Source organism: Pseudoalteromonas sp. ATL1 (assembly GCF_058933015.1).
This window is the reverse complement of sequence record NZ_JBZYXL010000001.1, coordinates 4,055,585-4,113,255: the sequence shown is the minus strand read 5'-3', so window position 1 is coordinate 4,113,255 and position 57,671 is coordinate 4,055,585. Positions and strand designations below refer to the sequence as shown.

The following is a 57,671-nucleotide window of genomic DNA, read 5'->3' as shown; positions in this document are numbered from 1 at the left end:
TATGTCAGATTGGACAGCAAAAAGGCAAAGCAATGCTCAGGCGATAGATCAAGTTGCAAAAGCATTCAATGTGGTACGTACAGTGCGCGTGCCTGATTATATTGAACATGCAGAGTATAAACATTATTTGTTTGTAAACTCTGCGGAGCTTAATGAAGGTTGGACAAGAGACCGCATAGTCGACGAAATCAACACGCGTGGTGTGCCTTGTTTTCAAGGTAGCTGCTCTGAAGTTTACCTAGAAAAAGCCTTTGATAGTACGCCTTGGCGGCCAAAAGAGCGCTTAACGAATGCAGTAGAACTAGGCGAAACATCTTTAATGTTTTTGGTACATCCAACACTTACAACTGATGAAATTAACAAAACTTGCGCTGCTATTGAGCAAGTACTTCAAAGAGCATCAAAATAAAAGGTGAAGGGTACAATTGTACTCTTCATATTTCCTTCAAGCATGTTTGCTTCGCTTTGAATGTACTGCAACATGTACTATGCTTTAGTTCATCTGCGATTTTTGTTCGTATTGGAATAAAAAAGGAACACAATGGATAGTTGGTTTCGTACTTTGTTAGGGGCTTCTCGTAGCCAAAAACGCCTCATTACCCTAGCGCTAGACTCTATTTTTATTATCTCTGCTTTTTGGTTGGCGCTAATTGTTAGGCTCGATAGCATTGCTCCTTTAAGTGTCACCAAAAATTGGCTGTTATTGGCTATTTTGTTACCCGTTAGCTTGTTTATTTTTGTGCGCTTAGGGCTTTATCGCGCTGTTCTACGCTATGTTGGAGCTAATGCCGTTGGGGCGGTAGTTCTTGGCACTGTTGTTAGTACAGTGGTATTGGTGATGGCGGCGTTTTTTACCCAAACTGCGATTCCCCGAACTATGCCTGTTATTTATGGCTGGCTGATGGTCTTATCGCTAGGAGGCTCTCGTATTTTGGTGCGGGCCCTTATTTGGCGCTTATCTGCGGTGACTAAAACGCCAGTAGTGATTTACGGTGCTGGTGATGCAGGCCGCCAACTAGCTACGGCGCTTGCAACCGGGCCTGACTATTATGTTACGGCGTATCTAGATGATGATAGTGGTAAGCATGGAGCTATTATCCAAGGGATCCCCGTTGTTGCCTTTGGTGAGATTTATAATTTAATAGACAAAAAAAGAGTTAAAAAGGTGTTGCTGGCATTGCCTAGTGTGCCGCGCTCTCGCCGTAAAGAAATACTTACTAAGTTAGAAAAGCTTCCACTTGAGGTGATGACAGTACCAGGTATGGCTGATGTTATCGACGGTAAAGCGCAATTGGATGAAATCAAAGAAGTTGAAATTGAAGACCTATTGGGCAGAGACCCAGTAACACCCAAACCAGAGCTGATGGCTGCAAATATCAAAGACAAAGTCGTTATGGTGACTGGCGCTGGTGGTTCTATTGGCTCTGAGCTATGTAGGCAAATTATAGTAAATGGACCTAGCAAGTTAGTGCTTTTTGAAGTGTCGGAGTTTGGTTTATATAGCATTGAAAAGGAGCTAAATCAGCTCGCATTGAATAAAGGCGTGTCATTGGAAATAGTACCAGTGATGGGATCGGTGCAACGAGTCAACCGTATCGAAACTTGCATGAAAGCCTTTGGGGTGCAAACTGTCTATCATGCTGCGGCCTACAAGCATGTACCGCTTGTAGAGCAAAATGTCGTTGAGGGTGTTCGCAATAATGTATTTGGTACTTATTACACGGCTAAAGCCGCTATTAACGCAGGAGTAGAGACCTTTGTATTAATCTCTACAGATAAAGCGGTGCGCCCTACCAATGTAATGGGTGCAACCAAGCGTATGGCAGAGTTAGTATTACAAGCCTTGGCTGAAAGTAAAGTAACGTCTAAAAATACCCGTTTTTGCATGGTACGTTTTGGTAATGTATTGGGTTCTAGTGGTTCTGTCGTGCCTCTATTCCGCAAGCAGATTAAAGAAGGTGGCCCAATTACTTTAACCCACAAAGATATCACTCGGTTTTTTATGACGATACCAGAAGCTGCCCAGTTAGTGATCCAAGCTGGAGCAATGGGCAAGGGCGGTGACGTATTTGTGTTAGATATGGGTGAATCAGTTAAGATAAAAGACTTAGCGACCAAAATGGTGCATCTTTCTGGCTTAGAGGTTAAATCAGAGTCAAACCCTCATGGTGATATTGAAATTGAATGTACCGGCTTGCGCCCAGGTGAAAAGTTATATGAAGAGTTATTGATTGGTGACAATGTAGAAGAAACCTCTCATCCACGGATCATGACTGCCAATGAAGTAAAATTGCCAATGGTAGAGCTTGAAGGTTTTATGAGCGCAATGGATGCAGCGTGTCACAACTTTGATCATGAGCTTATCCGTAAATTGTTGTTAGAGGCACCTACAGGGTTTAATCCTACAGACGGTATTTGTGATTTGGTGTGGAATGAAAAACATCAGGTGCTGAATGCTCCGCAAGAAGACGAGAAAAAAGTTGTTAACTTTAGAAAACTTTAACATCTAGTGAGCCATAGCTTAACAGTGAAAAGGTTCAACTGATGCGTTTATTGAAGCTTAAGCTAAATTGCCTTTGTACATATTAGATGTCAATAGCTTGGGTTTTTCTATACTTAGTTGTACGATAGCTTAATAACTCTAGTAGTCGTGGTAGAGGTAGCAGGCTATCTCTATCTCAATTGAACCAAAAATTTAAAACTATAAATTGGTCTGTGTACATGTCAAAAATAAATAAGATCTTTGCAGTTAGCGTTGTTCTTGCTAGTGCGCCTGTTTTAGCTGATAGTCAAATTACAAGCTATTCTTCATTTGCAGGTTATACTGGCCTCTTTAATACCCCAAATGCTGAAATATTAGAAAAAGGTGTTGTTGACTTTGGCTACAATAATCAATTAGATCTTCGTGGTGTTGAATATGTTGAGGGGCATAACTTCATCTTTTCTGCTGGCGTTTATGATGGCCTTGAAGTGAGCGGTCAGATAGCATCGACCACAATGCATGACAATATGTTTGAAAAAAAAGGTCAAACGCGAGACCTTTCTTTTAATCTTAAATATCAAATCCCTTTTATCCTTAAAGATTGGTTTAACTTAGCTGTCGGCGGTAAAGATTTAGGTGGAGCGGCAAATAACTATGAAACCTATTATTTAGCAGGTTCTCGTGAATGGAACGACTTTAGGTTTTCAGCAGGCTTTGCGGTCAGCGATCGTACTACTGGGCAAATGGATGGTGCTTTTGCAGGTGTTGAATGGCAACCATTAGATTGGTTTGCATTGCAGGTTGAGCATGATGCGGATGCTGTAAATGCAGGCTTACGTTTAACTGTGCCTAAGGAGTGGATTTACGATGTAGGCACTTTAACGCTCACCAGTAAGTTTTATAGTAATACAGATCACGCCGATAAGGATACTTACTGGGGTTTAAACTTCTCGATGCCTTTGTTTAAGCAAGCGACACTCAATGACCCGACAGAAGCTGCACCTGCGCCTATTTTAGATAACTACAATCAACGAGAAGCTGCGTTTAAAGCGCATTATCAAAAGCAGCAAGAGCTCGCACAAAAACCTTTAGAAAAAGCAAAGCAAGAAGTGGCTGAGCGAGATAAATTCAGTAAGTCGCTTACTTTACAAACTCGCGAGCTTAAAAATGCGTTAATTGACGATGGCTTTGAGGCGGTAAGTGTTGGTTTTAATAGAGAGCCCCATATCGTTGTAAGTTTTGAGAACTTTGTATTTAACCGAAATGACATTGACGCAATCGGGCTAGTGTTAGGGCGTATTGCAGAGCACATTGATGAGCCTGATGCAAAATACAGCATTCAGCTTTTAAATCGTGGCATGCCAATGTTATTTGTGCGCGGTAACGTAGATAACTACCGTGAGTTTATCAATACCAGCACCACACCAGATATGGATATACGACGCGGCGAAATGGAGCCGCTTGGTAGTGTATCTTGGGTTGGTATGCCAAATGCTAATAGTCCTTACTTTAAACCTCGCTTAACTATAGGGCCTGCGTTAAATCAACGTACAGCAACAGAACTTGGTGTGTATGACTTTTCGCTGGCTGTAAAAGCCGATTTAGACTTACCTATGTGGTACGGCGGCGGTTTGAGTATCAGTGCTCAATCTGAACTCGCAAAAACCGATGATTACGAGCAAGGTAAAGCATTTGGCAAATTAGCTGAAAAAGATGGTATAACTCAAGCCACGCTATACCAAAGTTTTGCGCTGCCTTACGGTATTTATAACCAAACCCATGTCGGGTTCTTTAGAGAATTCAACCAAGATTATACTGGCATAAAAAATGAAACGGTTTGGCTTAGTAACAATGGTCGCCATCAATTCACAGCGGATATTGGTTATTTAGAATATCAAGATTATGATTTGGATCGTGATTATCAAGCGTTAGAGTATCGTTATAATTGGATCGAAAAAGATGTGAGTTTTCATGCAACAGCTGGGCGCTTCTTTTATGATGATAGCGGTGTGAAAGTAGAGACTCGTTTCTGGTTTGGTGATAGCTATATTTCTGTATTTGCACAAGATACAGATGTGCAGGTTGCAGGTGTATCTTTTAGTATTCCTTTAACGCCGCGTAAAGATATGGTTGCAACGAGTTATGGCCAAATTAAAGGTAATGAAGCTTGGCGTCATAGTGTAAGTACGCGTATCGGTGAGTCGCACAATAATGTAACAATAGGCCGAGCTGAGCAAATAGAGACGCCAGTCAGTATCACCACAACCTTGTTAAACCAAGGCCGTTTGTCAAGTAGCTATATTTATGCAAATTTGGCCCGTTTGCGTGAGGTTTATTTAACGCACCGATAGATTAGTGTGTGTAGCTACTAGGGTAACGTAACTTTAATATTAGCTAAGTTTATGAATAGTTATAAGTTATGGTGGTTTTTATTAAGAGGTGCTTGTATAATTTATCAACTACTCATACTCTATTCAGTGCTATAAAAATTTTGTTGCTCATGTCTCCAGTAGTGTTGGTGGTAGTGTAAAAAGTTAAGTTGATGCACAAAGCAAAATACGTTGTTACTTTTGCTGGTGAATCATAACGAAGCATCCTGCTTAAAAAATAGGCTGTAGTAGATGTTATTGAAAAATATCAATAGGAACAGGTGGCAATAAACACAAAGTTTCCTATAGTATAAATTTGAATTTCAAACTCTGCGGGGGTTGTTTGGGCTCTTGCAAAAAAAAAATGGAACAAGGACTAATCATGCTTGCTAATAAAAAAACTCTTTTGGCAGTCTCAATCGCTGCTTCGTTAACATTGACAGGTTGTTTTAGCGACAACGATAACAATGTAAAAGTTGATCCACCACCGACACCAACAGAGCCTACTACTGAAGTAGTACCTCCTTCTGATTTGGTTACCGAGCAGCCAGCTAAAGTGTTTGCAGTGAGTGTTATCGACTCAGGTAATGCTGATGTATTGGAAGGAGCGACGGTTAAATTTGTAGTTGATGGTGCTGCTGCAACAAGCTTAACTGATGTTAACGGTGCCGACTTAACTTCGGTGGTTGTTGATGCATCAGGCAGCTTTACTTTTTTAAGTAAAGAAGGCGCGTCTGGTGAAGTAACAGCAGTGGTAACGCAAACAGGTTACGCTGCAAAAAGCTTTATTGTGGACCTAAACGCTGAAGCAGAAGAAGGTGCTAAGGATGTGCCTTTACAGTTTGCCCTAAAGAAGATTGCTGGTAATAGCTTAAAAGAAAGTACAGAAGCTGTTGCGGTTGATGGCGCTGTGACAACTGCTGAAGTAACAGTTGAAGCAAAAACTGAAAGTGGTAAAGGCGGTACTGGGGTCGCTATTGATGCAAGCACTGAGCTAAGAGATGCAACAGGAGCCCCTGTAAGTGGTGGCGATGTATCACTAAGTGTATTAGCTGCTGACTCAAATGATAATAGCGTTGGTGAAATTATTCCAGAAGGTTTAAATGCCGCTGGCGCTACGCAAGTTGCAACACCTGTTGGTGTAACTAACGTTAATATGCAAGCTGGTACAACAAAAATTAAGCAATTTAGTAAGCCTATTACACTAACCACAACGCTACCGGCAAGTAGCGGTGTAACTGTGGGTGACGTGCTTGATGTTGCATCTCACAATGAAGATACAGGTGAGTGGCAGAGCGAAACAAACAAAGCAACAGTAACTGCGCAAAATGCAGATGGTACGTTTGCTGCACAGTTTAAAACAGACCACTTAACTTTCTTCGCAGTGAACAGAAGTGCGCCAGTGTGTCAAGACGGTGTTTCTATTAACGTTACAAGTGGCACTGTGCCTCCTCGTGGTTTAGCTGTTTCAATTACGTCTTCTGATGGTTCAATTGGTAGTTACTTACGCGGTAATTCAAAGCAGATTATATCTGGCAGCGCAACTGCAAGATATGGTATTAGTGCAACTGCAACAGCTAATGTTAGAGTGTATGATTACTCAGGTAATGATTGGTACAACTCAAATGGCGAAGTGAACGTGTGTGGTGCTATTCCGGTTACTTTAGGCAACCCAGTTCAAACGTTTGATGCTGACTTTACATTAGCTGGAACCTGTGCAGATACTTCAAATGGTACTGTTGCTGTTGATTTATCTGGTTCAGTGGTAACTTATGCTAAAAATGGTAAGGCTGCTTCAGTTGCTGCTTCTTTAGGTAACTCAACATTCAGATTATCTGGTTTAGAAGCTAACGCGAACTACACGATACGCACAACAGTGCGTGGTGCACAAGTTGCTAGTGGTGGTCAATCTGTTGTGACTAATACAACTACAGGTGCAGCTACGAGTCCTATCTCTCAAGCAGTTACCTTAACGTGTGAAACACGAGTTGTAACAGGTGGTTAATACCACTTACTTGTCAAAATGAAAGAACGCCACCTTAATTAGGTGGCGTTTTTTATGCCTGATAAAATACAATCAGTATCCGGTAACCCCCCCGAAAAATATCGCAGCCAAAAGTAGCATTTTTTCGCAATCTATTACGCAGGAGATTAGCTATGTCGCTCAATAAATCTTTGCCAATGCACATTGCTGTTTATCACTCTAATTGGGGCAACAATTTGCTTAAGTAAGTTTGGAACGGGTGATTGAGTGAGCAGCTCATCTTTTAACCCCATAAGATAATGAAAAGCGGGCTTATTAGCACGTTGAATGGCAGCAATACGAACTTGCTGTTCAAAGTTTAATCGCAAACTGCTTATGGCTGTTTTATGCCCTTGCTGATCTATATTAGGTAGGCCACACTTTTGTAAATACCCCAAGCGTTCCCCCTCACCCGAAAACCAAATACGCACTTTTTCACTATACCTACCTGATTTAGAGGGTAAGTCGAACAGCAGTCGTGTTTGCCCTTGAGTTTTTACAAAACTAATGTAGTTTTCTAATCCTGCCTGCCACAGTGCGGTATGAATAGGTATAAACCTGTGCTGGATTTTTCCATGAGTTGTAAAATTAAAACCGTGTACAGAATCTTTTTTGACAACATCATCTAGCGTTAAACTGCCTATTTCATCACTGTATGCGCCGGTGTAATAGGCGATAAGTGGTAGCCAAAAATGCCAATGTTTAGGTTGTTCTCGAGGCTGCTTTTCATCACCATAAATGTAGCCATTAAATAGCGTGTGTAACTCCATTGCGGAGAAAGCTCGTCGGCCTAAATGGGATTTCATGCCTTAAATATCTGCCTCTTTTATATTTCGTTGCTAGTTTATCGCGTCTAACGTAATGCGCAAGCGCGACTATATAGCAAAGTACATATACGGATGGAAATAAAAGGAAGCACGAGTTGCTTTTCGGGATAGATTGTTCCGTTTACTTGCACATTGAGGTATGCTTAGGCTGTTGCTGGCTATGCAATTGATTAATTTAAGGAATGCTGTTAGTGCTAAGTATGCAAAACTATCAAGTGAACAGGGAGATCATGGAAACGTTAGGCGCAACGCGGCTTAATGGATCTGGCGTATCATGGTCGACTGATGAGGCGAAGCAATATGCTTCAGAGTTTTATGGTCATTGCCCCAATCAAGCTTGTGAGCAACAAGTCGCTCTATTTCTTTCTGCGCCTTTACATTTAGCGATGAATTTTTCAGCTCCGACTCGTTCACCTTATCTACATCAGGAGTTTATTCATGGCATGACTCAACATGCTAAAGAGCTGGGCTTTAAGCTCACATCTGTTCCCTCAAGGAGCACATTGATTCTTCTGGGGGGGGGCTCAGGATTACACATTCCTAAGTTGATACAAAAGGTCAACTATACGGATATCATTATTGTTGAAAGTGATGAGAATCAGCTTGAGCTTGCTTGCCACTATACAGATTTTAAAGCACTAAAGTTTCACTGTGAGGCACAAGGGGGAAGCCTACACTTGCTTCAACCTAAAAATTATCGCGAGTTTATACAGCAGATGAAGCGTTTAAACTCCGAATTTGGCTATGGATTGCTGGCAGATATCAGCTTGTTTAGGCACTATAACTGCGAATTGTTTGATGAGTTAGTCGAAAATTTTAAATCCTGGCGAAATCATTTAGCTAGCATGTGGGGTTTTTTTGAAGATGAATTAATAGGGCTTAACCACACGATTGAAAATTTACCTCATATTACCAAGTCTCCACCTTTGTTTGCGCAGTACTTTGACATAAATACGAACGTGATTATTGTTGGGAATGGTCCAAGTTTAGACAATGACATTGAGGAGATAAAAAAAACAACAGGTGCACTTATTGTCTCCTGTGGAACAGCCGTTGCGAGTTTACTGAATCAAGGAATAACGCCTGATTTTCATGTTGAGATGGAGCGTACAGTTGGTATTTTTCACCTAAAACAAGATTCTCTGGCTGATCCCCGTTTAAAAAATACAGTATTGTTAACATTGAACACTGTAGCGCCTCAACTTTTGAGTTTGTTTGATCGTAAGTTGGCGTTTGCCAAAGCTAATGATATTGGGACTTATGTTTTGAAGGCACTTGACCCGGTATATAAGCCCCTATACCACTGTAATCCAACAGTCGCGAATGCAGCTTTAGCTATGTTGTTAGAGTTAGGTTTTAAGAATATCACCCTATTAGGGTGTGATTTAGGCTTTTATGGTGAACAACATCACCATAGTCGATACTCTCAGTATCATGATCAGCAAGATAAACTCTATTTGGCGAAAATGAAGGCTGAACTGCAAGTTAAAGCAAATTTTGGTGGTCAATTGCAAAGTACACGTATTTTCAACGAAGCGAGGCAAAGTTTAGAGTCTGTGGTCGCTAAAAACTCTACAGCGTTAATCAAAAATGGTAGTGATGGCGCATATATACATGGTTGTCAGCCTATTAAATTTCAGTTTATTCAACAGGATGAGAATCGGAGAAAAGCACATGATGTGTTTGATGAGTTCATATCAAAAGCATCACATCTAGAGCAACCGCTATTCAAAGCTCAACAAAAAACATCCAAACTAGTGGAAGAGTTGAAAGATATAATCATTGGGTTAACGCAGAATATTGAAGTAAGCCAGACACATAGAGATTTAATTTTATCTCTTAATCGCTGCGTAACACAATTGGAAAGCGCCTCGACGGCTGAGTCAAAAATTTTACTCAGTGGGTCATTAAAATATTTATGTGTCACAATGGTGAGCCATACCAATCATATTTCGGCTAAATATTGGGACCGTTATTTTTCAGTTGCTAAGGATCAGTTGTTGAGGGTTCTTAGTGGCTACAACAACAACCTAAATACTATTTTAGTTAAGGAAAAACAATGAAGTTTAATTTACTAGCAGTCCTTCCGATTGCAGTAGGAACTGCACATATTGGTAAAACTATAGCGTCAGGTGCTGAATCTATTGCAAATGGGTTGAACAGTGTCGAACACTCACAACCATATCTAAAAAACGCTGAAGTGGAAACTGCTTTTAGTTCAGTCGACTCATCAGGCAGTTGTGATTCGTTTGGAAGTTGTGACTCCTTTGGCAGCGGCGATTCATTCGGCAGTGGTGATTCATTTGGCAGCGGTGACTCTCAAGGTAGCGGTGATTCGGCTGGCACAGGTTATGAGCCTTTCCCTACAAGTAAAGACACGATTAGTAAGGGCGTGCTTTTTGTAAAACAAACTGACGGAGTAACAACAGAAGATCTATTCCAAATTTGTGTAAAAGCAAATAAACGGGTAGTGATTGGTCACGCTACACCTGATTATACCTACTTCACAGGTAAAACATTCACAATGCGTGGTAACTATGCAATTAAAAAAGGTACGTTTAATATTCAAATCGCCGATCCGAGTATTAATGTGCTTGAAAAATTGTATTTAAGTAAAGTGGATATGCCAGATTACGAGTTTGATGGCTACAGATTCACTGGAAAACAAAGAAGTGATAAGTATGTAATAGCTTATTATGAAGGCTTATCTAGCTATTATACCTATAGCTGTGAAGCAGTGTTGGGTTACTAAGCATATAATGGGCTACGTTTTCGTAGCCCATTATCAACTCAAGAATGAAGTGTGCATACAAACTCAATATGTCCCTCCTTTTGAATTAAAGATCTTTTACTGATCGTTTCATCTACATTGTGTATAATTCCGCTCTTAGGTTTCGTTCGGCTACGTGCGCAAGGCGAAGCTAAGGTTAGTCGGTTTCTAGATTCATTGAAAGCAATTAGGTAGTTATGAAAAATTCACAGGCAGTTTCAAATTCCAACATGGTAAGCGATTCAACGTTCAGACGATTTTCCGTTGCCCCCATGCTTGATTGGACGGATAAGCACTGTCGCACGTTTCACCGTAAGCTGTCTAAGCATGCGGTACTGTATACTGAAATGATCACCACTGGGGCTATTTTATTTGGCAAAGGTGACTATCTGAGCTTTGGAGAGCATGAAATGCCCGTTGCGTTGCAATTGGGTGGCTCTGATCCGAAAGCCCTTGCTGAATGTGCGAAACGCGCAGCAGAACACGGTTATAGTGAGATTAATCTCAATGTAGGTTGTCCATCAGATCGCGTGCAAAATGGTCGATTTGGTGCATGTTTAATGGCTGAGCCACAGTTAGTTGCTGATTGTGTGGCTGCAATGAAAGCGCAAGTGGATATTCCTGTTACGGTTAAAACGCGTATTGGCATTGATGAGCAAGACTCATATGAATTTTTAACGGCACTGATTGAGGCTTCTGCACAAGTTGGTTGTGATGATTTTATCATTCATGCACGCAAAGCGTGGTTGCAAGGCTTAAGCCCGAAAGAGAACAGAGAAATTCCACCCCTTGATTACCCTCGTGTGTATCAACTTAAGAAAGATTATCCAAATTTACACATCAGCATTAACGGCGGTGTAAAAACGATGGAAGATAGTTTGCACCACTTACACCATATTGATGGTGTTATGGTGGGGCGTGAAGCGTACAGCAACCCATTTATGCTCTCTCAAGTTGACGAATTAATTTATGGCGATGAAGCATTTACTCAAACTCGTCATCAAGTAGTTCGAAGCATGTATGACTATTTTGAAGCACAAATGTCTGCAGGTGCGAATTTTTGGCACATTGCTCGTCACATGTTGGGTATTTTCCAAGGACAGCCGGGTGCTCGAGGATTTAGACGCCATCTATCTGAAAATGGTCATAAAAAAGAGGCCGATCTTAAGGTGATGGAAAAAGCGCTAAGTTTTGTACCTGAAGAATAATCATCACTTACCATCTCAACAAAAAGCCGCATTCAATGCGGCTTTTTTGTTGGTCTAAATCACTATTTTTTAGTGGGCATGGCTAATTAATCACCATGACTTATCCGTCAGATACTTGCAAAAATCACCTTAATTTATTGTTTATTATCGCTTTTTTATTTTTGGCACAAAGGTTGGATTATCTAGTTAACCAAACGCCAAATGCAAAGGAGCACAACATGGCTTTAATGAATCGAATTGAAGACTTAATTAAATCAGAAGTAAATGCGTTTTTAGATAAAGCTGAAGACCCACAAAAGCTTGCCGCACAATTATTGGTTGAACTTAATGAAGCACTGAGTGAGTGTCGCAGTACGGCAGCGGTGATCATCTGTGAGCAAAAAGCGTTAGAGCGTCGCCAGCAGAATAACGCCAAAAGCATTGAAGCATGGCAACAAAAGGCGGAACATGCCTTAGCTAAAGAGCGTGAAGATCTTGCAAAAGCCGCCTTGGTAGAGAAACAAAAGCTTGGTGAGGCACAAGAGTTATTGACGACACAAAATGAAGAGTTACAAAAAACGTTAACAAAGCTTAAAGATGATGCGGATAAGCTAGCAAATAAAATAGCGTCACTGAGAAGTAAGCAGCAACAGTTTGAACGAACACAACGAAGTGCATGTGCACGACTTAAAGTTAGAACGACGATGTGCAGCGATGAAGTAACCAATGTACTACAGCGTTTCGAGCAATTAGAGAGCAAAGTGGAGCGCATCGAAGCACAAGTGGAAAGCTATGAGCTTGGCCAGAGCAATACAGAGCAGCAATTTGCACAATTTGAACGAGACGAAAAAATAGACGTTGAACTGGCGCAACTTAAACAAAAAATGCAAAGTCAAAGCAACTCAGTGAGTGCTTAAGGAGTTTTATATGAACTGCTATCGCGACAGAAAAACATGTTTTAAAGATATGAGAAACAAAAAAATTGCTGGAGTGTGTGCCGGTGTAGCTGAGCGCTTCAATATGCCTATTTGGCTCACACGACTATTAACTGTGTTGCTGTTTCTAAAATTCCCTATGTTTACTTTATTGGCATACGGTGTTGGTTACGCAGTTTTACCAAGCAAAGTTTAATAAGGAGCACGCCATGAAAACCGTATTTTTAGTCTTGATAGCGTTAATGGTTTGTTCAGCATTATCATGGCTAAACTCACCTCTCATATGGTTAAGCATTCCCGATTTTGTCCTAGACTTAAGCTGGGTGGGAATGGAATTATTTACGGTATTGATTGGTATCATCGCCTTTGTGGCTGTAGTGGCGTTGTTAGGAATGGGGTTGATTGGCGTGTTTTTAGTGGTGCTCATTGGGCTAGTATTAGCACTGCTGTTTAATTCAATTTTGATTGCATTTCCGTTGTTATTGCTGGTAGCTGTTGGTTGGCTAGTTGTTGAACCTGAGTCATCACATTAACTAGAAAGCAGTAGGATTGGTAACGCGAAACTGCCTAAATCATGATATGATTTAGGCAGTTATTGCTATTCTCAAGGAAAGTATATGTTCATTAAACATTTGGTTCTTGGTGTTTGTTCCGTCATTTCTTTAGCTGCGATGCCTGTGCTTTCTCATTCTACATCTCATGGGGTTGAACAATCAGCGATCGTGATTGAAGATGCACGCATTAGGGAGTTTTTGCCAGCAGCACCCTCGACAGCGGCCTATTTTGAGTTATCAAACCATTCGAATGAGAAAAAACAGCTTATTAAGGCCACAATCTCAGGGCTTGGGCGCGTAGAAATTCATGAACATGTACACACCAATGGCATGATGCGAATGCAGCAAGTCTCAACGGTTGAAGTTGGGGCGCATAAGCAACTCGCTTTTAAACCCGGGGGTTACCACCTTATGGCGTTTGAGCCGAGCGAACCGCTCAAAAAAGGCCAGGAACGAGTGCTCACTTTATATTTTGCGGATAAAAAGACAGTGCAAGTGCCAATTAAAGTGGTGTCATTACAAGATAAAATGAACAAAAAACATAACCAACATTCACAACATAGTCATCACTAAAGGTAGGAGCAGCTATGCAGCAACACTTTGGAAAAATTTTTGGCGCGATAGGTTCTTTGCTGTTGATTGGCTACTTACTCGCTGTATATTGGAGTATAGAGCCGGATCAGTTTAATGTTGTGGAGCAAGCCAAGCAGCAAGCGCAAAGCAATAATGAAAAGCTCGTAACGGGTTATGTCACCACCAATACGCTCATACACGTGAGCGAAACTCTGCTTAATAAACCGGGTGGCTATTTGTCTAACGATGTATTACCACCGAGTGTGATGATGGACAACATGCCTGCGTGGGAATATGGGGCACTTGAAATGGTCAGAGATCTTGCTTTATCTATGCGTAAGGACTTTAGCCGCTCACAGTCGCAATCAACAGAACATCCATCTTTAAAAAAAGCGCAACCACAATTTAATATAAGTTCGACAGCATGGGCATGGCCAAGTGCTGAAGGTGAATATCAAACGGGCATTGAACACTTAAAAACATACCGTTCGTTAATTGCCAGTCCAGCGGAACGAGATAGCCAGTTTTACGCTCGTGCCGACAACTTACGAGGTTGGTTAAAGGAAGCTGAAAAGCGTCTTGGCAGTTTGAGTCAACGTCTAAGTGCCAGTGTTGGGCAGGAAAGGGTTAATACCGATCTTGCTGGAGATAGCGCTGCTAACCAAGCAACTTATGCACCGAGTCACAGCGAGGTGAAAACCTCTTGGTGGAAAATAGACGATGTATTTTATGAATCTCGTGGTGCCAGTTGGGCATTATTGCATTTCTTAAAAGCGGTCGAATATGACTTTGCTGATGTATTAGCGAAAAAGAATGCTACTGTTAGTTTGCAACAGATAATTCGAGAGTTGGAAGCGACGCAGGAAACCGTATGGAGCCCAATGATCTTAAATGGTAGTGGATTTGGCTTAGTTGCTAATCATTCATTGGTGATGGCAAACTATATTTCAAGAGCTAATGCCGCTCTTATTGAACTCAGTGAACTTTTAGCGCAAGGATAAAAAATGAAAAAGTATTGTATCGCAGCCGCGTTGTCTCTGGCTTGTTTAGCACCTGCAGCTCAAGCAGATACGCTGCTCGGGTTATATTTGGGAGCAGAAGGGTGGCAGGCAGATAACTCAGGTAGCTTCGCCGAAAAAGGTAATTCGGAGTCGTTTAATTTTAAAGATGAGACGTTCTCTAGTTACTATGCTGCACTTGAGCACCCAGTGCCTTTTATTCCAAATATTAAGTTACGTTATACGGAACTTGAGCTGGATGGTTCAACAACACTATCAGAAACGTTCGAATTCGATGGTAAAAACTTCACGGTTGGTACTACAGCCAATACGCTAACCGACTTAAACCATATCGATTATACCTTGTATTATGAGCTGTTTGATAATGACTTAGTGTCGTTTGATTTTGGTCTTAACCTCAAACAATTTGACGGCTCTATTAAATTAACAGGTACGGTTGATGGCACCACAACAACCGAAGTGAAAGACTTCTCTGGCTTGGTGCCACTTGGTTACTTACGCGCACAGTTTGGCTTGCCGATGACTGGTTTTAGCGTATTTGCTGAAGGTAGCATGCTGGCGATTGACGATAGTAAAATTCAAGACTACCAAGTGGGTGTTGCTTGGGAGGTGTTGGGCAACTTAGCAATGGACCTTTCGTTAAAGGCTGGTTATCGTTCAATGGTGATCGAACTTGATGATATTGACGATATTACAACGGATATTGATGTTTCAGGCCCGTTTGCCGGTATTGAGATCCATTTCTAAATAATGAACATACATCGTTCGGTATCTAAAAAAGCGGCTTGGGCCGCTTTTTTACTTTAAGCTCCCCATTGGCAATCAAACTCAGCCTCCAACGCTTGTTCCAGCGCTTGTTTATATTTTTTGTTAATGGGTGAGCTGACTAATTTTTTTAGTTCGTCGCCGGTTTGTGTGAGCTTATAATAACTGAGCACCAGTTCATTGCTTTTTGGTGTGAGTGTGAGCTTTTTATTTTGATAAGTCAGTTGCAACGTTTGTCCTTGTTTTAAACTCGCCGACTCAATTTCCTTTCTATAAATTAAGTTAATATCCATTAATGTCAGTATGTTTGGAAAGCTAAGCCCCGCCGCACCCAAATTAATGGATTCTTTATTGCCTTTTCTCAGCAAATCAAAAAACGACGGCTTTTTATAATATCCAAGTAAGATTAAGTAGCTGTCTTCTTTTTCAAGGTAACCACAAAGCGCTGCACAACGCTGGAGTGCTGAGGCTTCGCGTTGCGTCATTTGTTTGAGTGTTTGCAAACTCTTAATGGAGAAGGTGCCAGGAGCGACTGTTTCACCAACGAGTATTTTAGCCCACAGCTTTTGCATATTTTGGTTGGCAATATCTTCAGCTAGGTCGATAAAATGTTCTAACCAGTCGGGATCGGGGCGACCTTGACTGGTCACATCAGGGCAAACGCTTAATGCCAGCGCTGTAATTTGCTCAATGTTCTGTTGACGTTGTATTTTATTAAGCTGTGCCCGTTTCAGCGCTCTTTTTAAGATGCTGTCCTCGCTTCGTACACCATAACTAATGGGCATAGTCCCTTGTGCACCATAGCTTTCATCAGAGCTTGAGCGAGATCCAAAATCTCGTCTTTTTATCATCGCAAAACCGAGCTTTTCTTCTATTAGTGAGGCTAAGCTTGCTTTAGCTTGCGCATTTTTTACAGTCATATTTGTGCTCGCATTTTTAGCTCAGTATTTAAGTTATTGAGCGCAGAGATCAACATTTGCGTTAAGTAGTGCTGTGCATAAAGCGCAGCAAAGCCGCCAAACAAGGTGGAATGGATCACACCGGTTATCTGCCAACCTACCACGGTTTGATTATTATCATGGCTAATGCGCAGTGTTCCCGTTGCGCTATGTTCATTACTAAGCAGTACAGAAAATTGGGTTACTAGTGGAGTTTGGCTAATAATGGTTAATTCGATATTGCCTAGCTGATGGTCAAGTTTTACATGCGCACCAGGGTGGCTACTCGGGGTTGAGATATGAATACTTTGCATACCGCTGATGTGCTGCCATGCCATTAACTCAGACCAATAATGTAGGTCGTTGAGTTGCTCAAACTGCTCAGGGCGTGTTTCGTGATAAATTGCGCTTTGGTTGGTTTGAAACTGATGGGGCAGCAGCAATCCTGCCAATACGAGTAGCAAGAATATAAAAAATATGACTCTCATTAAGTTGATGAAAATTCTGATATCGAACTCCAAACCTGATTAGCAACATCTGGCACGCAAGTGTTTGAACATCGTCTATAATATTTCTAGCGTGTTAGCAAAAATTTATACATATTAGTAAAAATGTATCACAATTCGTATTATGGTAAACGGCTAAGTAAATACAAATTTGATACTTCGAGCAAGTAGTGAGTTGAAGGATAACAGATGGCATCTGAGCAAGATGATTTTTTATTTTTAGATCATGATGATGATACGCAAGAGCCTGAAATTAAAAGCACCTTTTGGGATGTGCTGGTGGTTGATGATGATCCTGAAATTCATTCTGTCACAACGCTTGCTTTATCTGGCGTTGAGTTTTGGGGGCGTTCTCTACGTTTCCATCATGCCTATTCCGGTGCAGAAGCCATTGATAAATTGATCCATACACCAGAGATATGTGTCATGCTGCTGGATGTTGTGATGGAAACCGATGATGCTGGGCTGATAGTTGCTAGACGCGTTCGAGATGAATTAGATAATCAAAATGTACGCATTATTTTACGTACAGGCCAACCGGGTCATGCACCAGAAGAGCAAGTGATCCGTGATTACGATATCAATGATTATAAAATGAAAACCGAGCTGACGCGCAGCAAGTTAGTCACGTCAATGATGACTGCGGTGCGCTCTTATCGCCAGATCTGCGAACTGGAAGCACAAAGTACGGCACTCACGTCTATTTTAGACGCAAGTAAAGGTATCTTAGGGCACAATGATATCCGCACCTTTAGTCTTGCTGTTGTATCACAGTTAGCCAAAATCCTCGGTAGTGAGCCCAATGGTATTGTCAGTGGCCAACAGGGTCAGGATAAGCGAATTATGGTGCTCGGCGGCACAACTCATTTCCAAGAATTTTTTGGTGAAGGGCTAGAGCAGCTAGATAATGGCCGCGTCATTATGCAAGTGCAAAATTGTTTTCGCAGTGGTGAACATCAGCGAACAGAGCATGACATTACCGTGCTTTTGCAAGGTAAAAACCGCAGTGCCGCAATTTATGTTGAGCTCGACGTACAGCCGACAGAATCTCAACTGCAGTTTATGGAGATTTTTTTAGCGAACGTCAGTATCGGTTTAGACAACATTAAACTGTTCAATGAATTGAGAGATGTAGCCTATAAAGATCCGCTCACCAAGTTACCCAATAGAGCAAGCTTTGTTGAACAACTCGCTCATTACTATAAGAAAGACCAAACACATGAACTGTTGTTTATTCTGGTTGATATAGCCCAGTTTTCAGATATTAACAATGGGCTTGGGCAAGAAGTAGGTAACCATTTATTGCTGGCAGTGATGCATCGCTTGCAGCAAGAGTTTACGCAAACTGAATTGTTGGCACGTATCGGTGCGGATGTATTTGGCTTGATACTACCCAAAGCAAGTTTCGATGAACGTATGTTTGTGGATAGCTTACTGATCCCCTATCAGGTAAATGAGCATGTATTGTCGATCCATTTTAGAATTGGCGTGTGTGAACAATCAGATTTTGCGTGTAATGGCCTTGATACGTTAAAGCTTGCTTATATCGCGCTGAACCAAGCAAAGCAGGCAAACCGAGTACTTGGCTGGTATACCTCCGATCTTGAAGAGAAAATGGCCTGGAAGCTGGGATTGATACGCCAGTTAAGGCAAGACTTTGAACATCGCAAGCTTGAGGTCTGGTATCAGCCTCAGCTTTGTTTACAAACACTCAAAATCATTGGTTGTGAAGCGTTGTTACGATGGCCTTCGGGTAACGGTCGATATATTTCGCCGGCAATATTTGTGCCGCTTGCGGAAAATGCTGGGCTTATAATCGATATTGGTCAATGGGTACTGGAGCAAGCTTGTGAGCAGCAAAAACTGCTGGCGGAGCATGGTTGGGAAATGAGTATTGCTGTGAATGTATCGGTGCCACAGTTCAAAGTCGCAAACTATGCGCAGTCGGTGAAAGATACCTTAATCGAATACCAAGTTGATCCTCAGTTCATCGAGCTAGAAGTCACCGAAAGTGTCGTTATGGATGAAGTCGCTGCGGTGATAGAAACCCTTGAAGAGCTTCAAGAATTTGGCGTTGAAGTGGCCATTGACGACTTTGGTACTGGGTTTTCATCGCTCAGCTATTTGCAAAAATTACCGTTTTCTCGTTTGAAAATAGACCGCGCGTTCATTAAAGATATTCCAGATGAAGACAGTGGGGCAATTGCCGAGTTAGTCATATCTCTGGGTCGTCACCTTGGCAGAAAAACCATTGCTGAAGGGGTAGAAACCCAAGCGCAGGCTGATTTACTCAAAAAAATGGGCTGTGATGAAGTACAAGGCTTTATGTACGCTAAACCCATGCCAAGCCACGAGTTGTTGGCTTTTCTAAAAAGTTACAAAGTAAAATAATCTAACCAGCCCAACACGCAGTGAGTGATTGTTAATCTCGGTGTGTGTTCGGGGCTCGATTCTATGGTTTGAGGTTAGCACGTATTAGGCTATAATTCGGCTCTTTTACCCGCTAGGCAGTCATTATGAGCGCACTCAAAGCAGAACGTCCGTTATTCTCTTACCCAAAATACTGGGCTGAGTGTTATGGCACAGCACCCTTTTTACCTACCACTCGTAAAGAAATGGACCAATTAGGTTGGGACAGTTGCGATATTGTGCTCGTAACGGGAGATGCCTATGTTGACCATCCTAGTTTTGGTATGGCGGTGATTGGCCGAGTACTTGAAGCGCAAGGTTTTAGAGTCGGTATCATCGCGCAGCCGGATTGGTCGAGTAAAGACGCCTTTATGAGCTTGGGTAAGCCTAATCTATTCTTTGGTGTGACTGCGGGCAACATGGACTCGATGATCAACCGCTATACGGCTGAGAAGCGCATGCGTCATGATGATGCGTATACGCCGGGCAATGTTGGGGGCAAGCGCCCTGATAGAGCTGTAGTTGTGTATAGCCAGCGTTGTCGAGAGGCATATAAAGATGTTCCGCTTGTGATTGGCGGCATTGAAGCCAGTTTAAGACGTATTGCGCACTATGATTACTGGCAAGAAAAAGTGCGTCGTTCCATTATCTTTGATGCTAAGGCAGATATTTTAATCTATGGTAATGCTGAGCGACCATTAGTTGAAGTGGCACATCGTATTGCCAAAGGGGAAAGTGTTGAGACCATTCAGGATGTGCGCGGCACTGCGGTTATTTGCAAAACACCTTTACCTGAGTGGCGCGGTAGTGACTCTACCGCAATTGATAAAGTGGGTAAAATTGACCCGATCCCGAACCCTTATGGTGCCGATGATGTCGGTTGTAGTAAGTCTGAGTTTGCAAAAGCAGGGATAGACTTGTCCGCTGAGGCGGCGAAACCGATCACCGTGCAACCGCCACGTTTGAAGCCATGGGAAAAAGTGTACGTTAAATTACCAGCCTATGAGCAGGTAAGCGTCAACAAGCCATTGTATGCACACGCGTCACGGATTTTACACCAAGAAACAAACCCAGGTTGTGCTCGCGCACTTTTTCAGCGTCATGGCGACCGTTCGGTGTGGGTTAACCCTCCTGCATTTCCGCTTGAAACGCAAGAGATGGATGCGGTTTTTGGTTTGCCTTACCAACGTATACCTCATCCAAGTTATGGCAATGAGAAAATTCCAGCCTATGAGATGATCAAGACTTCGGTCAATATCATGCGAGGCTGCTTTGGCGGTTGTAGTTTTTGCTCTATCACTGAGCATGAAGGACGGATCATCCAAAGTCGCTCAGAAGAATCAATCATTGAAGAAATAGAGCAAATTCGAGATAAAGTGCCTGGATTTACAGGCGTGATCTCCGACTTGGGCGGTCCGACGGCCAACATGTATAAGTTGCGCTGTAAGAGTAAAAAAGCGGAAAGTACCTGTCGCCGTCTATCTTGTGTTTATCCTGATATTTGTAAACACATGGATACCGATCATACACCAACAATTGATCTGTATCGAAAAGCTCGTGATGTCAAAGGCGTGAAGAAAATCTTGATTGCGTCAGGTGTACGTTATGATTTAGCGATTGAAGATCCAAGATATGTGAAAGAGCTTGTAACGCATCATGTTGGCGGTTACCTGAAGATCGCGCCAGAGCATACTGAGCAAGGCCCATTGTCTAAGATGATGAAACCGGGAATGGGCGCATACGACAAGTTTAAAGAGCTATTCGACAAGTACTCAAAAGAAGCGGGTAAAAAGCAGTATTTGATCCCGTATTTCATTTCTGCCCACCCGGGAACAACCGATGAAGATATGGTCAATATGGCACTTTGGCTTAAAGCGAACGACTTTAAGCTAGATCAGGTGCAGAATTTCTATCCGTCGCCGATGGCAAATGCCACCACCATTTACCATACCCAAATGAATTCACTGCGTAATATCAAGAATAACACCGAACAAGTGGCAGTGCCTAAAGGTGCGCGCCAGCGTCGTTTGCACAAGGCAATATTGCGATACCACGATCCATCGGGTTGGCCAATGATCAGAGACGCATTGCGCGCTATGGGTAAAGCGAATTTAATCGGTAAAGGACCAAACTGTCTGGTTCCTGATGAAGGGCGCTCAAGTACCGTAGGTAAAGGAAGCCCTAAGAAGGGTGGCAAGGCTGCGCTTACTCGCCATACTGGTTTTAGCCAATTTAAAAAGGCGAACACCAAACCTCGCGTGGGTTCTAATCGTAAACGAGCCAAGTAGTGTTAGAAAGAGCTTGATTTCTGGGTGTGGGCCGCTTCATAAAACTCCGTGAAGCGCTTTTCATTGCCCAGTAAATGGTTTTTAAAAGGCAGCCACTCTGCTCGTTGGTGTCCTGCGGCTTCCTTCCACTGCTGCATTTCATTTTGGCTCGGTAAATACACGTTGGTGCCCATCTTTTTCAAAGTTGATTCACAGTACCTTGCGATATTTGGCATAGTTTGAAGATGTTGTGAAAACGTTTTGTGTGCCGCATCATATAGCGCTGTTTTTAACGCGCTAGGTAGAGCATTAAACCAAGGCTGATTGACCACCAGCAGCCAGCCATCTTGTACGCTGTTGATTTGTGATATGACGCCCAAATGCTGCTTTAAGTTATTGGGGCCATTGAATAGACCGACAATGGAAGGATCGAGCGCTTGAATTCGTCCTCCTTGCGCTAATGTGGCGACCTTCTTCCAAGGAACATCAACGGGCGATGTTTCGCACAACTCATAAAATTGACGCAATGCTTTACTTGCAGGAATGCGGAAAACCACATTTTTCATCACATCCGGTGTACTGAGTGTGGCTCCAAAGTACTTCGTTGAAGTGGCTGTTCTTGCACCGGGCACATAGTGCATAAGAATAGACAGCTTACCTTGTTTTTGGATCTCGCTAATCACCTGTGTTTGCCATAATTTCGATGAAATTAGGTTTAAGTAGTTTTGCTGCTCGGCGCACCAAAAGGGAATGTTTAAAATATCGAGAGATGGCAAGATAGGCGTTAAATTGGACACCGAAATAAGCGCAGCCTGAATACTACCTCGGGCCACGAGTGCGGCCAGATCGGTGCCAACACCCAGCACACCATTGTGGAACACATTGAAGTAAATCTTGCCCTTGGAGAATGTGTGAATGTTATTTTTCAATTGCTGATGCATGTGAGGGGACGAGTTGCTTTTCGCTGAGTCATATGGCGACGCAAAGATCATATTGTATTGTGCCGAAAGGCACTTTTCTTGCTCTAATGTATCTTCTAGTAAACAGCTGCTCGCTGCGAATAATGGGGGCGGTACACTGAGGGCTGCACCAATTACAGCAAGCTTTTGGGTAAACTGACGACGAGTTTTATCGATGCTCTTTGATTTTTGACATTGCTTGTGTTGGCGAACCATACTGCGCGATCACGGTTACTGGCTATGCAGTAAGCTTAGCAGAGGAAGTGAAACAGACGAAGTTTGGGCACGAGATCAAATTTGGTTCACGTTGAAACTCTTATCCAAGAATAAAGTAAGTCTTTGTGTTTATTGGTATTCGACCTATTTTTGACTAAGCTTAGGCCATGACATTTTAACGAGTATTGTTTTGTGCGTATCACTCATGCAAAGTTAATTTATAAAATATTGCTGATTGTTGGGAGCACTTTATGTGTTCTGATTGTTTGGCTCATGTTGACTGCTGCACATGACAGGTTTGATATTGAGAATAAGCTAAACCAGGTACATAACAGTTTTCATACGGTGAGGTATTATCAGGAGCTCGATTTAACGCAAAAGTCACAGCGACAAATGCTGAATGAGGCATTGAAAGGTTTTCAGCGGCAATTAAATGTGATCGCCCAGTTGTTGCCAGATACGTCGAGTCATATGTTGGCAAATCAAATTGAACAACAGCAAGTGCAGTTGAAGAAGTTAGATGCGATTAATGATGAGAACATGTTGCAACAGTACTTACGTGAACTAAAAGATGCTAGCACGGCACAAATACCGTTATTGACCTCTCTAACAGAGCAAGTTTCCGAACAGCAGGCGCAGAGTACTTGGATGGACAAGCGCTCTTTGCTGCTTCTTGTCGTGGTCATTTTACTCTGGTCTGGCTTACTTTATTATCGTTATAGAAAGTTACATCAAGGTGTACTGTTAACCGAAAAAGTGTTGAGTGAAGCAAAGCAACAACAGTCCTGTGAACTCCCTCCGTTGTATAAAGGTCAGCTAGCGGCGGAGTCCGAGCTATCTGAGTTACTTGATTACATAAATGTGCTAGTTGGGCGGTTAGATCAAGTACATGCCCGTTTTATAGAAGAAGCACAAGTGGCTACTATCGGGAACATGGTGCAGGGCTTTTCACAGTCTTTGGAACATCCTTTAAGGCAAGCAGCTACGCACCACAGACGCTTAAATACCTTGTTGGGCAAATTATGTGGAGGACAAAGTAGCGATGAACAAGTTGCTCATATTCTTGCTAAGTCGCAGCAAATTTTGCTACAGCTGGAGCATGAAATTGTTAATAGTTACACGGTATTGGAGGACTTTAGGCAAATCGCAAATAACCACCAGTTTGACGTAGTAACGCAATTTAACTTTAAGCAACTCGTTGAAAGTGTGTTTAAAAGTCACGAAGATAAACTTTCTAAAGAGCACTTTCATATTCAATACGAGATCCCAAATACGCTTAGCCTGCATAGCAGTCCTGCGGTATTTGAACAGATCATTCATCATTGTATTAGTAATAGCATTCAACATGGTAAGTTAGATGACGTGCCGCTTAATATCGTGGTGTCGGCGATGGTCGTTAATGACTTTGTGCATCTGTATTTTAAAGATGATGGTGCAGGTATCGACAGTGATTTGCTTCCTATTTTGGCGGACCCCACCGGGCACACTCCACAGCACGCCACGTCGCTTGGGCTGGGCTCAAGCATTATGCACTATTTGGTGACGGATAAGTTAAAAGGTGAGTTGAAAATACAAAGCCCAGCGCATGGTGGCACATGTATTCATATTGTACTGGCAAAAACCGAGTTTGATGTCTAGTAAGAAATAGAGAAGCGCTGACAGCGAAATAACAAAAGGCTGCAATGCAGCCTTTTGGTCATTTTGAGCAGGATTAGCGATTAAGCTTTTTTACTTGCAACCCACTCGTCAACAAAGCGCTCTAGCACATTCAAAGGAAGAGGGCCGTTTTTAAGCACAACATCGTGGAACTGGCGAATGTCAAACTTGTCTCCGAGTTCTTTCTTAGCCGCTTCTCTAAGCTCTAGGATTTTCAACATACCAATTTTGTATGCTGTCGCTTGAGAAGGCATGACAATGTGACGCTCTACCATTTTCACGCCATCTGACTTAGCGTTAGGTGTGTTGTTCACGTAATAGTCGATCCCTTCTTGGCGCGTCCACTTCATTGCGTGAATACCCGTATCAACCACTAGACGACATGCACGCCATAGCTCCATCGCTAAACGACCAAAGTCTGAGTATGGGTCAGCATATAAGCCCATCTCTTTTGGTACTAATTCAGAATAAAGACCCCAACCTTCAACGTAAGCTGTGTAGCCACCAAACTTACGGAACTTTGGTACACCTTCTAATTCTTGGGCGATAGCAATTTGCATATGGTGACCTGGAATACCTTCATGGTACGCCAGCGCTTCCATTTGATAGGTCGGCATCGCTTCCATCTCGTACAAGTTTGCATAGTAAATGCCTGGGCGAGAGCCATCTGGTGCTGGTTGCTGATAGAACGCTTTACCAGCCGCTTTTTCACGGAATGCTTCCACGCGCTTCACAATCATGTCTGCTTTTGGTTTTACGATGAATAGCTCATCAAGGCGTGATTTCATGTTATCAATCAGCGCTGTCGCTTCATTCAGATACTGCTCTTTACCTGCGTCGTTGTTCGGTAGGTAAAATTGCTTGTCAGTTTTCATGAATTCCATAAAGGCTTTTAAGTCGCCTTTAAAGCCGACTTTATCTTTGATCGCACGCATTTCGTCGTGAATACGCGCCACTTCAGATAAACCAATTTCATGGATTTCTTTCGCAGTTAGAGCGGTTGTCGTCGTGCGTGCTAATGCATTGTTGAAGAATGCTTCACCTTCAGGGAACTTCCAAGCACCATCGCGATCGTCAGCGCGTTTCTCAAGCTGATTGAGGTAGCTAATTAGCTTGCTATAAGCCGGTTTTACCGCCACTTTTAACGACTCTGTTGCTTGAGCAATTAGGTCTGATTTCGCTGCATCGTCAATGTCTAGTTTGTTAACTTTGCGCTTGAAATCAGCTAATAAAGTTGAATCATCACCGCCTTCAAAAGGTGCGCCTTTGATGATGTTTTCGCTAGATTCAATAACGTGTGGGAATACAAACTTAGGGGCAATGATCCCTTTGTCGGCACGAACTTTAAGCGAGTCGATTAGCTGATCAAATACCTTTGGTACACCATTTAAACGTGAAATATATGCTTGTGCATCTTTCACATCCGTAATTTGATGTTGGTTGATCAAAAACGCAGGTACCATTGAGTGTGTACCGTACATTTGGTTCACAGGATATGAATGGTAGCGCCATTTAAAGTCGGCAATTTCGTTTTCTAGGTTTTGTTGCATTAAATCGTAGCTAACTTGCGTCGCGGCATCTAATTTGCTGCGGTCAATGCTTTTAAGCGTCGTAAGCGCTTCTTTGGTAAGATTAAGGTCTTCTAATGCGCGTTCTTCAGTGTTTTCATCCCACTTGTCATAGTCTTGCTTAATACCCATGTATGTTTGGTATACTGGGCTGCGCATAACACCGCGCATAAAGACTTCTTCAAAAAATGCATTCGCTTTTTCTACTTCGCTTTGTGCAACTTGTTGAACTTGTTGGGTAGGTGCTGGTTTTTCAGCTGTTTGCTGACAACCACCTAATAAAGCTGCGCTAATCGCGGCAGCAATAAAAGTAAGTTTACGCATTGTTTCACCTTTTATTATTGGGGAGTCAAATGACTCAATTATTAATTTGTTTGGGTTAACTACAGGCGTCGTAACCTAAACGAAAGATTGTAGCAGGTCGTTAAGGTATCTGTGGCCCTTATTTGTAACTAACCATGAATGAGTTTGGTCTAACAGTAAACCTTTCGAAACCGCACTATTGATTGCATCTTGCACAGTATCGAGCGACAAACCAGTATAATCGATGAAATCTTGCTTGTTACAAACTTGCTGTAAGCGGAAGCAATTCATAAAAAATTCAAACGGTCTATCCTCGGGTTCAACTTGCCAGCTTTCATATAAATAAGGTTTGGTTAGATCCATATAGCCGCGCGGATGCTTCACTTTGACCGTTCTCAAAATACTATTTTGACTGGGCTGGGTGATCTTACCATGCGCTCCACAGCCAATGCCTAAATAGTCGCCAAACTGCCAATAATTCAGGTTATGCTTGCATTCAAAGCCTGATTTTGCGTATCCGGAAATTTCATATTGCTGGTATCCGGCTGCAGCTAACAAGGCTTGACCTTGTTCTTGAATATCCCAAAGAATTTCATCGATTGGCAATACAGGCGGCTTAGAAGCAAATTGCGTATTGGGCTCAATGGTTAACTGATACCAAGATAAATGAGGTGGTGCGAGATCGATCACACGTTGTAGATCACTCAACGCATCACTCAAGCTTTGATCGGGCAAGCCATGCATTAAGTCCATATTAAACGAGTTTAAGCCTGCATACTTAGCTTCATGTGCGGCATTGATGGCTTCTTGCTCACCATGAATACGGCCCAAAGCTTTTAATTTGTCAGGTTGCAGGCTTTGTACGCCGATTGAAATGCGGTTTATCCCAGCTTCTACGTAGCGCTTAAATCGGTCTGTTTCAACCGTGCCTGGGTTGGCTTCAAGCGTGATCTCAATATCCGATTTAAATGGAATAAGTTTGTCAATCTCGGCTAAAAGATAATGATAGGCATCGGCTGAGAGCAAACTAGGCGTGCCACCACCAATAAAAATGCTGTGTAATTTGCGGCCCTGTACTAAATGCAAGTCGGCTTTTAAATCATCCAACAAATGCTGCACGTACTCTTTTTCTGGAATGCTGCCTTTTAAACTGTGACTATTAAAGTCACAGTAAGGGCATTTTTGTACACACCATGGTACGTGGATATATAGGCTTAACGGAGGAAGTTTCACATGTTGCCTTGTAAATGTTGAACTAACATTCTAAGAGCTTGACCGCGATGGCTCAGTGCATTTTTTTGCTCTTTACTAAGCTCTGCGCTGGTACAGTTTTGCGACGGCACAAAAAATACAGGATCATAGCCAAAACCTTCGCGACCTTGTTGCTCTTTAGTTATGCTTCCTTCCCAACTCGCTTGGCAAATAATCGGTGTCGGATCATCGGCATGGCGCATATAAACCAATACACACCAAAAGCGAGCGCTGCGATCTGGGTTATCTCCAAGTTCAACGAGCAACTTGTCGATATTGTCCTGATCATTTGCATTTGAGCCAGCAAAACGCGCAGAGTACACACCTGGTGCACCGTTAAGAGCATCGACTTCTAACCCTGAATCGTCAGCAATGGCTGGCATGCCCGTTATTTTTGCAGCATGACGCGCTTTAATGATGGCGTTTTCAACGAAGGTAGTGCCAGTTTCTGCAACATCAGGTACATCAAACTGGCTTTGTGGTAGCACTTCAATGTTGAGGTCGCTGAGCATGCTTGCGAGTTCTTTTACTTTACCTTGGTTGCCTGTCGCTAGGACAATCTGTTGGCTCATACTGTTTTAATCCACATAAAATTTTTGTTGAAAGTTCAACACTTGGTGATTGTTGCCCTGAGAAATATTAACGGTAAAACGCTGTATTTCTTCGTTATTAATATCTATTTGGGCAAGGTAGTAGATAGAATCACCTTCAACCACTTCTTTAAACTCAAGCTGTTGTTTATTGCCAAGTAAATTACGGGCTTCGCCGCTTATTTTTACTTTTTGCGCCGCTGTGTCTTTGCTGTCTTTTAACACCGAAATATTCACAATGGCTTTGTAGCCGCTACGTTCTAAACCATAAGCTTTCGCTATATTGGGTTGAATAAAAGTGGATGGAAAGGCGATGTAATGCACTTGCCACGGCCCCAGTGTTTTGAACTGTCCACCTTGAGTTGACTGGGCGTGTGCAAACGTTGCCAGCATAAGGAGTAGTACCACAGATAAATATTTTTTCATGGTTGCTTGCCTTTAAGAGAGTAAGTCCATCACCAACAGTTGTAAAAATTGCATGCCGATAAGCACTACCAGAATCGATAAGTCTAGTCCGCCCAATGGAGGGATAACTTTACGAATTGGCTTTAACATCGGATCGGTCAGTTGGTCAAAAACGGCTGCAATTGGGTTATAACCTTGTGCAACCCAGCTTAGAATGGCTCTGATGATTAAGATCCAGAAAATAAGAGAAAATGCTTCTTTTAAAACGGTAATCGCACCTGAAATCAAGGCATTAACTGGGTCCCAGCCGCCATAAAAAAGCACCATTAAAAGTGAAATCTTGGCAAAGCCGACGATGAATGCCAGCAACAGCGAGGCGATGTCTAGCCCACCAACACCAGGGATAATTTTACGCAGTGGATTGACTGCAAATGAGGTAGCTTTCACCACGGTTTGGCTAAGTGGGTTGTAAAAATCGGCACGCACTAGCTGCAACCAAAAGCGCAGTAATACAACCATCAAAAATAGATCAAATACGATCCCTATCAAAAATTGCATGGCATTCATAAATTAACCTTATATTTCTTGTTCCATTTCTTCAGCGCGAGCGATGCAAGCATCCATTGCACCAGCGACTGTCGAGTGTAAATGTTGAGATTTTAAATGTTCTACTGCGGCATGGGTGGTGCCACCTTTGGACGTCACGTTGGCACGTAGTTGTGCGATGCTGATATCTTGTTGTGATACCGCCATCTCAGCAGCACCCAACGCTGTTTGTTGCACGAGTTGACGCGCTTGCTCCGAACTAAAGCCGAGGGCTTTGGCCTTTTCTTCGATGGCTTCCATAAAGAGGAAAAAATAAGCCGGAGAGGAGCCCGTGACCGCGATGATGTCGTTAATTTGCGATTCTTGCTCAACCCACATGGCAATGCCGGTAGCACTAAATACTTGCTCGACGTAATCGCGTTCAGTTTGATCAATATCTTCACCATATAAGCCACATACGCCTCGGCCAAGTAGGCAAGGTGTATTAGGCATACAGCGAACCATCTTTACTTTTTGCCCTAGCATCTCTCTTAAGCGCGAAACCGTGATACCCGCAGCCACAGAAATAAATAGTTTGTTGCTGATGTCGATACCCGCAGCAATGAAGCTTTTGCACAGTTCATCCATCATTTGCGGTTTGACAGAGAGCACAATCACATCGGCATCGTTTACAGCCTGATTATTGTCGGACGTGGTTTGTACTTGAAAATCACTCGCTACTTTGGCGAGTTTGTCTTGATTGCGATTGGTGGCAATAATACTTTGTGGTGAAAAGCCATTTTTGATCATTCCGCCGATGATCGCGTAGCTCATGTTTCCGGTGCCAATAAATGCAATTGTTTTTTTAGACATAGTGCGTACTTACCTTATGTTCTTGAGCCAAAAATATCCGTGCCAATGCGTACCATGGTCGCACCCGCAATTACCGCAGGCTCCAAGTCACCACTCATCCCCATTGACAAGGTATCTAGCTGTGGATATTGGTCCTTCAGTCTATCAAAGCAAGCTTTCATTTGCTCAAAATAATGTAACTGTTTTTGTTTATCGTCGGTTTGCTCGGTAATGGTCATTAGCCCTCTTAGGTTAAGCTGGCGACTTGAGTCAATAAACTGTGCCAGTTCGTCAAGCTCTTCAAGGCTGCATCCCGCTTTGTTTTCATCTGCGCTGATATTCACTTGCACCAATACATTCAGCGGCATCAAATTATTTGGACGTTGTTCATTTAAACGCCGAGCAATCTTGAGTCGATCAACACTTTGCACCCAGCTAAAATGCTCAGCCACTAAACGTGATTTGTTAGATTGTATCGGCCCAATAAAATGCCATTCAATATCTCGGTGTTTTTTTAGATGCAATATTTTATCTACGGCTTCTTGCACGTACGATTCACCAAACTGACGATGCCCATGCGTATAGGCGTGTTCAATAAGTTCAACAGGTTTTGTTTTAGAAACTGCTAAAATAGTAACAGGGTGATCATACTTGCTTTGTTGCGTGGCTTTTTCTACGCGAGCGTAGGCGGCGTCGAGCCGTTCTGCTATTGTAACCATATTATTTTTCAGCTCTTAGTGGAGTCATAAATGGATATTACTGAGTTATTGGCTTTTAGTGTGCAACATCAGGCCTCAGATTTACATTTGTCATCGGATGTATCACCGATGATCCGCGTGGATGGCGATGTACGTCGCGTTAATATTCCAGCACTTGAGGCCAAGGATGTTAATAATCTCGTGTACGATATTATGAATGATAACCAGCGCAAAGACTACGAGCAAAATCTTGAGGTGGATTTTTCATTCGAGGTGCCTAACCTGGCACGCTTTCGTGTTAATGCATTTAATACCAATCGCGGTCCGGCAGCGGTATTTCGTACCATTCCTTCACAAGTACTGAGTTTAGATGACTTAGGCGCACCTGATATTTTCCGCAGAATTGCTGAGTATAAAAAAGGTTTAGTGTTAGTGACGGGGCCAACAGGCTCGGGTAAATCAACAACGCTAGCGGCGTTAGTGGATCACATTAATGCTACCGAACACCATCATATTCTCACCATTGAAGACCCCATTGAATTTGTCCATACCAATCAAAAAAGTTTGATCAACCAAAGGGAAGTGCACAGAGATACGCGTAGCTTTAATAACGCGCTGCGCAGTGCCCTGCGTGAAGACCCTGATGTTATTTTGGTAGGTGAATTACGAGACTTAGAAACCATTCGTTTGGCCATGACTGCCGCCGAAACAGGTCACTTGGTATTTGGTACCTTGCATACCACCTCCGCGCCAAAAACGGTTGACCGTATCATTGACGTTTTCCCTGGTGAAGAGAAGGACATGGTGCGCTCGATGTTATCTGAGTCATTACAGGCGGTGATCTCACAAACACTAGTGAAAAAGGTGGGGGGAGGGCGCATTGCTGCTCACGAAATTATGTTGGGTATTCCTGCGATTCGTAACCTTATTCGAGAAGATAAAATTCCACAGATGTACTCCACCATTCAGACTGGCGCAATTCATGGCATGCAAACCATGGAACAATGCTTAAGTAATTTAGTGAACCGAGGATTGATCTCGCAGCAAGATGCACAAAGCCGTTCACAGGACAAAGGCGGAATGAGTAGTTATTGAGGAGTACCCTGATGCAGTTAGATAAAATTGATAAATACCTAAAGCAAATGGCCGCCAAACAAGCGTCTGATATGTTTGTGTCTGCGGGGTTGGTCATTAGTGCAAAAATTGATGGTGAATTATTACCCCTCGATGATGTGACACTCGATGCAAGTCAGTCATTGGATTTAGTCGAGTCCATCATGAGCGCGCAGCAAAAAGAAGAATTTCACACGCACAAAGAATGTAACTTTGCGATAGTGTCAGATGCGGGACGTTTTAGAGTCTCTGCATTTTGGCAACGAGATTGTGCTGGCATGGTGTTGCGCCGTATTATCAGTGAGATCCCCGATGTGGCAGATCTTGGCTTACCTTCCGTACTCACCGATGTGATCATGGCCAAACGTGGCTTGGTACTTTTTGTGGGAGGGACGGGGACCGGTAAATCGACCTCCTTAGCTGCACTACTGGGATACCGTAACCGCAATCAGCGCGGCCACATTCTGACCATTGAAGATCCAATCGAATTTATTCACGAGCATAAAAAGAGCATCATTACGCAACGTGAAGTGGGGATCGATACGGAGAGTTTTGAGGCTGCGCTAAAAAGCTCGTTACGCCAAGCGCCAGATGTCATTCTTATAGGGGAGATCCGTTCTCAAGAAACCATGGAATATGCCCTAAGCTTTGCCGAAACAGGTCATTTATGTGTTGCAACATTGCACGCCAATAATGCCAACCAAGCCATTGACCGCATTATGCACTTGGTACCAAAAGAAAAGCACGACAAGCTCAAATATGACTTGGCACTTAACTTACGGGCCATTGTGGCTCAACAGCTTATTCCATCAGCCAAAGGGGAAGGTCGAGAAGCCGCCATTGAAGTATTGCTTAACACGCCACTTGTCTCTGAATTAATTAAAAAAGGTGACGTTGGCTCCATAAAAGAAGCCATGTCTAAGTCGAAAGAACTTGGCATGCAAACCTTTGATCAAGCCTTGTTTGAGTTATACAAACAGCAGCGAATTAATTACGCTGATGCGCTGCATCATGCCGATTCGCCAAATGATCTAAGATTGATGATTAAGCTACAGAATAACGAGCAACAGGGCGCTGGATTTTTACAAGGAGTCACTGTGGATGGTTTGGATAATAAGTAAGCTGTTTTTTATTTTCTGTATCGCCGCCACGAGTGTAATTCCTTTTTGTAGGGCAAATACGGGTGAAGTGCAAATGTATATCAGAGATGATGTCTATGCCGATTACCTGCGTTTTTTAAATGGCCGAGATGTATTAGAGGTAGAAGATTTTTCAGGAAGTTACATTCGCCGTGATGTAGTCGATATGATCTTGCTACAAAAAGCTTTATTGCTTGGTGGATTTAATAAATCTTTTGTCTATCAAACAGGTAGAGTTAACTTTAGAAATACTAAGCTACTAGAGAAAGGCGAATTATTACTTAGTTTTGATAGTTACTGGTTTAGTGATGCTAGAGCAATACAAAACAAAGTGTTTATTAGTGATGCCGTTATTGAGCTTGGGCAATACTATGCTGGGATATTTTATGCGCCAGATAATAAGCAAGTTGAATCACTTTCCAAATGGGAAGATCTGCATAAGCTCAGTGCGGTCAGTACACCGAGGTGGCGAACAGATTGGGAGACGATACAGAGCTTGCCGTTAAAGGAGCACTTCATCGAACATGAGTGGATAGCGCAGGCAAAAATGGTCAGCATGAAATGGGCTGATTTTATGCTGATGCCGCTTATGCCAAGTCAGGATAACCAGTATTTATTGGAGGACATACATTTAGTTGCTCACCCTAAATGGGTTGTCATGCTGCTAGGTAGCCGTCACTTCGTTGTATCTAAGTTACATCCTGATGGAGAGCGCGCGTTTATTGCGTTGCAAAAAGGGTTAACAAAACTTCGATCACAGGGCGTGATCAAAAGAGCTTACACGCAGGCTGGTTTTATACCTGATTTTACTAAAATGCAGGTTTTAAAACCGGGTGCTTAGCCCCCGGCTTCAACAAAACAAAATTGCATGATTAGAAAGCATTAGTGTCCATGACAGGGGCTGAGGTTCGTTCGACTATTGCCATAAGCTCTCGAAAAAGCTTTCTAAAATGATGACTGCAGACATACTATCGACATTGCCTTTGCCAAGATTGCGGTAGCCACCTTGCTCAAACAAGCGTGCTTTGGCATCGGCTGTGGTTAAACGCTCGTCTTGTGTTTCAACCGGTAAGCGATAATTATTGTGCAGTCGATTAGCAAACTTTTTTGCGGCAAACGTGACTTGCTGGTTGGTGCCATCCATATTCAGCGGTAAACCAACGACTAATAAATCCGGTTGCCACTGTTGAATATGTGTTTCTATGTCGGGCCAGTTAGGAATACCATCTCGGGCTTTTACTGCCCCTAGGCTGTTGGCTGTGCCTGTGATCTCTTGTCCGATAGCGATACCAATACTCTTGGTACCAAAATCAAATCCCATCACGGTGCGCTCGCCGGGGCGAGCTTTTTCTTTGTTGGTCATAAATTACTACTATGCGTGCCCAGCTTGAGAACTTAACTGTGCTGCGTTAATTCCCAACATTTGCACTGCTTTTTCCCATCGTTGCTCGGGCGGAGTATTAAAAATAATTGCGGGGTCGGCTTCAATCACCAGCCATGAATTTTCAAGCAACTCTTTTTCCAGTTGACCTCGTTCCCAGCCAGCATAGCCAAGGGTGATCAAAAAAGCTTCGGGACAATTAGTAGAAGTCAGTGAGGCAAGCACATCTTTGGACGTGGTGATCATGATATCTGAACTCAGCTCTTGGCTAGAAGAGTAGCCAGGTTTAGGCGTGTGCAGCACAAACCCTCTGTCAGTGTGTACAGGGCCACCAGCAAACACCTGCTGAGCGGCGGCGGGTGTTGTTTTATCATTATCAATTTCAATTTTATCCAGTAGCTCACCAACCGTGACATCAATAGGGTGGTTAACAACTAATCCCATTGCCCCTTCTTCATTATGCTCACAAATATAAGTGACTGTGTGCTTAAAGAATGGATCTTGCAAGCTTGGCATTGCAACTAAAAAATGGTTTTCTAATGACTGCATATTCTGGCCCCGCTTTGCGTTTTACTTAGTATGGGCGAGTTTTGCTTCAATCGCCTCATAAAACTTGTCCATAATTGAAATATCGTACGCAGCTTCAATTTCTTTAACACAAGTTGGTGCGGTCACATTAATTTCGGTGAGCTTGTCGCCAATAATGTCTAAACCCACAAATAGCAAGCCTTTGGCTTTGAGTGTTGGTGCGACAGCTCGGGCAATTTTTAAATCATCTTCACTGATTGGACGCGCTTCGCCACGGCCGCCAGCCGCTAAATTACCCCGTGTTTCACCACCTTGTGGAATACGAGCTAAACAGTAGGGGATAACTTCACCATCAACCACCAACACGCGCTTATCGCCTTGCTTAATGGCAGGAATATACTGCTGTGCCATTGCAAACCGTTGACCGTGCTCGGTGAGCGTCTCACAGATAACACCAATATTAGGATCATCCTGTTTCACCCTGAAAATGGATGCGCCACCCATACCATCAAGCGGTTTAAGAATAATGTCTTGGTGTTTGGCTAAGAACTCACGAATTTGAGCTTGAGAACGTGTGACAAGCGTATCAGGGGTGTGCTCACTAAACCACGCTGTGAATAGTTTTTCATTCGCATCACGCAAGCTCTGAGGCTTATTAACAACCAAAGCGCCTGCTTGTTCCGCACGTTCCAGAATGTAAGTTGCGTAAATGTATTCAGTATCAAAAGGAGGGTCTTTTCGCATCAGGATCACATCAAGATCGGCCAAGTCGATAGACTGCTTTTCGGCAAGTTCATACCAATGAATTGTATCATTAAATACAGTGGCTTTAGCAGCCGTAGCTTTAGCCTGACCTTGGTATAAATATAAATCATCCATTTCCATGTAATACAGCTCATAACCACGTTCTTGAGCTGCCATCATCATGGCAAAACCAGTGTCTTTTTTGATATTAAACCCACTAATCGGGTCAGATATGATTCCTAATTTAATAGCCATGCGTCACCTTTTGTCGTTTTTACTATTTATGGGGGTGCATTTTTAAAATTAAAGAGCGAGATCGCCAAACTGTAACTGTAGAGCACTGAGTACCGTGAGCGCCGCAGTTTCGGTGCGTAATACCCTCGGTCCAAGGCGCACATCAATAAAGCCTTGCTCGCTGGTGGCATGCATTTCTTCATCGGTAAATCCACCTTCTGGGCCAACAATAAAACGCACCCCATTAGTCGGTGCGGGCAATGTTTTAATACTGTGTTCCGCTCTGGGGTGTAAAGTTAGTTTAAGTTCATCAGAGGGTTGTGCTAACCAGGTGTTGATGTCAATAGGCGTATGTACTGTGGTTACAGTATTGCGACCGGATTGCTCAGCGGCAGCAATAGCGATTTTTTGCCATTGAGCATGTTTTTTAGCTAGTCTTTCTCCGGACAGTTTTACACCGCAGCGTGTGGTAAAAAGAGGGGTGATTTCAGTTATCCCCAATTCCACCGCTTTTTGAATGGTAAAGTCCATTTTGTCGCCACGAGAGATCCCCTGACCAAGGTGTATTTTAAGTGGCGATTCACAGTCTCTGTCGTTGAATTCAATAGGGAGTGCAACCACATTTTTCTTTGAAACTTCTGAGAGTTCACATAAAAATTCTCCACCGTGACCATTGAAGAGTGACACCTTGTCACCAACTTGCATTCTAAGTACGCGAGCAATATGTCCCGCGGCATCTTCGTCTAATGCAACAGGGGTGTTTAGACAAAGTTCAGATGGTTGAAAAATATGAGGTATACGCATAGCTGACTCGAAATATATGGCAATTGGGTAATAGTAAAGTTTTGCATGACGGTCGTCTAGGTAGTGACATCACAATCAATATGATGTGACGAATAATTGTGCTTTGAAGAAGGGGGTAATAAAAAACGTTGGATCAGCGAATTAGGCCAACGAATACTTAATCACTCGTGAGCTTAACTAATGAATCTTCAATATTTGCTCCAACACTCGGTAGCTCTCCCTGACATGTTAGGTGATTCATAATCACTTTATCAGTCAATTTTTTATATCGGTATCCGCCTTTTTCTTGTTGCTCTAGTAAATAGCGAGTTGGATGAAGGGAGTTAAAGATAAATTGCTGTGCTTCACTGGCAAGGTGGTAATCTAAGCTTGGGATCAGCACACCGCTGATTTGATGATGTTCGCTTAAGTAAGTGGCTAACTCAGAAACGCTGATTTCATTTGAAAAATCGCAATAACTATAGTCGGTGACTAGGTTATCAAACATCATTTTCAGCATATGCCGAGTATTATCGCCAGCGATGATCAGCTGACTCTCAGAGTTTTGAGAATGCGCTTTTATATACTCAGCATACTCCCGGCTGAACTCGCTATTGCTGTCAACCAACAGGAAATTATCAATTTTGATAGACATGGCCCCGCCTTGCGCAGCCAAAGTCCGTGGCTACACAGAAAACACACTTATTAGTAAATAGCCTATAGATGCAAAAATCGCAAATTCTATACAGGCGATCCCGATGTTGTCTTGGTGGTCCACTTCCAGCCCAATGTCAATTTTTGGCAACGATATATGCATCAATAATGTGCTGCCGGCATAAAGCAGTGCCCACATCGCACCACAATGCAAAACCACGCTAAAGAGATTTTCAACAATCATGGCGCCGTGGTAAGGCGCACTGTGTAATCCCGCATAAATAGCCAATGATAGACCAATGGTTTTACCTGCGTAGCGGATCCCGATAGATGTATTTGCCAAATTGAAGTTTTTTTGTAGAGATGCGCCTTGATTTACTTTTGCGAAACGGGTTTCTCTTATTTTGCTATCGAGTGCAAAGAGTCCTTGAAGCAAGAGAAAACTCGCTCCAACCACGAGTAGGTCGCTAATCCCTTTGGGGTGCACCCAATGATAAAGCCCTAAGACTAGAATGCCGTTGGCAATCAGCATGCCGGAATCGACAAGCGCGGCGCAAATGTTCTGTTTCAGTATGGCTTCTTCTTCATCAAATTGGTACAAGATCCACTTGCGATGAATATATTGACCAAAAATAATGAAAATAGACACGCTCAGCAACGTTACAGCGGTTTGTAAAGGCTGTTGTTGAGCGGTTTTTAGACTAATATCGCCAAACAAGTAGGCAACACTAAAGCAGATAGTGGCAATTTGACTTGCAAAACTGATCCCAAGCGCAAAATTGTCTCGTTTAGCAAGCTCTTCTTGAAGCACTTTTTTCGCGATATATTGCACGCGCAATCGTAGTATCATTACAACAAAGCAGATCACAACAAAGCAGCTTGCGATAGCCATAAAGTTGATGTTTTGTAACGATAAATAGCTCATATTCGCTCTATAGGTGAATTTTTTAATATTGTTACTATAACTACTCGCAACCTATTGAGCTACATAGCAATGGAGATTTTTATGTATCACGTTACCTTATCGGAGCAGTTGGCTCAATTGGCAACCGAGCGTTGGCAATCTTTATATTCCGAAAAAAGTGAAGACCCATTGCTATCTAGGCTACTCGCATTAAGTGATTTTGCTTACCGCATTTTGCAACAACGCCCTGAATTAGGCGAATGGCTGTTAGATGCGTCGCAAATAAATGATAGAGCCGTACCCGATCCGCTTCCGAGTCAGGTTGATGAACTTGATGAGCATCAGTGTTTTAAGCTGCTGCGTCATTACCGCCAGCGCTATTGGTTAAAGGTGATGTGGTTGGATCTGGTCGCTGGCAACAAGATAGACGACAGTATTGCCTATATTTCCAAACTTGCTGAGCGATTAATTGATGCCGCGAACCGATGGGCTTTTGCACAAACCGTCAAACAATGCGGGACACCTTTAGACGAAGAAGGTCAGGCTATACCCATGTTAGTACTGGGAATGGGTAAGTTAGGCGGCGGTGAACTGAACTTTTCGTCTGACATCGACCTTATTTTTTGTTATCCGCGCAATGTTGCGACGCAGGGAGGGCGACGTCCATTTGAGGCACAGGTTTTTTATACCAAGGTAGCGCAAAAACTCATTGCTGCACTCGATCAGGTTACGGCTGATGGGCAGGTCTTTCGAGTTGATATGCGTTTACGTCCATTTGGTGACAGCGGCCCCTTGGTTATGAGCCTCTCAGCCATGGAAGATTATTATCAAGATCAAGGACGAGAGTGGGAGCGTTATGCCATGTTAAAAGCCCGATTGCTCGGTGGTGGGCAGGCGTATTTGCAGGAGTTTTATACCATGCTGCGTCCTTTTGTCTATCGTCGTTACATTGATTTTTCGGTCATAGAATCACTGCGTAAAATGAAGCACATGATAGCCCAAGAAGTTCGACGTAAAGGGCTGGTGAATAATATTAAACTTGGCGCTGGCGGGATCAGAGAGGTTGAGTTTATTGTGCAAGCGCTACAAATGATCCGTGGTGGGCGAGATGTTAATTTGCAAACGCCTTCACTGCTCAATGCGCTTAAACAATTAGAGGTGATAAAAGTCATTCCTCAAGAAGTGGTGCAGTCATTACAAAATAACTACTTGTTCTTAAGGCGTATCGAGCAATACTTGCAAGCATTTGCCGATCAACAGACACAAACTCTGCCCGAAGATGAGCTAGGGCAATTGCGTTTAGTTATGCTCACCGGTAGCAAATATCACACTGATTGTATTGCGAATATTCAACGAGTGATGGCGCAGATCCGCTGCGAATTTACCCAAGTTATCGGTGATGAGCCGCTCGAGCAAAGCCAGTTTGATGAAGCCTATACCTTTGCTTGGCTTGAAAGCGATTGCCAGTCGTTGGCTGGTAAGCTGTCCGAAACGCAGCTTAGCGATTGGCAACAAAGTCTTGCTTCATTTAAAGCGGGGCTATCAAAACGTCAAATTGGTGCCAGAGGCAGAGACATACTGGATAAGTTGATCCCATGTTTATTATTTCAATCGACAGAACACCAGCTGGCAGCAGACACTTTGTCGAGCGTACTAAAAATAATTGATACGGTTGCTTCACGTACCGCCTATTTAGAGCTTTTATATGAAAACCAAGGGGCGCTTAAGCAGTTAGTCTATTTGTGTTCCCACAGCCTTTGGATAGCTGAGCATATTGCCAAGTACCCAATGTTACTGGATGAACTACTTGACCCTGCAGCACTTTATAAACCTCTGCCGCTGAATGCATATCGAGTTGAAATTCGCCAGTATTTCTTACGTGTTGAGCAACATGATCTTGAGATGCAAATGGAGGCGCTGAGACAGTTTAAGCAGGCACATCAGTTACGTATTGCAGCGGCAGATGCCACGGGTGTTTTATCTATTATGAAAGTGAGCGATCACTTAACCGCTTTGAGTGAAGCCATTATCGAACAAGCTGTGAATCTCGCATGGCAGCAAATGACAGAGCGCTATGGTGCGCCTAGCGACAGAGATATAGAACATAAAGGTTTTGCTGTGATAGCTTACGGAAAAGCCGGAGGTTGGGAGCTGGGTTATGACTCTGATCTCGATCTTGTTTTTGTCCATAACAGCGACGAGTTTGGGCAAACTCAAGGTGATAAGTCCATTTCTTCAAGGCAGTTTTACCTCAAGCTCGCGCAGCGGTTAATGCACTTATTCAACACCCGAACAGCTTCAGGGATCTTGTATGAACTAGATACCAGACTAAGGCCAGAAGGCAACTCGGGCTTACTTGCGATTCATTTGGAAAGTTTTTATCAATATCAATTAGAGCAGGCATGGACGTGGGAACATCAAGCGTTGGTGCGAGCACGCATGGTATTGGGCGAGGCAAGTATGCAGCAGCGATTTTTGCAAATTCGTGCCGATGTACTGCAACAAAAACGAGCGCAACAATCACTGGTCAATGATGTGATTTCTATGCGAGAAAAAATGCGCGCGCATTTGTCTAAAGATACAGACAGCGTGTTTGATCTGAAGCAGGGATTTGGAGGCATGACTGACATAGAGTTTCTTGCACAATTTCTGGTGCTTAATTATGCCCATGATCACAGTGCAATGATTGAGTACACCGACAATGTCAGAATTTTGGAAGGGGCGAGTAATTTAGGTATTTTAAATACGCAAGAACAGCAGAGCCTGACACAAGCCTATTGCTTTTTTCGCGAGTTACATCACAAACAGAGTTTAAATCGTCAAGGCAAGTGTGTTTCTAAAGACGATACTATTAGACGTGTTGCCCAACAGGTGCGGACAATATTTGAAAGTCGTTTGGTTTGAGTGAATTGATAGCAGATGATGTCAGCAGTTGTTGAATAACAACTGCTGATACTCGTTAGTTGACTAGTTTACGACAATTGTCTCGCACAAAGCGTGATGGGTTTTCTGTGATCACTGCGGCGCGTTGGCGGTGGCAGAAAAAGGTATAAACTTCATTTTCAAAATCATCATTAATGGCTCTACCCACTTGGTAAAGTGCGGAGACAAAATTACTGTCAACACGGAAATTTTGTTTCACTACATAGTCTTTGTCTAGATACCAAAATAGCTCGACATCTTCATTTCTTGCATATTCTGCCAGTACACTTCGCAAAGTATCGCCCGATTCAAAGCGTCGAGGTTGTACTTCGCCAGTCCAACGCTGGCTAGAAGGTTTAACAACGCGTTCGCGCTCTTTTAGCGCTTCATCTATGCGAAAGCTCGGTGTACCCAGCTCAATCACAAAATTAGCGCGTTCAGTATCGCGACTCGACGTACTATTTCGGAAGCTTTCATAAAACTGCGAAAATCCCTTAGCAGCCACATTCGATGTGGTACTCATATTAGGTAATGCGCCAAACAAAAAGTAATAAGCGGCAAAAATAAGAATAAAAGCTAATGACAAGTGCTTTATCCAAAACCACAGGGCAGCAACTGGTTTGGCCTTTCTTTTTCTCACCGTCGGTGGTGGCGGTGGTGCCGCCTTAGCGGGTCTTGTTGGTCTTCTTCTTGTTTGTCTTCTCATAGTTATATTTGTAACTTATTGATAATACGACGGCGCGTTTTCATCAGGCCGTGTTTTAAAGCGACGATGAAGCCACATGTATTGTTCTGGTGCAGACATAATTGACTGCTCCATACGTTGATTAACTCGCGTAACATCGGTTTTTGCGTTGTCACTTGGGAAGTCACTCAACGGTGGATAAATTTTTATATGGTACTTTCCACTAGCATCTCTTGTGCCACTCAAGCTCAGTGTTTCACATTTTTTGCTTGAAGAAAATAATAATGTACCAGTGGTGGTTGCTGCATCGGGTACTGCGAAAAATGAAGTAAACTCACAACGGTTACGACCATAGTCTTGATCCGGCAAGTAATAACATAGTTTTTTCTGAGAGAGTGCGTGCAAAAGGCCTTTGACATCACGCTTAGCGATCAAGCTTTCATTGGACCTTAAACGACCCTTAGTCATAAAATATTCCATAAGCGGGCTATTATGAGGTCGGTAAAAACCAATACCTTGTTGCTCGGTGCCCAATACACGACTGAGCATTTCAAGGTGCAACATATGAGGAACCAAAAGCAGTACACCTTTGCCTTGAGCCTGCACATGCTCGATGTGCTCCATGCCTTCTATTGAGCCAATCACTCTGTTGACTCGCCACTGTGGCCACCACCATGCCATGCCTGTTTCGAGCATGGCAATACCGGTGTTTTCCATATTTTTTAGCACCATTTCAGTGCGAGCTTGTTCATCTAACTCAGGAAAGCACAGATCGATATTGGTTTTTGCTATGTGGCGGCGTTTTTTTTCAAACCGATGTAACAATCGACCCAGTGTTTTACCTAAAAAAAACTGCATGCCTTGCGGCAACCAAGATATTAAATATAAAAACAACACCCCAATCCAGGTAAGCCAATTGCGGGGTGATAAAAATGACCATTTGAAGGTAGGGTGTGTAACCACAAAAAAAATCTCTTACTACTCAATGTTGATAGTTTATCGGTAAGTGTTTAAAAATACAAAAGCCGGCATTGGCCGGCTTTGCAATATAAGCGTTGTCTCGAAGGTGAACTAGCCTTGCACTAGGCCTTTGTTGATCGCTTCTAGGTCGCTACGGGATAGCGTGCCAGTCGCTTGCTTTAAACGTAGCGATGATAAAACGTATTGATAACGCAAGTCAGCAAGGTTTTTCTTCGCGTTATAAAGGTTTTGTGTGCTCACTAACACGTCAACAATGGTACGAGTACCCACTTCAAAACCAGCTTCAGTCGCTTGCAATGCACTTTGTGCCGATACAACCGCTTGTTCTAGTGCTTTATATGTCGCAACATTCGACATCACTTGATTGTATGACGTGATAACTGAACGTGTAACTTCACGCATGCTGGCTTCTAAATCTTGGCTTGCACCGACATACAATGCGCGCGCTTGCTCTGTTGCTGCCAATGTACGGCCACCAGAGTAAATTGGTACGCTTAGTTTCACACCAACACTCGTTTGATCTTCACGAGGAACTTGAAGGCGGCCATCAGAATCCGTCAACGAGTCACCGTAACTGGCATTTAAACTTAACGTTGGATAGTGTCCAGCTTGTGCAAGGTCAATTTGTTCTTGTGCGATATCTAGGCTGGCCTTCGAAATTGCCAGTGACAAGTTTTTATCTTTTGCGATGTTTACAAAATCATTGGCTTTTTTGTTTGGCACAACGGTAGAGAATGTGTTTGTATTCAGAGTATCAAGCTTGCTGTGATATTTACCAGTAATGGTACGCAGCGTTTCACGAGCCGTCTCTACGTCATTTTTAGCAACAATTTCGTTTGCAACGGCGCGGTCAAACTGAGCTTGTGCTTCATGTACGTCGGTGATAGCTGTTAGACCCACTTCATAGCGCTGCTTGGTTTGCTCAAGCTGGCGCTCGATTGCACGCTTTTCCGCTTGTACAAACTCAAGGTTGTCTAGTTTACTTAAAACATCAAAGTAGCCCTGAGCAATACGCACGACTAAGTCTTGTTGTGCTTGCTCATATTGTGTACCCGCTTGCAGTGCACGTTTTTCAGCGATGCCTAAATTTTGCCACGCGGAAAGATCAAAAATAGATTGCTGTAAAGAAATTGAACGACTGAACGTGTCTCTAAAGCTGCTGCCTATGGCTCCGTAACCAGTGGTATCATTTAGAGCCTGTGAAAAACCATCTGAGTCAGTTTGCGTATAGCTTGATTCAAAACCCAGTTGCGGTAATAAAGCACCAAGTGCGCTGTCTTGGGCAAACTTTTGCGCATCTGCTTGAGCTTTGGCTTTTAATACGGTTGGATCATTGGCTGTTGCAATGTCATAAACCTGAAGTAAGTCTTCAGCATGTGCTACATTCGCTAGCGTACAAGACAAGCCAACTAACAGAGATAATAAACTTTTTTTCATTGTTCGTTCAGTCCTTAGACAACTTTTTATATTAAATGCATGTTACCCTGTTTTTTTTCAGAACGAAAAAAGAAATACGTAAATCTGAATCAACAAATGTAACAGAATATAAAATGTGTCTCTAATGTTTAGATGTGCGTGATCAGTAAATGGGTATGATGGGGACAATTGCACATATTTTAAACCCCCTAATAAAAAAAATTGGAGCGAATCATGGTCACAGTTAGCTGCTTTGATAATAACGACGTGCAGTTAGAAAAGGTTGAAACAGTTTTCAACGGATTCATTAAGATTCAGTTATATCATTTTCGGCATGCACTTTTTGCAGGAGGCATGTCGAATACGATTACTAGAGAGATTTTAGAACGAGGTCATTCGGTATGTGTTTTACCTTACGATCCAAAAATGGATAGCGTGCTCCTAGTTGAGCAAATTCGTATTAGTGCTATGGCCAGCAAATCCTCACCTTGGTTGTTGGAATGTATCGCAGGCATGGCTGAGGGTAGCCTTGACTATGAACAAGTTGCACGTAAAGAAGCGCTTGAAGAAGCAGGTTTAACACTCGATAAGTTGCATTTCATGATGTCCTATTTATCGAGCCCAGGAGGTACAACGGAGCGTATATACTTGTACTTGGCAGAAACTGACTTATCTCAAGCCAGTGGTGTCTATGGTTTGGAAAGTGAAGGTGAAGATATTAAAACCCATGTGCTACCATATCAAGAAGCCATGGAGCGTTTGAATAGCGGTGAGATAGATAACGCAGCCACCGTCATTAGTCTACAATGGTTAGCGCTACATAAAGATAAAGTGTTGGCCAGTAGTGAGTAGTTTTAGAAGTTGAGGTGTCACCTTGAGTGAAATTGCGCTAGCAAGAGAATATGTTCAATCCTTACCTAAGTACATTACATTGTGCGAACGTAATTATTTGCGTGCATTGAAGGTATTACCAGAAGAGATTAAAGGTGCGCAACGGGCGATTGAGCTTGCCAATGCTCACTATGTGGTTGAAGTAAAAGAGTGTGCACGTTACACGACGGATATCACCATTAAACAGTTGTCTTCTTTCAGTGTTTTTTTACCCATCATGCTTTTAAACGTGCGTCTGTATCACGACGCCAAAGTGGCAGAAGTGATCCATTATGATTACCACCAACGCATTAAGCCTTCTTATGGTTACCCAAACCCAGGTATGCACCAAAAAGATGAAAAGTATCAGCTCAATGCCTTTTTAGCTGATTGGCTGATGGCATGCTTAGAAAGTGGTAAAGTGCCACTTAATTGGGATGTTAATAATGGCTTGGTTTGAGCATCAATATACTTTTACACGTCCTCAACTTACCTTTGCCCATATTACCGATTGTCATTTAAGTAAAGATTCAGACGGGCAGTACTTTGATGTGAATACGGCGCAATATTTGCGCCATGTACTGGCCCATTTATCACAGCACAAAGTGGACGGGATAATATTTGGTGGCGATCTCACCCAAGATCACAGCAGAGAATCTTACCAGCTGTTTGCGCAATTGATTGAAGGCGCAGAGTTATCATGCCCGGTGTTCTGGGTGCCGGGCAATCATGATGAGCTTGAATTGTTAGAGGCAATGAATTGCTCGCAAATTCAAGGCGCAAAAGTAATACATACACCAAAGTTAGATATCTTGTTAGCCAATTCAAAGGGGCCTACGCCTGTAGGCTGGTGTAGCGAATCTCACTTACGTGAACTCAAAGATAAACTTCATGAGTTTGACCATTGTGCGTTAGTCTTTTGTCATCATCATCCATTGCCAATCAATGGTTATTTAGACAAACATATTTTGGAAAATGGTGCTCAGTTGCTTAATGTGTTAGTCGAGAGCGCTAACGTTAGGGCTGTATTTCACGGCCATGTGCATAACGAATATCAGCAAAAATTCCGAGAACTCGACGTATTTTCAACACCCGCCACGTCGATTCAGTTTGCCAAGCATACAAATGATTGGCAGCAGCAAGATTTAGGTCCTGGGTTTCGGTTAATTCATATTAATGAAGAGGCGTTTAGTACTGAGGTTGTATGGCTAAACGGGTAATTTATGTTCATGGTTTCAATAGCTCTGAGTTGTCGGCGAAAGCACAGCAGTTTGGCCGTTGGTTAAGTGAACAAAAACTGCAATGTGAGTATATTACGCCATGTTTACACTTTGACCCGCGTGTTGCTATTCATCAGCTTGAAGCATTAATTGACGACAATACGGTTTTGCTTGGTAGCTCATTGGGCGGATTTTATGCCACTTATTTATCGCAAACGCATAAAATTCCAGCGGTTGTCATCAATCCAGCTGTGCGGCCCTTTGAATTATTAGCAGATTATTTGGGGCCACAGTATAATCCTTACCAGCAAGTGCATTACACTTTGGATATGCAACACGTGCAAGCATTGCAGCAGTTGTACTTAGCAGAACTAGAAAATCCGCAATTGTTGTTACTTTTGCAGCAAATGGGTGATGAAGTGCTACCGTTCCAACAAGCGCTAGAATATTATAAGTCATGCCAGCAACGTATCGATTTTGCTGGTGATCATAGTTTTATGGACTTTCATCGTTACTTTGACACGGTTGTCAATTTTCTTAAAATCACGTAAAACAAAACGAATTAAATAAAAAGAATCTATCTATGAGCGAGCAAAACTATAACGCCGAAGCCATTGAGGTTTTAAATGGCCTAGAGCCAGTAAAACGTCGTCCCGGCATGTACACAGATACCACTCGACCCAACCACCTTGGCCAAGAGGTCATAGATAACAGTGTCGATGAAGCGCTCGCTGGACATGCAACTAAAATCGATGTGATTTTGCATGAAGATAACTCTTTGGAAGTCATTGACGATGGTCGTGGCATGCCTGTCGATATCCACCCTGAAGAAGGTTTGCCGGGCGTGGAACTTATTTTAACTAAGCTACACGCGGGTGGTAAGTTCTCCAATAAAAACTATCAATTTTCGGGCGGTTTGCACGGGGTAGGTATTTCCGTGGTAAACGCATTGTCGAGCCGAGTTGAGATCACCGTAAAGCGTGATGGCCAAGTGTATGAAATGGCCTTTGAACATGGTGATAAAGTACAAGATCTTGAAATTACAGGCACAGTGGGTAAACGTAATACCGGTACTTCAGTGCACTTTTGGCCGGATGCCAGCTACTTTGACTCGGCCAATTTCTCATTAGCCAAACTCAATCACAACTTAAAAGCCAAAGCCGTACTTTGCCCGGGTCTTCGTATTCGTTTTTTCAATAAGCAAACCAAAGAAACGCAAGAGTGGCACTATGAGGCTGGCCTTGAAGATTATTTAAAAGACAGCGCGCAAGGCTATGAAGTTTTACCAAAAAGCCCATTTACGGGAAGCTTTAGCGGTTCAACTGAAGGCGTAGATTGGGCGCTGCATTGGCTGCCTGAAGGCGGCGAGTCTATCACTGAAAGTTATGTGAACCTAATCCCAACCGCACAGGGCGGTACGCATGTTAATGGTCTGAGACAAGGCTTGCTTGAGGCTATGCGTGAGTTTTGTGAGTTTCGTAACTTATTACCCAGAGGCGTCAAACTTACCCCCGATGATATTTGGGATAAGTGTAGCTATGTTTTGTCAGTTAAAATGCAAGATCCGCAATTTGCAGGCCAAACCAAAGAAAAGCTGTCTTCACGCTCTTGCGCCACGTTTGTTTCCGGCATTGTGAAGGATGCGTTTAGTTTATGGTTGAATGAACATACTGACACCGCAGAACTACTTGCAGAGCTGTGTATCAGTAATGCGCAAAAACGCATGCGCGCCGCGAAAAAAGTGGTACGTAAAAAAGTCACTTCAGGTCCTGCATTACCCGGCAAACTCACTGACTGTTCAGGCAGTGAAACCGAACGATCAGAATTATTTTTGGTGGAAGGTGACTCGGCGGGTGGTTCAGCAAAACAAGCGCGCGATAGAGAGTTCCAAGCCATCATGCCGCTTCGCGGTAAGATCTTAAATACCTGGGAAGTGGAATCGGGGCAAATTTTGGCCTCGCAAGAAGTGCATGACATTTCTGTCGCACTGGGTATTGATCCAGACTCAGAAGATTTATCGGGTTTACGTTATGGCAAAGTGTGTATTCTTGCCGATGCGGACTCGGATGGACTACATATCGCTACTTTGCTGTGCGCGCTGTTTGTACGTCATTTCCCAACGTTAGTAAAACAAGGCCATGTGTATGTCGCAATGCCGCCACTATTTAGAATCGACGTGGGTAAAGAAGTGTATTATGCACTGGATGAGGACGAGAAAAAGGGCGTGCTTGATAGAATTGAAGCGGAGAAAAAACGCGGCAAGGTTAACGTGCAGCGCTTTAAAGGTTTGGGTGAAATGAACCCGTTACAACTGCGCGAAACCACCATGGACCCGAACACCCGTCGCCTTGTTCAACTGACGCTAGACGAGCAAGAGCAAACGATGGAAATGATGGACATGTTGCTGGCTAAAAAGCGCTCAGGCGACCGCAAAGAGTGGTTGGAGATGCACGGCGACAAGGCGCAGGTCGAGGTATAACGAAATGACGCGATACTTGCTTGTACTGTGTGCTTTCATATTGCCTTTTTTTGGGCATGCTGAGGCGTTGTTAGAGCGCCTCACTTTGCCCAAAGGCTATGAAATTAGCTACTTTGCTCAGAATGTAGAAAACGCACGACAGTTAGCCGTGTCTAAATCGGGTGTAGTCTATGTGGGGTCGCGCAAAGCGGGCAATGTGTATGCGCTGATTGATAATAATCAAGATGGTGTCGCGGACAGGAAAATCGTCCTGGCGCAAGGGCTCACCATGCCCTCAGGCTTAGCGCTTCACAATGGCGATTTATATGTTGCGGAAGTACACCGTATAATTCGCTTTAAAAGTATTGATAAACAACTCACTAAACCAAGCTTTGAAGTCGTATTTGATGGGTTACCCAGTGAACGCCATCATGGCTGGAAATTTATCCGCTTTGCTGACAATGGCGAGCTACTCATCCCCGTAGGTGTACCTTGCAATGTATGCGCTGAAGATGAGCGATTTGGTCGTATTTTTTCACTGAATTTGCAAAGTAAAAAACTCACAACGGTGGCGCAAGGTGTGCGTAATTCCGTTGGCTTTGATATTAACCCACAAAGTGGTGCGTTGTGGTTTACTGATAATGGCCGCGACATGATGGGTGATGATATTCCCCCCGATGAAATAAACCGAGTAAGCGTGGATGGCGAACACTTTGGCTTTCCGTACGTGCATGGTGGCAGTGTGTTAGACCATGAGTTTGCGAAGGGCAAAACGCTGGTGGATATGCAAAAGTACACAATGCCCAAGCTTGCTTTGCAAGCACATGTTGCGCCATTAGGCATTCATTTTTATCGTGGCAAACAATTTGCTCAACAGATGCATAATAAGCTGTTTGTGGCGGAACACGGCTCATGGAATCGTAGCAAAAAAGTGGGCTATCGAGTCATGATGGCGACCATTAAAGAAGGTGAAATTACCGCTTACGAGCCGTTTATTACTGGTTTTTTAGATAAAGAACAAACCTTAGGTCGTCCGGTTGCATTTGCTGAACTGGCAGATGGTAGCTTGTTGATATCGGATGATTATGCCAATGCGGTTTACCGCGTTCGCTATAACAATAAATAGGGTGTTACATGACAGATCCTCAAACCTTGTCTTTACAGGGGATTGAACAACAAACGATGGGGCGTTTTACTGAAGACGCCTATCTAAATTACTCCATGTACGTGATCATGGACCGTGCATTGCCTCACATTGGTGATGGTTTAAAGCCGGTGCAACGTCGTATCGTGTATGCCATGAGCGAGCTAGGCTTATCGGCCGCCGCTAAATATAAAAAATCTGCGCGTACCGTGGGTGACGTATTGGGTAAATATCACCCGCATGGTGACAGTGCCTGTTACGAAGCCATGGTGCTAATGGCGCAGCCATTCTCTTACCGTTATCCATTGGTTGATGGCCAAGGTAACTGGGGTGCTGCGGACGATCCTAAGTCATTCGCGGCGATGCGTTATACCGAAGCGCGTTTATCTAAATTCTCCGAAGTACTGCTAAAAGAATTGGGTCAAGGCACCGTTGATTGGACCCCTAACTTTGACGGCACCATGGATGAGCCTAAGGTACTGCCATCACGTTTGCCACATATTTTGCTCAATGGTGTAACCGGTATTGCCGTGGGTATGGCCACCGACATTCCGCCACACAACGTGAAAGAGTTGGCAACCGCCTGTTGCATGCTGTTGGATCAGCCTAAAACCTCGTTAGAAGAATTAATGGAAGTGGTGCAGGCGCCGGATTATCCAACCGATGCGGAGATCATCACTGCCAAGTCGGATATTCAGAAGATCTACACCACGGGGCGCGGCTCCATCAAAATGCGTGCTGTGTACACGGAAGAGCAAGGCGATATTGTAATCACCGCGCTACCGCATCAATGTTCTGGCGCAAAAGTGCTAGAGCAAATAGCCGCGCAAATGACCGCGAAAAAACTGCCCATGGTGGCGGATTTACGCGATGAATCAGATCATGAAAACCCAACACGTATTGTGATAGTGCCGCGCTCAAACCGCGTGAAGCTTGAGCCTTTGATGGCACATTTATTTGCCACAACCGATCTAGAGAAAAGCTATCGCGTTAACCTGAATATGATAGGCCTTGATGGTCGTCCACAGGTGAAAGACTTACAACAAATTTTATCTGAGTGGTTAGTATTCCGTCGCGAAACTGTACGTCGTCGTTTGCAATATCGCTTAGATAAAGTATTGGCACGCTTGCATATTTTAGAAGGCTTAATGATTGCTTTCTTAAATATCGACGAAGTCATTGAAATTATTCGCACCCAAGATGACCCGAAAGCTGAGCTTATTGCACGCTTTAACTTATCGGACAAACAAGCCGAAGCCATTCTTGATCTAAAACTACGTCACTTAGCGAAATTAGAAGAAGTGAAAATTCGTGGTGAGCAAGATGAGCTAGCCGCAGAGCGTGATAAATTAGAACTGACTTTAGGCTCCGAGCGTCGTATGTCGACGTTAATGAAAAAAGAAATTCAAGAAGCGGCAGAGCTGTATGGCGATGAGCGTCGCTCTCCAGTGATTGAGCGCTCTGAGGCCAAAGCACTGAGTGAAAAAGATTTGATCCCGTCGGAATCGGTAACCGTTGTGCTATCTGACAAGGGGTGGGCACGTGTTGCCAAAGGTCATGACATTGATGCAGAAGGGTTAAGCTATCGCTCAGGCGACAGTTACAAAGCTTCAGCCAAAGGGCGCAGCAATCAACCTGCGGTATTTTTAGATACCTCAGGCCGTGCGTTTGCCACCGAAGCGCACAGTTTACCGTCAGCGCGTAGCCAAGGCGAACCCATGACGGGCCGCTTTAATTTAGGACCAGGCAGCATTTTTGAACATGTGGTGATGGGCGATGAGAAAACCCTTTACCTTATGGCAACCGATGGCGGTTATGGTTTTATCACCGAGTTTAACGACTTAGTGAGTAAAAACAAAAATGGTAAGGCGTTGGTAAGCGTACCTAAAGGGGCGCAGTTGATGGCGCCTATTATAGTGAATGATGTTGCCACAGATATGTGTATGGCCATTTCAAACGAAGGCCGCATGTTACTGTTCCCACTGCGTGATTTACCCAAACTAGGCAAGGGTAAAGGTAACAAGATCATCTCTATTCCAAGTGCCAAAGTACAAGCCCGTGAAGAGTTTGTAAAAGTGCTAGCTTGCGTACCTGAAGGTAGCTCTGTGACACTCCATGCAGGTAAGCGCAAACTTACACTTAAGCCAAGTGATTTAGAGCATTATCATGGTGAGCGTGGCCGCCGTGGTAATAAACTACCACGCGGTTTACAGCGAGTGGATGAGTTTGAGATTGAAGCTCGCAAAAATGATACCCCTGATGAAGAGGTGTTAAACGAACAAGCTGACGATTAACTGACGCTAATTTTTCGCTACTCAGTTAAGATGTTAGCTGAGTAGCGTTTTTTAGATGGCTGCGCTAATAAATTACTAAAATTGACTGTTATTGAGTTTCAAATAAAGACATCAACCTGTCGCTTATCTGTGATTAACAAAGCTGCTTTCTCCTTGTATAAATCAAAAGTGTCTTCCGATGTAAAATAATCGAGTGTATTTAAAATCTCTTTCATATAAGGGGCTGAGGTCGTGTATTCCTCTCGCATTGGTAGCGCTTTGGCTTTTTCATTTGTATTTTCAGATTAAGCAGAAAAATACGCAAGAATGTTAGTTTTCTTATTAGGGTCAACATTACCACCACCAAAAGAAAGCACTTCCAGTGTACCCTCTAAATCAAAACAGTACCGTTTTCACGCTGCAGTTATGGTTAAAAAATAGCAGTTTTGAAAGGCTTAATCGGGGGGATTTTCAAACTCTAGTTTTTTTGGATACCATAATAGCCATTTTGGGCTTTTTATCTATACAATGGATATAACTGTATCCACTTGGTCTTTGCGGATGAATTTTACCTTACCTGATGATACCGATGTAAGCCAAGCCTATGCAGATTATTTGCGTGAGTTACGCCAACGAGCGAAGCTGCGTACCAACAGCCACCATTAAGAAGTTTGAGTTGATTGGATAAATTTCATTTCGCCAATTGCAGTTGCTTTGGCAGACACTGATTCGCTAGATAGGCTCTATCAACTCACACAACCGAGCAAGGAACGTATTGCTATGCCTGCTAGAAAAGATGAGTTTTAAACTGATTCAAAAGCTTACAGTAACCCGTACGTTAAGCTCAGGTGAGCAGGTAGGCGTAGGGGTCTTAGCTCAGAATTGGCAAGGTGTTTTTTCAGTACGCAGACAGCTATTTGCAGCAGTTTGGCAATTTATCACCTTTTACCTTGCAAGCGAGCACGCAAGTTCAAGTCGAAACTAAAGAGCCGCAACAGGGGATCAGTAAAACAACAGTATCTGCAATTACGAAGACATTGGAACAGCGCAAACAGGAAAAAGCAGTGCTTTTTCTATAACAATAAGAAGGGACAGTAATGAAGCTCGGTCGTAACGATCCTTGCCATTGTGGCAGTGGTAAAAAATTTAAACGTTGTTGTATGAGTAGCGTTTCCAAGCAACACACCCAAGTTTTCGATGATGTTGAAGCCATGCTGGCAATGAACCCAAATTTGAGCCTTGATGAACTCAACGCAGCTTTACAGCACAAAGTGCAAGATCGCAATAATCAACCTCATCCCGACTTTTGTGGTTTAACGCCAGCGCAAATGGCCAATTGGCTTTATGCGCCTTTTGATGAGTTGCAGTGGGTGACAATTAGCACTCCCGACTCTCTTTCTGCCAGCCCGGTGATGCGCTATTTAGCCCTCATTCTTGATGAAGCTATGGCGCAAGAAGGCTCCTTTAAAGCGACGAGTAAAGGCAATCTGCCGGTTAAGTTAGTGAAGCAAGCCAGTGAGTTATTACCTGAATTTGCAGTGGCAAAATTCGATGATGACATCAGTATCAGTGAGTTTGCTGGTAGCAACGAGGATAAGTTCAATGCGCTACACTACACACGGGTATTGGCTGAAATTTCCGGTATTATCTATCGTCGGAGTGGCCGTTATCATGTCAAAAAGTCTGCACAGGCTCAGTATCAGCGCTTAGGTATAAAGGCTTTTTTCAAATCTATGTTAGAAGCTGCAACGGTTAAATATAACTGGGGATATTTTGATTTATTTGAGTGTGATATCGAGTTAAGCGCTTTTTGGGTATTTATGCTTTGGCGCATTCAAAGTCATAACAGTGCAGAACAACTGACTAATGAAGTTATAGCTGCTTACCCAAATGTGCTACAGGAATTCTCTACGGACGATTACTTCTCGCCGGAGCAACGCTTAAGTATGTTGATCGAGTTAAGGTTTATTGAACGATTTTTACAGTTTTGGGGATTTGTAACCATTGACCCAAGACGTTACATAAACGCTGAGCCCATCGCCAGAGTGGTTCAGGTACAGCCGTTGTTAAAACACACTTTTCAATTCACCATAAATAGATAGCAAGGTCACCGTGAGCGAATATCAATACTATAAATTCGAGCGTCTGGATGGGGATTTAGATGCAAAAGCGCGCCAAGCACTCAGAACGATTTCAAGCCGAGCGGAGATCAGCGGATCATTGGGCGACACATCTTTTGGAATCGCTTCGTAGGTTTCACAAAGGTTGAGCCTCTTAGTTGACTGGAAAAGCTCAAGCTGAATCGCAATGCTTTCTTGTCAAAACTGCACACTTCTAGGTTTTGGTCACATAGCGGTAAGTTAAAAAGTATTGGTTGTGATTATTTTACTCAAAGGTACAGAAATGCAAGTGATAAACCACTCTTAAAAAGGAAGCCCAATTAAGAGTGGTTATAAGCCAATTATGCTACCAGGCTGAGATTTTTCGCAATTTGAGATTTGAGTTGCTGTGGAATGGTGTTAATAAACTGACTCACTAATTCGGGGTCATTCAATAGAGACATTTTCTGTATTAGCTCACTTATTATTTCGTTGCGAGCAAAATTGCGATCCCACTGCAACTCAAACTTACCACGCCCTATTCTTTGGCTGATTGACAGTAATTCTTGGTTTAATCCATATTGGTACTTCATGGTAATGCTATTTGCTTTACCTTCTATGTTCTCATTGAATGTTAAAAAGACATTCAAATATTCTGAGCTTTTTTCCATTTTTATGCTTTCGTAACTGTCTTCAAAAATGGCTTCTGACAACTCAGATGGTTGCACTCCTTTGTTTAAATGTAAGGCTAACAATCTGTTTATTAGCTCTTTTATTTCATTATCTATCTTCATTTCAACATTCTCCTCAGCTCATCTACCACTTGAGGGATAGCTTCCAAAGAGCTTTTAAGTGTATTGTTATCTCTCTTATCAACTTTCCCAAATTGTTGTAATAGCTTTAAATTTACGTATCTTACTAACGTACCGTCATTAGGCGAATCCACGTTTAAATATGGGATATGCCTTTCAAAAATGCCAGTTAACTCAGTTCCCTTTTCATCGATCCCTATTTCACAAAGTAAATCAGCAACTTCGTTTTCGGCGGCGGATTTTAACAACTTTCTTAGCTCTTTACGAGCTAAGTCAGGCCTCTTATCAATGAGGTCTTGATCTATTTGAGCTGAGACTTTATTTGTTTCTTCTTTAACAAGAATATCTTTAATTTGTTGTAAAGCACTTGGAGATAACTCGCTACTCTCAGAAATTTCTCGTAACTTTTTATCGGCTTCAATTTTTATTTCCTCTCTCTTCCTTTCAAAAAGTTCATTGAAATCAATATCATCTAAATATGATGTTTTATCACTTAAAAATGAATCGTTAGAGCTAACATTAGCCAAGGAATTATCTCTCTCAGTATATTCGCGGTCAGTAATCATTATTTCCGTAAGTCTTGGACGTTTGGCGCGGTCAACTTCTTTTTGGAAGTTGTTCCACATTGCATCTAAGCCAGTTTCTTGATGGTAAATTACAACAGCATTGTTATCGATTTCAAACGCTGTAATTTCATCATTTGGGATTGATCTAAGTACTCGTCCTACTACTTGAGCAAATGCATTTAAACTTCTATAAGGCCTGAAAATTGCTAAAATAGTTAAGTACCTATGATCGTACCCTTCCATGAGCATATTAACTGAAATTACTACGTCACACTTGTGTTGCTCGATAGTATTGAATGCTTTTTCTTTGTCTTCTCTTTGCATTTGGCTGTGGACTATGACACAAGAGAAGCCTTGCTCTTCATACCATTTTAACAAGTCTTCCGCGTGGTTGATGCTACACCCAACAGCCATTATTTTATGAGGGACATTTGGGGATGTTTGCTTTAAATCTTTCAGTTTTTGAATGCTATATTGTATTACGTCTAATGAACACTCTTTTGATAAAGCAACACTTTTTTCAATCCATTCTTTTTCTTTGAACTGAAGCACATCGTTTATGCTGAGTCGGCTCTCAGGTTGCTCAGGGATTGTGAAATATAGTTCACTCGCATTCACTGTTTCTTTTCTTAACCATTTTACGTATCTATCACGCATCACTTCTGATAAGGGGGTTTCATGAATCTTTACACCGGGAACTTCAAGATTATCGCCCCTATATGGAGTTGCAGTAACGAAAAGCTTTTTTGCACTTTCAAAATATTGTAGTACTTCTACCCAGCTATTTGCTGGTGCGTGATGGGCTTCGTCGATGATTATTAGATCAAAAAATTCAGGGTCTACTATTTCTCTGTTCAACAATCCTCTATTGTTACCTTTGCCTAGTTTCTGAATATTAGAATACACAATATGGCTAGATTGTAAGTGTTCATCTGATAGGTCACTTGCATATCTTGTAAGTACAGGAATATCTCTAGGGTTAAAGATTACATCAAAATTCATTAAAAAGTTGTCTTGGATTAGTTCCAGAGTCTTTCTAATACTGTCTAGTGTTACTAATCCCGGTGTAATAATAAGAACTCGTTTTTGGCATATACCATATGGAGCAATGGATAGTAACCCTGATTTCCCCGTTCCTGTTGGGAGTACAACTTTTGCCTCCCCTGTTGGGTTTCTGCTAAAGAATTCTTGTATTTTTATGTATGCCTCAATTTGTGGCGTGCGCAGTTTCTTGTTATTGTAGATATTTACTGGTGTATCAATGAAGTAGCTCACATGATTCCCTTCTGAAGTCAAATAGTTTAGCTTGGTCTGAAGAAATGTATCAGAGTTTTAGCTTTTATTATCTTTATATTAACATGTTTTTTTAAAATAGCTGCTATTCATCAAAGCCAGCGTATCTACTGCTATTTCTCTAAAAACTATATACGTATAAGTTGCCAGTTATATCCGTAGTGACCAAATAGTTTAATTTAAAATCCTTTCTAGTGATTATTCATAGGTACAAAAGTAGTAGTAAATATCCTTCTCATTTTTAATCCTATCTCATTGAAATTATTGTTTTTATGTTGACATGTTTTATAAGTTCCGACAGGATTAAATTTTGCGCAGTTTCAATAGCCAGTAATAAACTGACTTTGCCAAGCGATAAATGTTTTAGTATTTGAATGGTACTTTCATAAGGAATATGTATGAGCGACAACGAAATAGCGGTAGTTATACCTGAAGTGCATGCGGAGATTGTTCCAATTATGCAGCGTTCACTCACATCTGTGCGTGAGGAACTACGTGATGACCCGTATATAATTGAAGCTATTAAGGTTCTATCCGTTGGAGGCTACCGAAGTTCCATAGGTTCCTTTTGGAATGCTGTTGTTGATGATCTCAGAAATAAAATTATGTTTAGGAGTATCAAACTTTTTAACCAATCAGTTGAAGTAACTAGAAAAATTGAAACATATGAAGACTTTCAAAACTTTGTTAACGATGACCAATTAATCGAAGGTGCGTATAAAATAGGTGTCATCGGTTGGGAAGCCAGTAAAGTACTTAAACATGCGAAAGAAACAAGGCACATATTTTCAGGCCACCCAAAAAG

General features: G+C 42.7%; 52 protein-coding genes (2 of these 52 running past the window's edge). 30 read left to right on the top strand and 22 right to left on the bottom strand.

The window, feature by feature from the left end:
- The 4 genes from AC5FX4_RS18020 to AC5FX4_RS18005 all read left to right on the top strand — a co-directional run.
- Window positions 1–409: the final stretch of a DegT/DnrJ/EryC1/StrS family aminotransferase gene (locus AC5FX4_RS18020; protein ID WP_493607691.1), read on the top strand. 767 nt of this gene lie to the left of the window's left edge; the window shows 409 of its 1,176 coding nt (coding positions 768–1,176); its start codon lies beyond the left edge, outside the window; it ends in the stop codon at window positions 407–409.
- Window positions 410–541: 132 nt separating this feature from the next.
- Complete coding sequence (locus AC5FX4_RS18015) at window positions 542–2,503, top strand: polysaccharide biosynthesis protein (RefSeq protein ID WP_493607690.1); 1,962 nt, start codon at window positions 542–544, stop codon at window positions 2,501–2,503.
- A gap of 218 nt (window positions 2,504–2,721) precedes the next feature.
- Window positions 2,722–4,833 (top strand): YjbH domain-containing protein, encoded by a 2,112-nt coding sequence (locus AC5FX4_RS18010; protein WP_493607689.1) that lies wholly within the window; start codon window positions 2,722–2,724, stop codon window positions 4,831–4,833.
- Window positions 4,834–5,233: 400 nt separating this feature from the next.
- On the top strand, window positions 5,234–6,856 hold the full coding sequence (locus tag AC5FX4_RS18005) for a hypothetical protein (RefSeq protein WP_493607688.1): 1,623 nt from the start codon (window positions 5,234–5,236) through the stop codon (window positions 6,854–6,856).
- Window positions 6,857–7,002: 146 nt separating this feature from the next.
- On the opposite strand, the gene AC5FX4_RS18000 is transcribed toward AC5FX4_RS18005, so the two are convergent.
- Window positions 7,003–7,680: a site-specific integrase gene (locus tag AC5FX4_RS18000; protein ID WP_493607687.1), complete on the bottom strand. Its 678-nt coding sequence runs from the start codon at window positions 7,678–7,680 to the stop codon at window positions 7,003–7,005.
- 251 nt (window positions 7,681–7,931) lie between these two features.
- On the opposite strand from AC5FX4_RS18000, the gene AC5FX4_RS17995 reads away from it, so the two are divergent.
- The 9 genes from AC5FX4_RS17995 (at window position 7,932) to AC5FX4_RS17955 (ending at window position 15,486) form a co-directional block, all read left to right on the top strand.
- On the top strand, window positions 7,932–9,764 hold the full coding sequence (locus AC5FX4_RS17995) for a motility associated factor glycosyltransferase family protein (protein WP_493607686.1): 1,833 nt from the start codon (window positions 7,932–7,934) through the stop codon (window positions 9,762–9,764).
- Window positions 9,761–10,453 (top strand): hypothetical protein, encoded by a 693-nt coding sequence (locus tag AC5FX4_RS17990; RefSeq protein ID WP_493607685.1) that lies wholly within the window; start codon window positions 9,761–9,763, stop codon window positions 10,451–10,453. Before AC5FX4_RS17995 ends, AC5FX4_RS17990 begins: the two co-directional genes overlap by 4 nt.
- A 215-nt stretch (window positions 10,454–10,668) precedes the next feature.
- Window positions 10,669–11,679, top strand: a complete 1,011-nt coding sequence (gene dusA, locus AC5FX4_RS17985; RefSeq protein WP_493607684.1) for a tRNA dihydrouridine(20/20a) synthase DusA — start codon at window positions 10,669–10,671, stop codon at window positions 11,677–11,679.
- A gap of 218 nt (window positions 11,680–11,897) precedes the next feature.
- Window positions 11,898–12,575, top strand: coding sequence for a PspA/IM30 family protein (locus tag AC5FX4_RS17980; protein WP_493607683.1), 678 nt, complete (start codon window positions 11,898–11,900; stop codon window positions 12,573–12,575).
- A gap of 10 nt (window positions 12,576–12,585) precedes the next feature.
- Window positions 12,586–12,789, top strand: a complete 204-nt coding sequence (locus tag AC5FX4_RS17975; RefSeq protein WP_493607682.1) for a PspC domain-containing protein — start codon at window positions 12,586–12,588, stop codon at window positions 12,787–12,789.
- 13 nt (window positions 12,790–12,802) lie between these two features.
- Window positions 12,803–13,126, top strand: coding sequence for a hypothetical protein (locus AC5FX4_RS17970; protein WP_493607681.1), 324 nt, complete (start codon window positions 12,803–12,805; stop codon window positions 13,124–13,126).
- Between the two features lie 84 nt (window positions 13,127–13,210).
- Window positions 13,211–13,720 (top strand): copper chaperone PCu(A)C, encoded by a 510-nt coding sequence (locus tag AC5FX4_RS17965; RefSeq protein WP_493607680.1) that lies wholly within the window; start codon window positions 13,211–13,213, stop codon window positions 13,718–13,720.
- A gap of 14 nt (window positions 13,721–13,734) precedes the next feature.
- The gene (locus AC5FX4_RS17960) at window positions 13,735–14,721 is read left to right on the top strand and encodes a DUF2333 family protein (RefSeq protein ID WP_493607679.1); all 987 of its coding nucleotides are present in this window, start codon (window positions 13,735–13,737) and stop codon (window positions 14,719–14,721) included.
- A gap of 3 nt (window positions 14,722–14,724) precedes the next feature.
- A complete protein-coding gene (locus tag AC5FX4_RS17955; RefSeq protein WP_493607678.1) occupies window positions 14,725–15,486 on the top strand; it encodes a TIGR04219 family outer membrane beta-barrel protein in 762 nt (253 codons plus the stop codon).
- A 56-nt stretch (window positions 15,487–15,542) separates the two neighbouring features.
- Here the strand turns inward: AC5FX4_RS17955 and AC5FX4_RS17950 are convergent, their stop codons facing one another.
- Together AC5FX4_RS17950 and AC5FX4_RS17945 are read right to left on the bottom strand one after the other, a co-directional pair.
- Window positions 15,543–16,424, bottom strand: a complete 882-nt coding sequence (locus AC5FX4_RS17950; protein ID WP_493607677.1) for a TIGR03899 family protein — start codon at window positions 16,422–16,424, stop codon at window positions 15,543–15,545.
- The gene (locus tag AC5FX4_RS17945) at window positions 16,421–16,930 is read right to left on the bottom strand and encodes an SRPBCC family protein (protein WP_493607676.1); all 510 of its coding nucleotides are present in this window, start codon (window positions 16,928–16,930) and stop codon (window positions 16,421–16,423) included. Before AC5FX4_RS17945 ends, AC5FX4_RS17950 begins: the two co-directional genes overlap by 4 nt.
- Window positions 16,931–17,137: 207 nt before the next feature.
- Between AC5FX4_RS17945 and AC5FX4_RS17940 the strand changes: the two genes are divergently transcribed.
- Together AC5FX4_RS17940 and AC5FX4_RS17935 are read left to right on the top strand one after the other, a co-directional pair.
- The gene (locus AC5FX4_RS17940) at window positions 17,138–19,339 is read left to right on the top strand and encodes a bifunctional diguanylate cyclase/phosphodiesterase (RefSeq protein ID WP_493607675.1); all 2,202 of its coding nucleotides are present in this window, start codon (window positions 17,138–17,140) and stop codon (window positions 19,337–19,339) included.
- Window positions 19,340–19,464: 125 nt separating this feature from the next.
- Window positions 19,465–21,645, top strand: coding sequence for a YgiQ family radical SAM protein (locus AC5FX4_RS17935; protein WP_493607674.1), 2,181 nt, complete (start codon window positions 19,465–19,467; stop codon window positions 21,643–21,645).
- A gap of 2 nt (window positions 21,646–21,647) precedes the next feature.
- On the opposite strand, the gene AC5FX4_RS17930 is transcribed toward AC5FX4_RS17935, so the two are convergent.
- Window positions 21,648–22,799 (bottom strand): TRAP transporter substrate-binding protein, encoded by a 1,152-nt coding sequence (locus tag AC5FX4_RS17930; RefSeq protein WP_493607673.1) that lies wholly within the window; start codon window positions 22,797–22,799, stop codon window positions 21,648–21,650.
- Window positions 22,800–22,991: 192 nt separating this feature from the next.
- Here AC5FX4_RS17930 and AC5FX4_RS17925 point away from each other — a divergent pair, with 192 nt between their 5' ends.
- On the top strand, window positions 22,992–24,437 hold the full coding sequence (locus AC5FX4_RS17925; RefSeq protein WP_493607672.1) for a sensor histidine kinase: 1,446 nt from the start codon (window positions 22,992–22,994) through the stop codon (window positions 24,435–24,437).
- A gap of 80 nt (window positions 24,438–24,517) precedes the next feature.
- On the opposite strand, the gene AC5FX4_RS17920 is transcribed toward AC5FX4_RS17925, so the two are convergent.
- The 7 genes from AC5FX4_RS17920 to AC5FX4_RS17890 all read right to left on the bottom strand — a co-directional run bounded on the left by AC5FX4_RS17920 (window position 24,518) and on the right by AC5FX4_RS17890 (window position 30,668).
- A complete protein-coding gene (locus tag AC5FX4_RS17920; RefSeq protein WP_493607671.1) occupies window positions 24,518–26,347 on the bottom strand; it encodes a DUF885 domain-containing protein in 1,830 nt (609 codons plus the stop codon).
- 75 nt (window positions 26,348–26,422) lie between these two features.
- Window positions 26,423–27,559: a radical SAM family heme chaperone HemW gene (gene hemW, locus AC5FX4_RS17915; RefSeq protein WP_493607670.1), complete on the bottom strand. Its 1,137-nt coding sequence runs from the start codon at window positions 27,557–27,559 to the stop codon at window positions 26,423–26,425.
- Window positions 27,556–28,149 carry an XTP/dITP diphosphatase gene (locus AC5FX4_RS17910; protein ID WP_493607669.1) on the bottom strand — a complete coding sequence of 198 codons (594 nt, stop codon included), beginning with the start codon at window positions 28,147–28,149 and terminating at the stop codon, window positions 27,556–27,558. The genes hemW and AC5FX4_RS17910 overlap by 4 nt, the downstream gene beginning before the upstream one ends.
- Before the next feature lie 6 nt (window positions 28,150–28,155).
- Window positions 28,156–28,560, bottom strand: a complete 405-nt coding sequence (locus tag AC5FX4_RS17905; RefSeq protein ID WP_493607851.1) for a DUF4426 domain-containing protein — start codon at window positions 28,558–28,560, stop codon at window positions 28,156–28,158.
- 45 nt (window positions 28,561–28,605) lie between these two features.
- A complete protein-coding gene (locus AC5FX4_RS17900; RefSeq protein ID WP_493607668.1) occupies window positions 28,606–29,139 on the bottom strand; it encodes a YggT family protein in 534 nt (177 codons plus the stop codon).
- A 9-nt stretch (window positions 29,140–29,148) separates the two neighbouring features.
- The gene (proC, locus tag AC5FX4_RS17895) at window positions 29,149–29,970 is read right to left on the bottom strand and encodes a pyrroline-5-carboxylate reductase (protein ID WP_493607667.1); all 822 of its coding nucleotides are present in this window, start codon (window positions 29,968–29,970) and stop codon (window positions 29,149–29,151) included.
- A 14-nt stretch (window positions 29,971–29,984) separates the two neighbouring features.
- Window positions 29,985–30,668, bottom strand: a complete 684-nt coding sequence (locus AC5FX4_RS17890; protein WP_493607666.1) for a YggS family pyridoxal phosphate-dependent enzyme — start codon at window positions 30,666–30,668, stop codon at window positions 29,985–29,987.
- 30 nt (window positions 30,669–30,698) lie between these two features.
- Between AC5FX4_RS17890 and AC5FX4_RS17885 the strand changes: the two genes are divergently transcribed.
- The 3 genes from AC5FX4_RS17885 to AC5FX4_RS17875 are packed head-to-tail and all read left to right on the top strand — an operon-like array spanning window position 30,699 to window position 33,740.
- Window positions 30,699–31,742 (top strand): type IV pilus twitching motility protein PilT, encoded by a 1,044-nt coding sequence (locus AC5FX4_RS17885; RefSeq protein ID WP_493607665.1) that lies wholly within the window; start codon window positions 30,699–30,701, stop codon window positions 31,740–31,742.
- An 11-nt stretch (window positions 31,743–31,753) separates the two neighbouring features.
- Complete coding sequence (locus AC5FX4_RS17880; RefSeq protein WP_493607664.1) at window positions 31,754–32,881, top strand: PilT/PilU family type 4a pilus ATPase; 1,128 nt, start codon at window positions 31,754–31,756, stop codon at window positions 32,879–32,881.
- A complete protein-coding gene (locus AC5FX4_RS17875; protein WP_493607663.1) occupies window positions 32,862–33,740 on the top strand; it encodes a hypothetical protein in 879 nt (292 codons plus the stop codon). The genes AC5FX4_RS17880 and AC5FX4_RS17875 overlap by 20 nt, the downstream gene beginning before the upstream one ends.
- A 75-nt stretch (window positions 33,741–33,815) precedes the next feature.
- On the opposite strand, the gene ruvX is transcribed toward AC5FX4_RS17875, so the two are convergent.
- From ruvX to AC5FX4_RS17845, 6 genes are all read right to left on the bottom strand, one after another.
- The gene (ruvX, locus tag AC5FX4_RS17870) at window positions 33,816–34,262 is read right to left on the bottom strand and encodes a Holliday junction resolvase RuvX (RefSeq protein WP_493607662.1); all 447 of its coding nucleotides are present in this window, start codon (window positions 34,260–34,262) and stop codon (window positions 33,816–33,818) included.
- Between the two features lie 9 nt (window positions 34,263–34,271).
- Window positions 34,272–34,829, bottom strand: a complete 558-nt coding sequence (locus AC5FX4_RS17865; RefSeq protein ID WP_493607661.1) for a YqgE/AlgH family protein — start codon at window positions 34,827–34,829, stop codon at window positions 34,272–34,274.
- Between the two features lie 21 nt (window positions 34,830–34,850).
- On the bottom strand, window positions 34,851–35,807 hold the full coding sequence (gshB, locus tag AC5FX4_RS17860; RefSeq protein ID WP_493607660.1) for a glutathione synthase: 957 nt from the start codon (window positions 35,805–35,807) through the stop codon (window positions 34,851–34,853).
- Between the two features lie 48 nt (window positions 35,808–35,855).
- A complete protein-coding gene (gene rsmE, locus AC5FX4_RS17855) occupies window positions 35,856–36,590 on the bottom strand; it encodes a 16S rRNA (uracil(1498)-N(3))-methyltransferase (protein WP_493607659.1) in 735 nt (244 codons plus the stop codon).
- Window positions 36,591–36,747: 157 nt separating this feature from the next.
- Complete coding sequence (locus AC5FX4_RS17850) at window positions 36,748–37,224, bottom strand: hypothetical protein (protein ID WP_493607658.1); 477 nt, start codon at window positions 37,222–37,224, stop codon at window positions 36,748–36,750.
- Window positions 37,225–37,254: 30 nt separating this feature from the next.
- Window positions 37,255–38,148 (bottom strand): DUF350 domain-containing protein, encoded by an 894-nt coding sequence (locus tag AC5FX4_RS17845; protein ID WP_493607657.1) that lies wholly within the window; start codon window positions 38,146–38,148, stop codon window positions 37,255–37,257.
- Between the two features lie 81 nt (window positions 38,149–38,229).
- Here AC5FX4_RS17845 and glnE point away from each other — a divergent pair, with 81 nt between their 5' ends.
- Window positions 38,230–41,031, top strand: coding sequence for a bifunctional [glutamate--ammonia ligase]-adenylyl-L-tyrosine phosphorylase/[glutamate--ammonia-ligase] adenylyltransferase (gene glnE, locus AC5FX4_RS17840; RefSeq protein WP_493607656.1), 2,802 nt, complete (start codon window positions 38,230–38,232; stop codon window positions 41,029–41,031).
- Window positions 41,032–41,086: 55 nt separating this feature from the next.
- Here glnE and AC5FX4_RS17835 read toward each other — a convergent pair whose 3' ends face one another.
- The 3 genes from AC5FX4_RS17835 to tolC all read right to left on the bottom strand — a co-directional run bounded on the left by AC5FX4_RS17835 (window position 41,087) and on the right by tolC (window position 44,152).
- Window positions 41,087–41,656 carry a TcpQ domain-containing protein gene (locus AC5FX4_RS17835; RefSeq protein ID WP_493607850.1) on the bottom strand — a complete coding sequence of 190 codons (570 nt, stop codon included), beginning with the start codon at window positions 41,654–41,656 and terminating at the stop codon, window positions 41,087–41,089.
- A gap of 114 nt (window positions 41,657–41,770) precedes the next feature.
- Window positions 41,771–42,697, bottom strand: a complete 927-nt coding sequence (lpxL, locus tag AC5FX4_RS17830; protein WP_493607655.1) for an LpxL/LpxP family Kdo(2)-lipid IV(A) lauroyl/palmitoleoyl acyltransferase — start codon at window positions 42,695–42,697, stop codon at window positions 41,771–41,773.
- A 108-nt stretch (window positions 42,698–42,805) separates the two neighbouring features.
- A complete protein-coding gene (gene tolC, locus AC5FX4_RS17825) occupies window positions 42,806–44,152 on the bottom strand; it encodes an outer membrane channel protein TolC (protein ID WP_493607654.1) in 1,347 nt (448 codons plus the stop codon).
- A 213-nt stretch (window positions 44,153–44,365) separates the two neighbouring features.
- Here tolC and AC5FX4_RS17820 point away from each other — a divergent pair, with 213 nt between their 5' ends.
- The 9 genes from AC5FX4_RS17820 (at window position 44,366) to AC5FX4_RS17780 (ending at window position 54,198) form a co-directional block, all read left to right on the top strand.
- Window positions 44,366–44,983 carry an NUDIX domain-containing protein gene (locus AC5FX4_RS17820; protein ID WP_493607653.1) on the top strand — a complete coding sequence of 206 codons (618 nt, stop codon included), beginning with the start codon at window positions 44,366–44,368 and terminating at the stop codon, window positions 44,981–44,983.
- A gap of 22 nt (window positions 44,984–45,005) precedes the next feature.
- The gene (locus AC5FX4_RS17815; RefSeq protein WP_493607652.1) at window positions 45,006–45,461 is read left to right on the top strand and encodes a DUF1249 domain-containing protein; all 456 of its coding nucleotides are present in this window, start codon (window positions 45,006–45,008) and stop codon (window positions 45,459–45,461) included.
- Window positions 45,448–46,221 carry a metallophosphoesterase family protein gene (locus AC5FX4_RS17810; RefSeq protein ID WP_493607651.1) on the top strand — a complete coding sequence of 258 codons (774 nt, stop codon included), beginning with the start codon at window positions 45,448–45,450 and terminating at the stop codon, window positions 46,219–46,221. Before AC5FX4_RS17815 ends, AC5FX4_RS17810 begins: the two co-directional genes overlap by 14 nt.
- A complete protein-coding gene (locus tag AC5FX4_RS17805) occupies window positions 46,206–46,772 on the top strand; it encodes a YqiA/YcfP family alpha/beta fold hydrolase (RefSeq protein ID WP_493607650.1) in 567 nt (188 codons plus the stop codon). Before AC5FX4_RS17810 ends, AC5FX4_RS17805 begins: the two co-directional genes overlap by 16 nt.
- Window positions 46,773–46,804: 32 nt before the next feature.
- Window positions 46,805–48,700 carry a DNA topoisomerase IV subunit B gene (gene parE, locus AC5FX4_RS17800; protein ID WP_493607649.1) on the top strand — a complete coding sequence of 632 codons (1,896 nt, stop codon included), beginning with the start codon at window positions 46,805–46,807 and terminating at the stop codon, window positions 48,698–48,700.
- 4 nt (window positions 48,701–48,704) lie between these two features.
- Window positions 48,705–49,805 carry a PQQ-dependent sugar dehydrogenase gene (locus AC5FX4_RS17795; RefSeq protein WP_493607648.1) on the top strand — a complete coding sequence of 367 codons (1,101 nt, stop codon included), beginning with the start codon at window positions 48,705–48,707 and terminating at the stop codon, window positions 49,803–49,805.
- 8 nt (window positions 49,806–49,813) lie between these two features.
- Window positions 49,814–52,117 carry a DNA topoisomerase IV subunit A gene (gene parC / locus AC5FX4_RS17790; RefSeq protein WP_493607647.1) on the top strand — a complete coding sequence of 768 codons (2,304 nt, stop codon included), beginning with the start codon at window positions 49,814–49,816 and terminating at the stop codon, window positions 52,115–52,117.
- An 869-nt stretch (window positions 52,118–52,986) separates the two neighbouring features.
- Window positions 52,987–53,175: a hypothetical protein gene (locus tag AC5FX4_RS17785; RefSeq protein ID WP_493607646.1), complete on the top strand. Its 189-nt coding sequence runs from the start codon at window positions 52,987–52,989 to the stop codon at window positions 53,173–53,175.
- An 18-nt stretch (window positions 53,176–53,193) separates the two neighbouring features.
- A complete protein-coding gene (locus tag AC5FX4_RS17780) occupies window positions 53,194–54,198 on the top strand; it encodes a YecA family protein (RefSeq protein WP_493607645.1) in 1,005 nt (334 codons plus the stop codon).
- A gap of 359 nt (window positions 54,199–54,557) precedes the next feature.
- Here the strand turns inward: AC5FX4_RS17780 and AC5FX4_RS17775 are convergent, their stop codons facing one another.
- Together AC5FX4_RS17775 and AC5FX4_RS17770 are read right to left on the bottom strand one after the other, a co-directional pair.
- A complete protein-coding gene (locus tag AC5FX4_RS17775; RefSeq protein WP_493607644.1) occupies window positions 54,558–54,989 on the bottom strand; it encodes a hypothetical protein in 432 nt (143 codons plus the stop codon).
- Window positions 54,986–56,848 (bottom strand): DEAD/DEAH box helicase, encoded by a 1,863-nt coding sequence (locus AC5FX4_RS17770; RefSeq protein ID WP_493607643.1) that lies wholly within the window; start codon window positions 56,846–56,848, stop codon window positions 54,986–54,988. The genes AC5FX4_RS17775 and AC5FX4_RS17770 overlap by 4 nt, the downstream gene beginning before the upstream one ends.
- Window positions 56,849–57,264: 416 nt before the next feature.
- On the opposite strand from AC5FX4_RS17770, the gene AC5FX4_RS17765 reads away from it, so the two are divergent.
- Window positions 57,265–57,671, top strand: the beginning of a protein-coding gene (locus tag AC5FX4_RS17765) for a hypothetical protein (RefSeq protein WP_493607642.1). Its footprint extends 886 nt past the window's final position; only the first 407 of its 1,293 coding nucleotides appear in the window; its start codon is at window positions 57,265–57,267; its stop codon lies off the right edge, out of view.

What these genes read in the sequence shown, in the direction of transcription:
- AC5FX4_RS17905 (WP_493607851.1), bottom strand. Translation starts at nt 28,560, where the DNA reads ATGCTGGCAACGTTTGCACACGCCCAGTCAACTCAAGGTGGACAGTTC.
- AC5FX4_RS18005 (WP_493607688.1), top strand. Translation starts at nt 5,234, where the DNA reads ATGCTTGCTAATAAAAAAACTCTTTTGGCAGTCTCAATCGCTGCTTCG.
- rsmE (WP_493607659.1), bottom strand. Translation starts at nt 36,590, where the DNA reads ATGCGTATACCTCATATTTTTCAACCATCTGAACTTTGTCTAAACACC.
- AC5FX4_RS17850 (WP_493607658.1), bottom strand. Translation starts at nt 37,224, where the DNA reads ATGTCTATCAAAATTGATAATTTCCTGTTGGTTGACAGCAATAGCGAG.
- proC (WP_493607667.1), bottom strand. Translation starts at nt 29,970, where the DNA reads ATGTCTAAAAAAACAATTGCATTTATTGGCACCGGAAACATGAGCTAC.
- AC5FX4_RS17990 (WP_493607685.1), top strand. Translation starts at nt 9,761, where the DNA reads ATGAAGTTTAATTTACTAGCAGTCCTTCCGATTGCAGTAGGAACTGCA.
- AC5FX4_RS17975 (WP_493607682.1), top strand. Translation starts at nt 12,586, where the DNA reads ATGAACTGCTATCGCGACAGAAAAACATGTTTTAAAGATATGAGAAAC.
- AC5FX4_RS17845 (WP_493607657.1), bottom strand. Translation starts at nt 38,148, where the DNA reads ATGAGCTATTTATCGTTACAAAACATCAACTTTATGGCTATCGCAAGC.
- AC5FX4_RS17780 (WP_493607645.1), top strand. Translation starts at nt 53,194, where the DNA reads ATGAAGCTCGGTCGTAACGATCCTTGCCATTGTGGCAGTGGTAAAAAA.
- AC5FX4_RS17810 (WP_493607651.1), top strand. Translation starts at nt 45,448, where the DNA reads ATGGCTTGGTTTGAGCATCAATATACTTTTACACGTCCTCAACTTACC.
- AC5FX4_RS17970 (WP_493607681.1), top strand. Translation starts at nt 12,803, where the DNA reads ATGAAAACCGTATTTTTAGTCTTGATAGCGTTAATGGTTTGTTCAGCA.
- AC5FX4_RS17795 (WP_493607648.1), top strand. Translation starts at nt 48,705, where the DNA reads ATGACGCGATACTTGCTTGTACTGTGTGCTTTCATATTGCCTTTTTTT.
- AC5FX4_RS17940 (WP_493607675.1), top strand. Translation starts at nt 17,138, where the DNA reads ATGGCATCTGAGCAAGATGATTTTTTATTTTTAGATCATGATGATGAT.
- parC (WP_493607647.1), top strand. Translation starts at nt 49,814, where the DNA reads ATGACAGATCCTCAAACCTTGTCTTTACAGGGGATTGAACAACAAACG.
- AC5FX4_RS17980 (WP_493607683.1), top strand. Translation starts at nt 11,898, where the DNA reads ATGGCTTTAATGAATCGAATTGAAGACTTAATTAAATCAGAAGTAAAT.
- tolC (WP_493607654.1), bottom strand. Translation starts at nt 44,152, where the DNA reads ATGAAAAAAAGTTTATTATCTCTGTTAGTTGGCTTGTCTTGTACGCTA.
- AC5FX4_RS17875 (WP_493607663.1), top strand. Translation starts at nt 32,862, where the DNA reads ATGGTTTGGATAATAAGTAAGCTGTTTTTTATTTTCTGTATCGCCGCC.
- AC5FX4_RS17955 (WP_493607678.1), top strand. Translation starts at nt 14,725, where the DNA reads ATGAAAAAGTATTGTATCGCAGCCGCGTTGTCTCTGGCTTGTTTAGCA.
- AC5FX4_RS17995 (WP_493607686.1), top strand. Translation starts at nt 7,932, where the DNA reads ATGGAAACGTTAGGCGCAACGCGGCTTAATGGATCTGGCGTATCATGG.
- AC5FX4_RS17880 (WP_493607664.1), top strand. Translation starts at nt 31,754, where the DNA reads ATGCAGTTAGATAAAATTGATAAATACCTAAAGCAAATGGCCGCCAAA.
- ruvX (WP_493607662.1), bottom strand. Translation starts at nt 34,262, where the DNA reads ATGACCAACAAAGAAAAAGCTCGCCCCGGCGAGCGCACCGTGATGGGA.
- AC5FX4_RS17805 (WP_493607650.1), top strand. Translation starts at nt 46,206, where the DNA reads ATGGCTAAACGGGTAATTTATGTTCATGGTTTCAATAGCTCTGAGTTG.
- AC5FX4_RS17910 (WP_493607669.1), bottom strand. Translation starts at nt 28,149, where the DNA reads ATGAGCCAACAGATTGTCCTAGCGACAGGCAACCAAGGTAAAGTAAAA.
- AC5FX4_RS17965 (WP_493607680.1), top strand. Translation starts at nt 13,211, where the DNA reads ATGTTCATTAAACATTTGGTTCTTGGTGTTTGTTCCGTCATTTCTTTA.
- AC5FX4_RS17930 (WP_493607673.1), bottom strand. Translation starts at nt 22,799, where the DNA reads ATGGTTCGCCAACACAAGCAATGTCAAAAATCAAAGAGCATCGATAAA.
- AC5FX4_RS17960 (WP_493607679.1), top strand. Translation starts at nt 13,735, where the DNA reads ATGCAGCAACACTTTGGAAAAATTTTTGGCGCGATAGGTTCTTTGCTG.
- AC5FX4_RS17920 (WP_493607671.1), bottom strand. Translation starts at nt 26,347, where the DNA reads ATGCGTAAACTTACTTTTATTGCTGCCGCGATTAGCGCAGCTTTATTA.
- AC5FX4_RS17775 (WP_493607644.1), bottom strand. Translation starts at nt 54,989, where the DNA reads ATGAAGATAGATAATGAAATAAAAGAGCTAATAAACAGATTGTTAGCC.
- AC5FX4_RS17890 (WP_493607666.1), bottom strand. Translation starts at nt 30,668, where the DNA reads ATGGTTACAATAGCAGAACGGCTCGACGCCGCCTACGCTCGCGTAGAA.
- gshB (WP_493607660.1), bottom strand. Translation starts at nt 35,807, where the DNA reads ATGGCTATTAAATTAGGAATCATATCTGACCCGATTAGTGGGTTTAAT.
- AC5FX4_RS17865 (WP_493607661.1), bottom strand. Translation starts at nt 34,829, where the DNA reads ATGCAGTCATTAGAAAACCATTTTTTAGTTGCAATGCCAAGCTTGCAA.
- glnE (WP_493607656.1), top strand. Translation starts at nt 38,230, where the DNA reads ATGTATCACGTTACCTTATCGGAGCAGTTGGCTCAATTGGCAACCGAG.
- parE (WP_493607649.1), top strand. Translation starts at nt 46,805, where the DNA reads ATGAGCGAGCAAAACTATAACGCCGAAGCCATTGAGGTTTTAAATGGC.
- AC5FX4_RS18015 (WP_493607690.1), top strand. Translation starts at nt 542, where the DNA reads ATGGATAGTTGGTTTCGTACTTTGTTAGGGGCTTCTCGTAGCCAAAAA.
- AC5FX4_RS17885 (WP_493607665.1), top strand. Translation starts at nt 30,699, where the DNA reads ATGGATATTACTGAGTTATTGGCTTTTAGTGTGCAACATCAGGCCTCA.
- AC5FX4_RS17900 (WP_493607668.1), bottom strand. Translation starts at nt 29,139, where the DNA reads ATGAATGCCATGCAATTTTTGATAGGGATCGTATTTGATCTATTTTTG.
- dusA (WP_493607684.1), top strand. Translation starts at nt 10,669, where the DNA reads ATGAAAAATTCACAGGCAGTTTCAAATTCCAACATGGTAAGCGATTCA.
- AC5FX4_RS17935 (WP_493607674.1), top strand. Translation starts at nt 19,465, where the DNA reads ATGAGCGCACTCAAAGCAGAACGTCCGTTATTCTCTTACCCAAAATAC.
- AC5FX4_RS18010 (WP_493607689.1), top strand. Translation starts at nt 2,722, where the DNA reads ATGTCAAAAATAAATAAGATCTTTGCAGTTAGCGTTGTTCTTGCTAGT.
- AC5FX4_RS17945 (WP_493607676.1), bottom strand. Translation starts at nt 16,930, where the DNA reads ATGAGAGTCATATTTTTTATATTCTTGCTACTCGTATTGGCAGGATTG.
- AC5FX4_RS18000 (WP_493607687.1), bottom strand. Translation starts at nt 7,680, where the DNA reads ATGAAATCCCATTTAGGCCGACGAGCTTTCTCCGCAATGGAGTTACAC.
- AC5FX4_RS17950 (WP_493607677.1), bottom strand. Translation starts at nt 16,424, where the DNA reads ATGACTGTAAAAAATGCGCAAGCTAAAGCAAGCTTAGCCTCACTAATA.
- AC5FX4_RS17820 (WP_493607653.1), top strand. Translation starts at nt 44,366, where the DNA reads ATGGTCACAGTTAGCTGCTTTGATAATAACGACGTGCAGTTAGAAAAG.